This window comes from Autumnicola patrickiae, from assembly GCF_031846525.1.
Classification (GTDB): domain Bacteria; phylum Bacteroidota; class Bacteroidia; order Flavobacteriales; family Flavobacteriaceae; genus Autumnicola; species Autumnicola patrickiae.
This window is the reverse complement of the sequence record NZ_JAVRHM010000013.1, coordinates 57,672-115,342: the sequence shown is the minus strand read 5'-3', so window position 1 is coordinate 115,342 and position 57,671 is coordinate 57,672. Positions and strand designations below refer to the sequence as shown.

Genomic DNA, 57,671 nt, shown 5'->3' with positions numbered 1-57,671 from the left:
TGATGATGCGTGGAGTACAAAAGCAGAATAGTTCTACCACAACTTCGGGTTTTAGAGGACAATTTGAAAAAATAGAAACCCGGAATGAATTCCTGAAGCTCATCAGTTCAGATCTTAAATAACTCCTGTTCTGGCACTTTTTTTGATTTATCAATAGAAAAATGACCAATGAAAATCTTAAAGAATAAATTATTTATTAAGGGAATTGTTTATGATGCCATAGGTATGGCTACTGTTGCAATCCCGTTTATAGGTCCTTTTCTTGATTTACTATGGGCACCTTACGCAGCAAAGAAAATGAAGGAAATGTATCCCGGTAAAAAAGGAAAAATTGCGTCTGTAATTGTGTTTATAGAAGAAATTTTACCAATAACAGATGTGATTCCTACATTTACTTTAATGTACTTTTATACTCATGTTTGGAGCAAAGCTGAACAACCAAGGGTAATCGAGGTCGAAAGCTACTAGTAGTAAAATCTGGAATTGTCAGCTATTAAAAATGGCAGTTACCGGCCTTTAAAAAGTTTGCGGTTTGTAGTTCGGAGTAATTTTGTGAGCGGTTTCGATAGCTATTAGAACGAGAGGCTTTTATTAAATTGAAGTACAAAAGTGACAGGTTAAAAATGCAATTATCGGCCTCCTGAGTTAAGTTTCTAAAAAACGATAAAGAGCTGTCCAAATTCTGTTTGTTTACTGGAATTTGGACAGCTTCTTTTTATTTTAAATGTTCCAGAGGAGGGATACCAGGATGTTTCTTCCGATATTGGAAATTCCATCTGGCTTTAATCTGGATAAGTGGGAAATGTAATCCTTGTTTAGAAGGTTATTTCCGCTGATATTAATTTCTACAGAAGAAGAAGCCCCAAATTCCAGTTCTCCTCCTAATCCTGCACCTAATAGTCCGTAACCTCCTGTTCTTGTTTCAAAAGTACTCACGGTATTTTGATCGAAAACATTCTTCAGCCTGACAAAAGCGTATTTGTTTGATAATTGCTGATCACTTTCAAATTCCACCCTAAAAGTGTTCGTTATCGAGTTAGCCGGAATAAGAGGAAGATATCCGCCATTATTAAGTTTCCCCGTTACAGTTTCAAAACTGCTTTCCAGATGCAGCCAGTCTAACGGATGTGGATGAATGTGAAAACCAATTTCCCCACCGTACAGAGTAGCATCACCTTGCGTGTAGTTAAAAACAAGATCATCTTCAATAAATTCTCCTGAAGGATTTAAAAAGATATAATCGTTTACCGAATTGTGAAAGGCATTTGCAAAAGCTTCAAAATGTTCGTTTCTCCATTCCAGTGAAAGGTCCACCTGTAAATTTTGTTCATTATCAAGATTGGCATTTCCAACTTCGTACCTGTTGGCACCATGATGGGAACCATTAGAAGTCAATTCGGCTAAATTAGGAGCACGAAATCCGCTAGCGAGGTTTAGCCTTACAATAAATTTGCTCTGGTATTGATATTTAGCTCCAATCGCACCGTTTATGCTGTTAAAAGATCTGTCCACAGCTGCAATAAAAGATTCTTCTCCTTCATGCCCGTAGCTTTCGCTGTTGATCGTTCTGTTGTCATAACGAAGCCCCCCCTGAAAATCCCAATTTTCGAGGTGAAAATGAGCCGTACCAAAAACTCCGAAATCTACCATCTCTGCATCGGGAATAAGAATTTCTTCCCCAAAATTGGAATTGGTCTGGTGCATTCCCTGCACTCCAAGTATAGTTTCAAAATTACCGGTTTTGGGCAGGTTATATTTCAAATTATAGTTGAGGGATTCCAGGTGCATTTCCAAAGCAGGATGTGCTTCTTCGTGACCTTCTTCATGCTCTTCATGTTCTTCTTCATGTTCGTGATCTTCATGATCCTCATGCTCTTCTTCGTGTTCGTGAGCATGTTCTTCCTCAAATTCTTTTCGGTTATTGAATTGATAACCAATATTTAGATCGAGGCTCGAATTTGGCAAATATAAGCGGTTATCCAGGCTTACAATATGATTATCGATTTCCTGATAGGGTAGGAGCGGCTCTTTTTCTGTATTCTGGATACCGATCTCCTCAGGAATTCCAATGTTAGCTCTGTTGAAATTATAACGTAAATCAGCTTTATAACGGGAATCCTGATAACCAAAACCTCCCTTAAAGTCGGTCTCGTTAAACCTTGTGTTCGTGACTTTTGTTCCGTCTCCTGTTTCGTAATCGCTATGAGCAGCATAACTTCCGCGGGCGAGAAATTTTAGATTATCGCCAGAAGTTTTTGCCATTGCACTTGCCTGATATCCCAAAGTATTACTGAAATAACTTCCGTCAACTTCAGCGTTAGTTGTATTTGCCTGCGCATATCTTTCCGGGTTTAGATAAAGCACGCCGCCAATCGCATCGCTTCCGTAGAGAAGGGAAGCAGGGCCTTTTATCACCTCTACACTTCCTATTCCTTTAGAACTAATTCCAAGGCCGTGCTCGTCGCCGTATTGCTGATTTTCAAGCCGCACACCCTGCGTGTAAACAAGTACGCGGTTAGAGCTTAATCCTCGTATTACAGGTTTACCAATGCCAATTCCTGTGGTGATACTTTCTACCCCGGGCATTTGGGAAATCCCGTCAGCCAGTGTAATAGCTCCTTTTCGGTTTAATTCTGAAACATTTTCGCGGTCTACCTTCATTACATTTTCGCTCTGGAGCTGGTGGAACGGCGTAGAAACTATGACCTCCTCCATTTCTATGGCAGAAGGTTGAATTACAATAATTACTCCTTCGGAAGGAAGTTGTATTTCCCTTGAAAATGAGCTGTAACCAACAGAAGAAATAACCAACTTGTAAGTTCCTTCTGAAATATTGCTAATACTGAAATTGCCATTAAAATCTGTAAGTGTTCCTTTTTCAAGTTGGGGGAGATATATGGTAGCACTAACTACAGGTTCTCCTGTTTCGGCATTGGTAATAGTTCCAGAAAATTGATATTGGGCATATATAAACGGTGTGACTGCTAGAAGCAGCACAATTAAAATTTTGCTTTTCATGTAATTATTTAAATGATTTGTATAACATTTTTCCCAAAGTAGATTGGGATTAAAGGCGGAAGTTATACGTGCTGTGGAGGTCCTCTTAGCTCAAAAGGTAGCTTTTGGTAATCACTTAAAAATTGATAATAATTGAAGATAACTTTTTGCTGAACCTTTATTTCTAGAGGTTCAAACGTGAGGAGTTCGAGTTGGAGTGCAGGAGTATTATGAAACTTGTAAAGTTCACAATCCACCGCTTTTGCATGATAATGGGTTTCGGAATAATTATCACAAAGTTTATGCCCGTGTCCGCTAAAAATATGCGCAAAAGTTACTGCCGATGGCAATAAAATCAACACAGCGGATAAGACAAGAAATATGTTCTGAAAAGATTTCAAAATTATAGTCGGAGAAGTTTAGCCATTCCTAATCTTGAAAGCATTTTTTTCTCAAAAGTCCAAAAGAATTGAAACTGACCGAAGAGCCAGCCAAAAGAAACCAGAAGCACCTGATAAATTGGAAATATAAGTAATAACCTAAGGGACCAATAGATTAGCCAGTGAGAATTTTCTTTATGAATTCCAATGAATTCCACCAAAGGTCCTGCAAGCTTTGCAGAAGAGGAACCCGTAACAGCAAACACTACCAGTATCACCAGAATTTGCCAATTGGAATCTATCCCCCAATGCTTTTTTAGTTTCTCCATGCTGCAAATATATTAAATGCGAGAAAGAAATTAGCGATTCTAAAAGTTAAATACGCGTGGGCACGGGAAAGCGCTGATTATACTGGCGGCTGAAGTAGACAAAATAATTGTAAAGCAAATAATTAACTTCATATCCATAATTTATCCTTGGCTCGTAATTTATTTCATTTACGTACAAATTGGGATTGTAACGCTGTGGTTGTCGCACCCGATTATTATATTCTGTAACCAGTTGCTGGTTCTTACTTTCCAAATATTCCTGCGAATAATATCCTTCAGGTTGTGCAATAGAATTAATAAAGAGATTAAATCCCGGTTCAATAATAATTATTTCGTATTCCAGGCTGTCGTTGGCAATCCTTACCGTATCATTTTCTGCATTTGCCAATCTGTCTGAACGCAAGCTTCGGTTGGAGCCACAGCTATAAATAAAGAGGCCCATAAGAAGCACGTAAATTATATTCTTCATTATCTTCTTTTATATGTTCTACTCAAGAATTATTCCCGAATTATTTTCCGCCGGTAAATCCGCCAAGGATACTTCCGTCTTCTTTTCCTTTTTTGCCGCCGCCAAGCACCATTCCGGCAACATCATCAATAATTTTTCCATCCCTGTTCCTGTCCAGAAGGCTTTCTATAAGAGACGAATCGTGGGCTGCACTTGCTCCCATTAGCGATTCTATTAAAGCAGGAAGTCCATCGGCTTTTACTCTGTCTATTCTTTTCTGGCTTCCAAGCAGGCTCATTATAACCGGAGCTGCCAATTTTAATATGGTGCTAATGGAATCTTTGCTCATCCCGAGCGTCTTCGATAAAGTTTCCTCTATAATGTCTTTTTGTCCCCCAAGCACATGTCCAAGGACTTTTGCTCCTTCTCCCGTAAGTTCCCCTGTTTCTGAATCCTGAAGGTTTTCCAGAAGATCACCCTTATGTTTCTCGTTTTCAAGAGCCTCATCAAGAGCTTTAGCGCCTTCTTCTTTTTCTGAATTGTTTTTTAATGCGCCAAGGATTAACGGCATTCCCATCACTAAAGCTGAAGTTATATTGTCTTTGTCTTCATTGGTCTCTTTACTCGCTTTATCAATTAAGTTTTCTCCCGGTGTCGTATTTAGAATATCTAATATTGATGCCATAAGTTGAAATTTTTATTTAAAAATAAATTTACGGCTTATAAAAGAAGGAGTGCGTTAAAGAAATACTACAATCACAATGAACAGTAAACAATGAGCAATTAACAATAAAAATAATTACTAGGCTTTTCCCTTTAATGCAGAAATTACTTTTTCGGCCAGTTCTACGCCAATCCTGTCCTGAGCTTCTATTGTTGAACCACCTGTATGTGGAGTTAAAGAAACTTTTTCGTTCATTAGTAATTTAATTGCCGGAGAGGGCTCATTCTGAAAAGTATCCAGTCCTGCAAAAGCAAGTTTTCCGCTTTCCAAAGCTTCCAGAAGGGCTTCTTCGTCCACAACTCCTCCCCGGGAGGCGTTAATAATACCAGCACCATCTTTCATGGCATTAATTTCGGTCTTACCGATAACTGGCGTTTTTTGTGCAGGGACATGAAGCGTGATAAAATCTGAATGTTTTACAAGCTGGTGGATAGGCTCTGTTCTTATTGGAATGGTAATGCTCTGGTGATTGTAAAATTCGAGTGTTATTTTTGCTTCGCCCACCTTTATATCGCTGGCAATCACTTTCATTCCAAGACCAAGGGCTATTTTTGCCACTTCCCGTCCTATTTTTCCAAATCCGATAATCCCCAATGTTTTATCTCTCAATTCCCGTCCTTGAGCATAGGACTTCTTTAAATCCCTAAAGCGGGAATCACCTTCCAGGGGCATATTCCGGTTAGAATCGTGTAAAAATCGTACTCCGTTAAACAAATGAGCAAAAACAAGTTCTGCCACAGCATTGGAAGAAGCTTCCGGAGTATTAATTACAGTGATTCCTTTACTTTCAGCATATTTTACATCGATATTGTCCAAACCAACTCCGCCGCGACCAATGACTTTTAGATTTGGGCACTCATCTATAAGTTCTTTACGTATCTGGGTGCCACTACGGACTAAAATAACGTCAATTTGATGCTCATTAAGGTAATTTATGAGCTGTCCCTGCGCTACTTTGCTCACAATGACTTCAAAACCTTCTTTTTCGAGTTTATTTTTGCCGTTTTGTGATATTCCGTCGTTTGCTAATACTTTCATCTTTTTTATTTAAAATGGTGAGGGTCTAAAAATGCCAATTATCGACCTGCTGAATTTCTTCAGACGAAATTGATAACGGCAAAATTATTTTTTTCCTTTTCGGTTTCTTCTGCGGAAAAATCTACGCTTCTTTTTCCAGCTTCTGCATCACATCCACCAGAACCTGAACACTTTCTAAAGAAAGCGCATTATACATGGAAGCGCGATATCCACCCACACTTCGGTGACCACTTAAGCCATTGATGTTTGCTTCTTTCCACATGCTGTCGAACTTTTCCTTCTTACTTTCATCGGTTAAGTTGAAGGTTGGGTTCATTGTAGAGCGATCTTCAGTAGCAGCAAAACCTTTAAAAAGAGGGTTCCGGTCAATTTCATTGTAAAGAAGAGTTGCTTTTTTGTTGTTTAGCTCTTCCATAGCCTTGATTCCGCCTTTATCTTTAATCCATCTAAGGGTGAGCAGGGAAACATAAACGGCGTAGACCGGGGGCGTATTGAACATACTGTCTTTCTCGATATGCACCTGGTAATCCATCATAGAAGGAATTTGCCTGTTCACTTTGCCTAAAATATCTTCTTTTACAACTACAAGTGTCGCGCCTGCTGGCCCCATATTTTTCTGTGCCCCGGCATAAATAAGATCGAACTGGGAAAAATCAAGTTCCCGTGAAAAAATATCACTACTCATGTCGCATACCACGGGAGCATCGACAGAAGGGAAATTTTTCATCTGAGTTCCAAAAATGGTATTGTTGCTCGTGCAATGGAAATAATTAATATCTTCTGGAATGTTATAATCTTTTGGAATATAATTGAAGTTTTGGTCCTTAGAAGAAGCTACTTCTACTACTTCTCCAAACAATTTTGCCTCCTTAATAGCCTTACTGGACCAGGTGCCGGTGTTTAGATAGGCTGCTTTATCCTGAAGTAAATTGTAGGCAGTCATTAAAAACTGCATGCTCGCACCTCCCTGAAGGAAAATTGCCTTATAACCTTTATTTTCCAGTCCCAGCAATTCCAGCGCCAGTTGCCGTGCTTCTTCCATTACACTTACAAATGCCGCACTACGGTGGGAAATCTCTAAAATTGAAAGACCGGTATCATTAAAATCTAATATAGCCTGTGAAGCTTCCTGAAAAACTTCCTGTGGTAGCACGCACGGACCTGCGCTAAAATTATGTTTTTTCATAAAAGAAAATGGTTGATTTTGTTAAACAAAGATGAGAAAAAATGAAATGCCAGTGGTTATTACAACGGTGATTTTGGTGTTATAACTTTAATAAAAAAGCAAGCGTATCCACATCGTCTGCGTAATCCCAAAGTTTAGGGTGCTGCGTTTCGCCGAATTTAACTTCATTGTCAATAAATCCTTCAGAAACTACACATTGTAATTTTTCTTTATTCTCTTCCAGCTTTTGCTTTAAATCTTCTTCTGAAGAATAACGCTCGTAAAAAAGAGTGGCGATAGGAGAGCCGAAAGTTTCTTCTTCCTTCAGAAGTAAAAATCCGTTATCAAGGATTTTAAATTCGCTCATTAAATATACTGCTTTATTGTAGTCGTAATTATTGGCATATTTCGCATGGTTCATGATATCATTCCAATCGTACATTGCGGGATAAAACTGCTCAAAATTATAATCTTTGGGCACGTATAATTTTGAAACGTTGCGGCATCCTAAACCAAAGTACTGGAAAATATCGCGACTCAAATTCTGCAGTTGCTGCTCACTTTCATTTCCGGTAAGAACTGCAACAGAATTCCTGTTTTTTCTAATGATGCTCGCTTTATTTTTAAAATAGTATTCAAAATAGCGGGCGGTATTGTTACTGCCCGTTGCGATTACAGCATCAAAGTTTTTTAAATGGTCATCTGTGAATCGAATAAGATTTTCAAATTCGGGATTTAACTGTATTAGAAATTTGGCAATTATTGGTAGTAGCAGCTTGTCGTTACTGGATTGTTTTACCAGCACTTTGTGTCCGGACATAAGCACAGACAAAAAATCATGAAAGCCAACAAGCGGAATATTTCCTGCCATAATCACAGCTACTGTTTTTTGTTCCCCATGGTCTTGCAGATCGTATTTTTCCAGCCACGCATCAAGATTTTCTTCTTTAAGTGCTTTGCTCCACTCGTTTAACGCAAAAATGATGTTCTCACGGGTAAACCATCCGTTGTGATGAACAGCATTGTCAATTTTATTTTTTAACTCATTATATAATCCTGCATATTCAACATCTTTTTCTGAATTTTCTTCAGTAGTAAGTGTGAATTGTCCCAGAAATCTTCCGAGTTCTATAAAATTTGATTTTCTATCGTGGATTGTCATTGCCTAATTTGGTTATGAATGCTTTTGACGTTAAATTTGCAGCGAAATTAAAATTTCCGCATGGGAAAAGCTATTGATTTTTCTTAAAGCTGCAGGGATTTTGATATAATAGTTAAATTTACAAATAAATAAAGCTATGGCAATTGTAATAACCGACGAGTGTATAAACTGTGGTGCCTGTGAACCGGAATGCCCAAACACTGCGATTTATGAAGGAGCTGATGACTGGAGATATGCTGACGGTACAGAATTAGAGGGCGATGTGGTACTTCCAAATGGCAAAGCTGCAAATGCAGAGGAATCACAGGAACCGGTAAGTGATGAGATATATTATATAGTTCCAGATAAATGTACAGAGTGTAAAGGTTTTCATGAAGAGCCACAGTGTGCTGCAGTTTGTCCTGTAGACTGCTGTGTTCCCGATGAAGATCATGTGGAGTCTGAAGAAGAACTGCTGGAAAAACAACGCTTTATGCACGGAAGTGAATAAGGATTGGTTTGTTGAATAAAGTGGAAACCCGTTTCAGCTGAAACGGGTTTTCTTTTTTAAACTGTTCTCTCAGGATACAGTGTATTTCAGTTCGTTTCTATATGCAGATGGGGATTTTCCCGTAAACTTTTTAAACTGTTTATTGAAATGGCTAAAGTTGTTGAATCCGCATTCAAAACATACATCAGTAATACTTATTTGCTTTTCATGTAAAAGTTTGGCTGCATGCGCCAGTCTGTATTCGTTGGCAAACTGAGTAAAAGTTTTTCCGGTAATTTTTTTAAAGTATCTGCAGAAGCCCGGTACAGTCATGCTTACCTTTTCTGCAATTTCATCAAGACTTATAGAGCGCATATATTCCTGCTTCACAAAATTAAAAACGATATTTATCCGGTTGTTATCCTGAAGTTCGGTTTCTAATATAAATCCATGGGCATTAAGAATGGTGTAATTCTCTGCAGCTTCCAACATCCTAAAAACATCCAGTAGCCCCAGGAGACGGTCGAATGCATTTAAGTTTTCCAAGGACTCTATTTTCTTTCCAATACTTCTTTTATTTTCTCCGTGAAAGACAATACCTTTTTGGGAGCGTTCCAGCAGCGTCTTTATTCCTTTCATTTCAGGAATTTCAAAAAAAACTTCTCCAAGAAAATCTGGTTTTATCTGGATTACAGTTTCTGCTTCGTGTGCTGTAAGACTATCAGTAAAGCCGCAGTGGGGGAGGTGAGATCCTATAAGCAGGAGATCCCCATTTCTATAATAGGAGATATGACTTCCAATTTGCCTTTTTCCGGTGCCCCCATTTACGTAAACCAACTCAATTTCCGGATGATAATGCCAAAAACTGTTGTTTTTGTTCTGATGGTCCTTATTATAGGTTCTATAAGAAATAGAGCTACCAAAGGCTGGTTCTATTTTCTCATAAGCAGGTTTGAATAATTTTGACATAAATAGGATTTTTTATAAATATAATGTAATTCAATTTTAATGCAATGATCTTTGCTAAATTATCTATGAAATATGGTATTTGTACATTAACTGAATATTAAATAATTATAAACGATAAAATAGAACATATTTTGGCATATCTAAGACAATTTTAAGAGGATAGTTCGTGGTACATTTGAATATGTTATTATCAATGAATTAACATTATTAACCTTTAAAATTGTGAATTATGAAAAATGTAATTAGATTATCAGTCGTAACTCTTTTATTATGTATGAGTTTACAAGTTTCCGCAGCTGAAGGTTTAGCTGTGAAGGTAGATGAGAAGTCTATATTAGTGGAAGTAGGAAATTCGGTTAAAGGAGCAACTCTCACACTGCAGGACAGGTATGGAGTCATTCTTTTTAAGGATGGACTAATGGATGGAAAATCTTATATAAAGGCTTTAAACCTGGAAGAGGTGCCGGAAGGAATTTATTACCTTCATTTTGAAGATGAGTTTCACATTTTCACAAAGAAAATCACCAAAATTAAAGAATGTCTAACAATTGAAGCTAAGAACTCAGATGTTGTTTTTAAACCAGCTTTTAAATTGGATAAAAAAATGGTAAGATTTTCTTTACCTAATCCTGAAGAAAGTCTTACTGAAGTTTTAATACATGATTCTTCCGGTATGCTTATGGGATCCATGATCTATAAAGATGCCGTTATCGCTAAAACATTTGATTTTTCTAAAGTTCCTGCCGGAAAGTATGAAATTACGATAATAACAAAAACTAATACTTTTAGTAAAGTTATGGATTTGGGCTAGTTCAAATATTAAGTTGTGTTCCTATAACCCGCTGAGAAGTGGGTTATTTTTTTGACCATTCCTGAAGTTTAACTATTAAAGTTTAAAAGAAAATCCATCAGCAGTCTTTCGCTTATATTTTTGCTCATCGAACATATACAGGAAGGATCCTTTTTTGGAAGATTCCATGTCTTTTTCATCTGTTTTATGAAGTATGTCCAACGCATTAATTTTATTGATGAAATTCCTTTTGTCCAGTTTTTCGCCCAAAATAGCTTCGTACATCTTCTGAAGCTGGCGCATAGTGAATTTCTGCGGAAGGAGTTCAAAACCAATAGGCTTGGTTGAGGTGCGGTACCTTAATCTGTTAATTGCTCTCTGGACCATTCTTTCGTGGTCAAAGATAAGTTTAGGGGCTTCAGAAATATTGAACCATTGCGCAGAATACTGCTGGGTAAGCTCTTCGTTATGTTCCTCAATGTTAATTAAAGCGTAATAAGCCACAGAAACTGTTCTTTCTACAGGATCACGATCAACTTTACTGAAACTGTAGAGTTGCTCCATATAAACATTGTTAATTCCTGTTAAATGATGTAAAATCCGGGTTGCTGCCTGATCCAGGTCTTCACTTCTTTTTAAGAAACCGCCCATTAGAGACCATCTCCCTTTCTGCGGTTCAAAATCACGTTTAATAAGGAGGATTTTTAATTCTTCATTATCGAAACCAAAAATTATACAATCTACTGCAAGTAATGCTTTGTCCTCAGAATTGTAACTATGGATCATTTTATTTATTGGTTGTTAGCTGGACAGACAAAGATTGTTATTTAATTTTAAAATAAAAATTATGAACAGAAATAATTGAAAATCATAAACTGACATTACGAATGTGATAATTTCACAATGATGCAAGTTAAAAAAATGTAAAATTTTATTTGTTTTTTTTGTTTAAGTTTAATTATATTTGGAAATGTAAATTCCACACTTATTAATTCAACTTTTAAACTATGACTAAAATGCAAGAAATTTTTACTAAAAACCGGTCAGGGCGAAAAGGTTTTCGTTCGGTTTTGATGCTTATTATCCTCTTTGGATTTTCGGGATATGCTCAAAACACTACCGTAACCGGTACGGTCACTGCCCAGAGTGATGGTTTTCCATTGCCTGGTGTAAATGTAATTGAAAAAGGAACCTCTAACGGAGTAGTTACCGGAATGGACGGAAATTATTCCATTGACGTTCCAGCCGAGGCTACCCTGGTTTTTTCTTACCTTGGTTTTGAAACCCAGGAAATTGCTGTAGATGGGCGGTCACAAATTGATGTGACTTTAACTGATGACCTTGAATCACTGGACGATGTGGTGGTTGTGGGGTATGGTACCCAAAGAAGGTCTGACCTTACCGGCTCGGTTAGTGTAATCGATGCAAGTGAGGTTCAAAAGGTTTCCAATAGTGATGTTTCCCAGCTTTTGCAGGGTAGGTCTGCAGGGGTAACGGTAACAGCTAACGGGGAACCGGGAGCTGGTGCCAATGTTCGTATACGGGGGGTATCTACTTTTGGAGATAGTCAGCCTTTATACATTGTGGATGGGGTTCCGGTAGGGACTTCAATCAGGGATTTTAACCCTAACGATATTGCGAGTATCCAGGTTCTTAAAGATGCTTCGGCAGGTGCTATTTACGGTTCCAGAGCGGCTAATGGTGTGGTTATTATTACGACTAAGCAGGGTACAAAAAACACTCCTTTGCAAATCCAGTATAGTGGATATTATGGAATTGACGAGGTGGCGCAAAGAATCCCGGTTTTGGGTAGAGAAGATTATCAAATGATCTCTAATGAAAAAAGAATCAATGCAGGTCAGCCATTAATCCCCGGGAATGATCCAAGTTCTGATCTTTACGTAAGTGATACTGATACAGACTGGCAAGGTGTTGGGCTTAAGAGTGGTAACAGGCAAAATCATAATTTCAGATTTTCCGGAGGTGGTGAAAACATCACTTATAATGCTACTATGGATTATTTTAGTAATGAAGGGGTTTTTGTAGGAAATGGTCCTGATTATGAGAGATATTCTGGAAGAATTAACACTGTAATGGAAAAAGGTAGATTTAAAATATCACCTTCTTTATATTATACTCATAGTTTTGAGAATTCTTTAACTTTTAGAGGAGATGTTTTAACTGGAGGACGTCCTCCACTGATAAATGACCTTGTAAATGCAATTCCTACTTTAGGTATTTATGATCCAACCAACGAGGGTGGTTATGCGGGAACTTCTTCAGAAATCCATCAGGAAATTGTTTTAAACGTACCGGGTATAAATAGCCTTTTTACTAATAATGTAGAGGTAGACAGGATTTTTGCGATTGTGAATCCAGAGTTTAAGATCATTGATTCAGAAGATCACCAACTAACTTACAAGCTGAATACCAGTTACGATAAAACTCATGTGAGAAGTTTTTCTTTTGTACCGGAATTTGAAATGGGATATTTCTTTGGAACAGGAAGATCTCTTTTAGATGATAACTCGACTATTTATACAGTAGGTCTTGTTGAGAATACATTAAATTACAACACAAATTTTGATCAGCACTCTTTTGATGTTGTGCTAGGACAAACATTTCAGAAGAATACAACAATTATAAGGACTGCGCATTCTGAAAACTTGCCAAAGCCTTATTATCCTGTGCTTTCTAATGGAGTTAATCAAACAGTAGGAGGAGAGGAGATTGAAAGTTCTCTTGCGTCTTATTTTGGAAGGTTAAACTATAATTTTGACGACAGGTATCTTTTAACAGCAACAGTTAGAAGAGATGGATCTTCAAGGTTTGCATCTGAAAACAGATGGGGAACTTTTCCTTCTTTAGCCTTAGGATGGAGAATTGATAATGAAGACTTCTTTAATATTTCTGAAGATGTGGTGAGCAATTTAAAGCTGAGAGCAAGTTATGGTGAGTTAGGAAACCAAAACATTGGTGATTACCTTTATCAGGCTGTAATTAATAGAAATATTCCTTACAATTTTGATCAGGATAGAGTTCTTGGTGGACTTCAGACAAGTGTGGTGTCAGAAGATATTGTTTGGGAAACTACGACTTCTCTTGATGTTGGTCTGGATGCAACCTTCTTTAAGCGCAAAATTGATGTTGCTCTTGATTATTATGAGAGAGAAACAGTGGATATTCTTGTTGGCGTGCCAATCCCCTGGTCTACAGGTTCTGTGAATGTTAGTCCACTTGTAAATGCAGGAAGCATCCGAAACTCAGGTTTTGAAGCAGAAGTAACTTATCATCATAGCGGTAATGAAGATTTTAATTTCGATTTATCTGGTAACGTAAGTACTATTAATAACGAAGTTTTAGCTCTTGGTGGAAATAACGAACCAATTACTGGAGCGGGTTCCAGAACACAAGTAGGAAGAGAAGTAGGTGAACACTTTGGCTTTGTTTATGAAGGTATTTTTCAAAGCCAGGAAGAAGTGGAAGAACATGCTTTCCAAAGTGCAGCTACCGCACCTGGTGATGTAAAATTTAGGGATATTAGTGGTGATGGACAAATTAATGCAGATGACCGTACCTTTCTTGGTAGTGCTCTTCCAAGTGTAACTTATGGTTTAAATTTTTCTGCCAATTACAAGAACTTTGATTTTACAGTATTTACATCAGGAGCAGCAGGCTACTATATTAACAGCAGGTTGTATCGTTCTCTAATGCTTTCTACAGGCTTTATAAATGCTCATGAAGATATTCTGGATCGATGGACTCCTGAAAATACAGATACTAACATCCCACGGGTAGTGGCGGATGATCCCAACAACAATGCGAGGGATTCCAACAGACCGGGATGGCTTCAAAAAGGAGATTATCTTAGGATTAATACTGTTTCCCTTGGATATACCATGCCAGAAGAGTTGTTTGGTAACTTTATAGATAATTTGCGTGTGTATGGAACGGTGCAGAACTTATATACCTTTCAACATTACAAAGGCTTTAATCCTGATTTTAATTCAGGTGTGTTGGAGCCTGGATTTGATAACGGAACGTATCCGCGACCCAGAACAGTTATGATGGGGATTGATTTATCATTTTAAAAAAAAAATATTATGAAAATATCGAAATTTTTAATGTTATCGTTTAGCATGCTAGTGCTTGTAGGATGTGAAGACGAACTGGATTTAAATAATCCAAACAGCATGACAGCTGTGGAATATTGGTCAAATGAAGAACAAGCAATAGCGGGTGTCAATGCTGCTTATACAAACCTGTTAAATGATGGGTATTATATGAGGATGACCCCTGCTTTAACAGATGGTCGAGCTGATGATTTTAGGGCAGATAGCCCCTGGCCAGATTTGGGACAGGTTTCTAATTTCACCATTTTGCCAACTTCAGGTCCTATTACCTGGATGTGGGAAACCTATTACCAACAAGTTTTTAGAACAAACCAGGTGCTGGCAAATGTTCCTGATATAGAGATGGATCAGGATGTGAAAGATCGTGTACTTGGTCAGGCATATTTTTTAAGAGGGTTGGCTTATTTTCATCTTGCCATTAATTATCAAAGGGTTCCTGTAATTCTTACTCCTGCGCAAAGTGAGGCTGATTACTATCAACCTACAGCTTCTGAGGAAGAATTGTGGGCTCAGATTGTTTCTGATTTTTCAAGTGCTCAGGAATTATTACCTGTGGATTATCAATCAGTATCAGGTCCGGATAGAGGACAACTAGGCAGAGCTACAAAAGGTGCTGCAACAGGATTCTTGGGTAAAACATATCTTTATATGGAAGAATGGAGTTCAGCTGCAGAAGAGTTTAGAAAATTAATTGAAGGTCCCGAGCTTAATAACTATTCATTAATGGATGATTATGCAGATAACTTCAGTCCGTTTTCCGAGAACAATGCAGAATCTCTTTTTGAGGTTCAATTTGCCACACCAGATCAGGTTGGTGGAACAGTTAAGAATTATGGTGGAAATCCACAAAATGACTGGATGCAGGTTTCTTCTGTAGGGCATACTTATGCTCAGGATGGTTTTGGATATTCAGATTTTCTTCCTACCCGCTGGATCTACAATGAATACAATGAAGAGGATCCTGTTGACGCAGAGGTTGATCCAAGGTTATTGGTATCCATTGCATCCTATGAGCCAGAGGCTAACTCTACAACAGTATATGGTGGTGTAGAATGGCCACATGCACCAGATGCCATATATCCACGTAAATATACCCACGATGGTTATGGGTTTGAAACAGAGAGCCAAGGGGGTGTTGAACTTTCAGGTATTAATTATCGTTTAATGAGATATGCAGATGTTTTACTAATGTATGCTGAAGCTTTAAATGAAATGGGACAAACCCAGGAAGCTTATCAGTACATCAATGATGTTAGAAACAGAGCTAATTTACCAGATCTGGAAGAGGTAAAACCTAATTTGTCCCAGGAAGAAATGAGGGATCAAATAGCCCATGAGCGTGCACTGGAACTATCTATGGAAAGTATAAGATTCCATGACATTGTTAGATGGGGATGGTTATACGACGATGAGAAACTGGCATTACTTAGAGAGCGTGATAGTGAATTTGAAACCTGGAGACCAGGTAAAGAATATCTTCCTATCCCACAATCTGAATTGGATGTAAATCCTAATGCTGAGCCAAATTCGGCTAATTAAATAAATTTTTAACTGAGGCTGCCTGCTAATTACGTATTGGAGTTGAAATATTTTAGCTTGCCGATAATTGTAAATTTCAGGCGGTCTCTTTTATTAAAAAAGAATGAAATGAACAAAAGTTTTAAAGGAATACTTGGAGGTCTGGCGGCCGTTTTATTTGCAGGTACTGTGCAGGCTCAAACTACTGTAAGTATTGAAAATAAAGAAGATGCTCCTGTAATCAGCAAACATATTTATGGTCACTTTGCTGAACATTTAGGACGTTCCATTTATGATGGTCTCTATGTTGGGGAAGATAGCCCTATACCTAACACAAATGGAGTACGAAATGATTTAATTGCAGCTCTTAAAGATTTACAAATACCTAATCTTAGATGGCCTGGCGGTTGTTTTGCCGACACCTACCATTGGAAAGATGGAATTGGTCCAAAAGAAGATCGGCCTACTATTGTTAATGCCTGGTGGGGAGGAGTTACTGAAGATAACAGCTTTGGAACCCACGATTTCCTTAACCTGTGTGAAGAACTTGGTGCAGAGCCATATTTAGCAGCAAATTTAGGAAGTGGTACAGTAGAAGAATTTACAGATTGGATTCAGTATGTAAACCATTCTGAAGGAAGCCCCATGGCTAAACTGAGAAAGGAAAACGGAAAAGAAGAGCCCTGGAATGTTAAATATTGGGGTGTTGGTAACGAGATGTGGGGTTGTGGAGGAAATATGACTCCGGAATTCTACGCCAACCTTTACCGCCAGTATGCTACTTTTATGACCAGCTGGGAAAATGAGAATGATCTTTATAGAATTGCTTCCGGAGCAAATCAAGATGATTATCACTGGACGGAGGTTCTTATGAGAGACGTTCCTAAACATTTAATTGAAGGTGTTGCATTACATTCTTATTCTTTTGTAGAATGGGATGAAAAAGGATCTGCTTCAGATTTTAATGAAGAACAATATTTTTCCACCATGAAAACTGCTTTGTGGATGCAGGAACTTATTGATAAGCATACTGATATTATGGATAAGTATGATCCTGAAAAAGAAATAGATCTTATTGTAGATGAATGGGGTGGCTGGTATGAAGTTGAAGAGGGTACCAATCCTGGTTTCCTTTATCAGCAAAATACTATGAGAGATGCCATGATTGCAGGTACAACTCTAAATATTTTCAATAATGAAAGTGAGAGGGTGAAAATGGCAAATTTGGCCCAGACAGTGAACGTACTGCAGGCAGTTGCTTTAACTGAGGGTGAAAACATGCTTTTAACCCCTACTTACCACGTGATGAAAATGTATACAGTACATCACGACGCAAAATTGCTTCCTGTAGATTTTGATTCCCCTGAATATACTTATAATGGAGAATCTTTACCGGCAGTTTCTGTTTCAGCTTCAAAAAAAGAAGGAAATGTTGCTATTTCTCTAGTAAATATTGACTCACAAAAAGAAAATGAGGTAGAGATAGACCTTGAAGCATTAGATGTGAAAAATATGACTGCGACTATTTTAACTTCAGATAAGTTGCAGGATCACAATACGTTTGAGAATACTGAAAAAGTTACTCCGGAGGAATTTAAAGATTTTAAATTAAGAAGAGGAAAACTGCAAGTGACCTTACCTCCTTTTTCTGTAGTAGTGCTGGAATCAAAATAGTTCCTTTCAGATAAAGATTAACCTTTGCGGGTTTATAGAATATCAAGCGGAATTTGGGGATGCAATAGATAAACCTGGCCATTTCCAGTTCCGCTTTTTTGCAGATAGCTTTGCAAGACTAAAATAAAAAATCATGAAGAAATCGAAACTTTATTCAAAATTCCTTATAATTTTTCTTCTTTTTTCTATAGGAACTGTTTCAATTAGCTGTTCAGAAGATGATGAGGACTTTACAGATGATTCTGTTGATCCAGAACCAGAACCAGATCCTGGTACAGATCCAGAACCAGATGATTTTGCGGGACCAACTTATCCCGATGATTACACAAACATTGCTTCCTGGGAACAGCGTTCACAATGGAATCTGGCCAATGTCCACGATCCAACCGTTGAGAAAGATGGAGAGTATTTTTATATGTATCAAACTGATGCGTCCTATGGAAATGCACATGAAGGACATGGTCACTACCCGGTGCGGCGATCAACAGATCTTATAAATTGGGAACATCGTGGAGCAGTTTTTTCTGAAGCTCCATCATGGATCAAGGATTCCCTTAATAATATGCGCGCACGTATGGATCCACCTTTGGATCCTATAGAAAATCCGAATTATGGATTCTGGGCACCGCACATTTCTAAAGTAGGTAATACCTACCGGCTTTATTACAGTGTAGTAGTCACCAATCCAATTGTTGGATCTGATGCTGATGCTGCATGGACCGAACGTGCATTTATTGGACTCGCAGAAACCAATGACCTGGCTTCCAATAATTGGACAGACAAAGGAATGGTAGTGAGTTCTGTTGCAGATGGAGTGGAAACTTATCTAAGGGAAAACGGAAATGACTGGAGCGGGTATTTCAAATTTAATGCTATAGATCCAAGTTTTATAGTTACTCCGGAAGGGGAGCACTGGTTAATTTATGGCTCCTGGCATTCGGGTATTGCTGCTTTACAGGTAAATCCTGAAACAGGAAAGCCAGACCGGTTAGAAACTGTTGAAGATCATGGAGTAAGAATTGCAGGTCGTGGAAATGTAAATGCTAATCGCTGGCAGGGTCTTGAGGGGCCGGAAATAATTTATAATGAAGAAACTGGCTATTACTATCTTTTCCTTGCTTATGATGAACTTTCGGTAGCTTATAATACCCGAGTTGTAAGATCACAAAATATTACCGGTCCCTATGTTGGTATAGATGGATCCAGTGTTACTGAAGGGGCAGAAGCCTTACCTATAGTAACACATCCATATGCTTTTAATAATCATCCTGGCTGGGTTGGTTTTTCCCATCCTTCTGTTTTCCAGGATGAGGATACAGGGCAGTGGTTTTATTCTTCGCAAGCCCGTTTACCTGAAGGAGTACAGGGAATTAATGCTTCTAATGCAGTGATGATGGGTCATGTGAGAAAAATTGAATGGACAGAAGATGGCTGGCCTTTGGTATCACCAGAGCGTTATGCAGGAGTACCGGAATCACCGATATCTGAAGAAGCTATAGTAGGAACCTGGGAACACATTACTCTGAATTATCAATACAGGGAAATTCAGGAATCTACAAATGTTGTTTTTCATGAAGACAATACTGTTTCAGGAAGTATAACGGGTAGCTGGTCTTTTGACAGCGACTCCAATACCCTTACCATTAATGACAAAGAGCATATTGTTTCAAACTCATGGGATTGGGAAGCATCACCAAGACATACCACCTTAACTTATGTTGGTTTAAATTCATCAGGAAGATCGGCGTGGGGGAAAAAGGTAGAATAGGAATCAGACAGCATGAAGGGATTATTTTAAACGCAAATTGCGTGAAATGAGATTTAAAAATTTGTTAGTTGTGAAAACCGGGGTCAGAAAATTTTATTTTCTGGCACTGGGTTTTCTTTTTATTTTTTTCACATTCCAGGTTAAAGCTCAAGCTCCTCAAAAAATTAAATTTTTTGAGTTAGAGGATGTTCAGTTAAATGAGGGTGCCTTTAAGAATGCACAGGATGTAGATTTGCAATATATCATGGATTTAGATCCCGACAGGTTGCTGTTTCCATTCTTGCGTGAAGCAGGACTCACTCCAAAGGCCGAAAGTTATCCTAATTGGGAGAATACTGGGTTGGACGGACATATTGGTGGACATTATTTAACAGCACTTTCTCTTATGTATGCTTCTACCGGAAATCAGGAAGTACTGGATAGATTAAATTACATGCTCAAGGAATTAAAACGAGCACAGGATTCCTATGGAAATGGTTATATAGGAGGTGTGCCAGAGAGCAGGGAATTATGGCAGGAAATTGAATCGGGAAATTTAAATCCCGGCAGTTTCAGTTTAAATGACAGATGGGTTCCTCTTTACAATATTCATAAAACTTATGCCGGACTTAGGGATGCATATCTGCTGGCAGATAGCGAATTGGCTAAAGAAATGCTGATAAATTATTCAGACTGGATGATCAACATTACAAAGAATCTTACCGATGAACAGGTACAGTCTCTATTAATTTCAGAACATGGAGGGTTAAACGAAGTTTTTGCAGATGTAGCAGAAATTACCGGCGATAAGAAATATCTTGATCTTGCCTATAATTTTTCTCACCAGGAAATTCTTGATCCTTTAAAAAAGCATAAAGATGAACTAAACGGAATGCATGCTAATACACAAATTCCTAAAGTGGTAGGTTTTCAAGCGATAGCAGCATTGTCTGGTGATGAGGAATATCATGAAGCCGCAAAGTATTTTTGGGAAAATGTAGTGAATCAACGCACGGTAGCCATTGGAGGCAATAGTGTACGTGAGCATTTTCATCCCACAACAGATTTTTCTTCGATGATTAACAGTGTTCAGGGACCTGAAACCTGCAATACCTATAATATGCTCAAATTGAGCAAGCAACTTTTTCAGGCAGAAGGTCAGGAAAAGTATTTGGATTATTACGAAGAAGGGCTCTACAACCACATTCTTTCTTCTCAAAACCCGGACAAAGGCGGATTCGTATATTTTACCCCGATGCGGCCAGGTCATTATCGTGTTTATTCGCAGCCGGAAACCAGTTTCTGGTGCTGTGTGGGATCTGGTATTGAGAATCATGCCAAATACAATGAGCTTATTTATGCACATTCCGAAGACGATCTTTATGTAAACCTATTTATTCCTTCTATTTTGAATTGGAAAGAAAAAGGTTTCTCACTTACTCAGGAAACAAATTTCCCCGAAGAAGAATCCACATCATTTTTGGTAAAGACTGAAAATCCGCAGGATATGAACCTTAAGTTAAGATATCCACAATGGATTGCTCCTGGTGAGTTTAAGGTAGAGGTAAACGGAAAACCGGTAAAGGTCAATTCAGAGCCGGGAAGTTATGTTTCTATCAACAGGAAATGGAAAGATGGTGACAGATTAGATGTACAATTGCCTATGCACCTCACTTCTGAAAGATTACCTGATGGATCAGATTATAAGGCATTAAAATATGGTCCTATTGTATTGGCAGCTAAAATTGGAAAAGACAGCTTACCAGGTCTTTTTGCAGATGCCAGCAGGGGTGGACATATTGCAGCGGGAGAGATGATTCCGCAAACGGAAATGCCTTATTTCCTTTCAGATAAAACTGAAAATATAGAAAAACTGGTAAAACAGGTAGAGGGCAAAAAATTAACATTTTCGGCATCAGAAGTGCTATATCCTTCAGAATTTAAAGATCTTGAATTCATTCCTTTTTATAAGTTGCACGAATCGCGGTACGTGCTTTATCTTCCTTTAGAAACTACTGAAGGTATTCAGAAAATAAAAAAGGAACTTAAAGAAAAAGAGAAAGAAGAAAAGATGCTGGCAGCAATAACCATAGATATGGTTACTCCCGGGGAACAACAGCCCGAGGCAGACCATTTTATTGAAAGCGAGAACTCTAATATTGGTGTTCATCGCGATCGTCACTGGAGGGATGCCAATGGCTGGTTTAGTTATCGTCTTGTGGACAAGGAGAAGCAGGCACGCAAGCTGAGAATAACATTTTTTGGAGGAGACAGCGATAGAAACTTCAAAATTATAATTAATGATAAAGTAATTGCGGAAGAGAGCTTTAACGGATTAGAAGGAAACCGCTTTTATGAAAAAGATTATACGCTTCCTGCTGGACTTGTAAAAAACAGCAATGGAGTATTAAATGTAAAATTTGAAGCACTCCCCGGTTCCCGTACTGCCGGAATTTATGGAGTAAGATTAATAAAATAAGAACGAAAAATAACAAATAGAATGAGATCTAAGATTAAAAATATATCTGCTGGTGCAGTGTTATTCTCTTGCGCAACATTAATTGCTCAGGAAGATAAAAGAGGAGATTCTGAGATAGAAGTATCCTTTAATAACCCTATTATAACAGAGAAATTTACGGCAGATCCTGCTGCGCTTGTGCATGATGAGACTGTATATCTTTACGCTGGGCATGATGAGGCTCCAGATGATTTTAATTTCTATAGAATGAATGAGTGGCTGGTTTATTCCAGTACAGATATGGTCAACTGGAAAGAACATCCGGTTCCTTTAAAGCCTACAGATTTCGATTGGGCGAAAGGCGATGCATGGGCAGCTGAAGTGATCGAAAAAGACGGAAAATTTTACTGGTACGTGACAGTAGAGCATGATGACACCCACCCTGGTAAAGCGATAGGTGTTGCTGTTGCCGATACCCCTGTTGGGCCTTTCAAGGATGCCCTTGGGGAAGCACTTATCACCAATGACATGACAACCGAATACACAGATATAACCTGGGACGACATTGATCCTACAGTTTACATTGATGATGACGGGCAGGCCTATTTGTATTGGGGAAATACCGCCATGTATTGGGCAAAATTAAAAGATAATATGATAGAACTGGATGGTGAAATTCACCATGTAGAATTACCAAACTTCGTGGAAGCTCCTTATATTCATAAAAAAGGTGACTGGTACTATTTATCATATGCTTTTGGTTTTCCTGAAAAAACAGCATACGCAATGAGTAAATCTGTTACCGGGCCATGGGAGTACCAGGGTATTTTAAATGAAGTTGCAGGAAATACCAATACCAATCACCAGGCAATACTGGAGTTTCAGGGAAAAGATTATTTTATCTACCACACCGGAGCAATTCAGTCAAATGGAGGAAGCTTCAGAAGAGCGGTGTCTATTGACCGTCTTTACTACAATGAAGATGGAACATTAAAACGAGTACAAATGACTTCTGAAGGTATTCAGAAATAAAACCTTTATAATATGAAATTAAATGTAAGATTCCTTATGATTCTCGCCTTTGCCGCGGGTATTTTTTCTTCAGAAGCACAGGATATAAGAGTTCATGATCCGGTAGTTGCTAAAGAAGGTGACACGTATTACTTGTATAACACCGGCCGCGGAATTGGGGTTTATAGTTCTAAAGATCTTAAAAACTGGAAGCGTGAACCTGCTGTTTTTGAAGAAAAACCAGAATGGACAGACAGCGTTGTGCCTGATTTTAAAAATCATATATGGGCTCCGGATATTACCTTGCACGATGGCACTTACTATATATATTATTCAGTTTCGGCCTTTGGAAAGAACACTTCAGCAATGGGCGTAGCGACAAATACTACTTTAAATCCTGAAGACGAGAATTACGAGTGGGTAGACCACGGGATTGTGGTGCAGTCGGTTCCAAATCGTGATATGTGGAATGCCATAGATCCTAATCTCGTTTTTGATGATGAAGGTACTCCGTGGTTAGCTTTTGGCTCCTTTTGGGATGGACTTAAAATGGTTAAAATGAATGAAAATCTTAAGGAGGTTGCACAGCCTCAGGAATGGCATACTATTTCAAGAAGAGAGCGATCCTTTGAATTACCAGATGCGGATGCCGGGGATGCTGCTTTAGAAGCTCCTTTCATTTTCAAGAAAAATGGTTACTACTACCAATTTCTTTCCTGGGATCTTTGTTGCCGTGGAGACAGAAGTACATATAAAGTTGTTGTGGGAAGATCAAAAGATGTTACCGGCCCTTACGTAGACAGAGAAGGAAAACCTTTAACCGAAGGTGGTGGAACTTTAATAATTGAAGGAAATGAAAATTGGTATGGTGCGGGCCATAACAGTACTTATACTTTTGATGGCAAAGATTATATTTTCTTCCATGCTTATGATGCTAATGACAATGGAGCTGCTAAACTTAAAGTAGCCGAATTAGAATGGGATGAGGAGCAATGGCCATCGCTCAAAAATGATGTTCTAAAATAATTGAATAAATCCATCAATCAGCTAAATGCTTTTGAAAAACTAAATTAAAATCAAACAAACTCATATGAAGACAAAATCATTAATAAACCTAATGCTTATAGCTTTTTCTTTGATGGGATGTGCTAATTTATCGCAATTAGAAGCGCAAGATCATACGGGGAATGTTAAAGCTACCCATGAGTCAAATGATCCTATTGTGCTGCAACGAGCAGATCCATTTGTTTACAGGCATACAGACGGTTACTACTATTTTACAGGTTCTGTTCCAACATACGATGCCATTGAAATAAGACGGGCAAAAACCATTGAGGGGTTGCAAAATGCAGAGCCTTTTACAGTTTGGGAAAAGCACGAAAGTGGACCGATGAGTCGTCACATTTGGGCACCGGAAATTCATTATTTAGATGGAAAATGGTATGTGTATTTTGCAGCGAGTGAAGAAGACGATATATGGGCGTTGAGACCTTATGTGTTGGAACTTGATGGCCAGGATCCATTAAAGGATGAATGGGTGGAGCTTGGAATGATGCAGGCAGCAGATAATGACCCCAAAAGCTTTACCGATTTTTCTTTAGACGGAACTGTCTTTGAACACAATGGAAAGCGCTATTTCAGTTGGGCAGAAAAAACCGGGGGACAATTCGCAGCTTCTAATTTATACTTAGCTGAAATGGAGTCACCTATTAAATTAAAAACAGCTCAGTTTATGCTCACCACGCCAGATTACGATTGGGAACGTGTTGATTTTTGGGTGAATGAAGGACCTGCGGTGATTAAAAACAATGGCAAAATCTTTATCACGTTTTCAGCAAGTGCCACCGGAGCTTCTTATGCTATGGGAATGATGGAAGCCGAGGAAGATGCTGATTTATTGGATAGAAATTCCTGGAAAAAGTCAAGATATCCGGTTTTAAAAACCAATGAAGAAAAAGGGCTTTATGGTCCGGGACATAATTCCTTTACCATCGACGAAAATGGAGATCCATTAATGATTTATCATGCGAGAGATTACGAAAAGGCAGTTGGAGATCCAAAAATGGTACCTGCAACAGATAAAAGATCGTTAGAAGAAATTAAGGCAGATCCTTTATACGATCCTAATCGTCATGCAAGAATGATGGAGGTTGAATTTGATGACAACGGAAGACCGGTTTTTGAATTTTATTAATGATTTTTAAGAATGGCAGCGATGTTAGCATTGGAAAAACCTAAATTTTTTACACTTCAGAGAACTTCATTCCTGAAAAAAATTAAAGTATTCAGAGGCATAGCAATAGTGAAATTAGCTGCTTATACTGTGAACAGTTTTAAAAATGAAAACGCATTAAGGAAATCTTAAAATTAATAAGTGTTTCTATAACACTTATTAATTTTAATTTTTATATTTGTTTTGAAGATAAAAAAAATACAATGAGTACATATGTAATAGGATTGGATTACGGAACAGATTCGGTGAGGGCGGTTTTGCTTGATACAAAGAACGGAGATGAGCTCGCATCGTCTGTCTACTGGTATCCAAGATGGAAAGAAAGACAATTTTGTGATGCATCCAGCAATCGTTTTCGGCAACATCCTTTAGATCATATTGAAGGCTTGGAAGAAACCATTAAAGGTGTAATTGCCAAAAGTAAAGTAAACGGAGGGGATGTAAAAGGTATTTGTATAGATACAACAGGATCTTCACCAGTTCCTGTATCTAAAGATGGAACACCTTTGGCTTTGCAGGAAGGATTTAAGGATAACCCAAACGCAATGATGGTCTTATGGAAAGATCATACAGCAATTGAGGAGGCCAATGAAATTAATGAACTTGCTGAAAACTGGGGAGGTGAAAATTATACCAAGTATGAAGGAGGAATTTATTCTTCAGAATGGTTTTGGGCGAAGATAGCGCATATAATTCGGGAGGACGAAAATGTGAAAAATTCGGCATATACCTGGATGGAACATTGCGATTTAATGACTTATCATATTATCGATAATCAGGATCTGGAAGGCTTTAAAAGAAGTCGTTGTGCTGCGGGACATAAGGCGATGTGGCACGAAAGCTGGGGAGGCCTTCCTTCCGAAGATTTTCTGAACAGACTGGACCCTTATCTTGGTGAATTACGCGGTAGGTTATATAATGAAACATACACTTCAGACGAGGTTGCAGGAAACCTGAGCAAGGAATGGGCAGATAAATTAGGGTTAACTACAGATTGTGTGGTTGCCGTAGGAACATTTGATGCACATTCTGGTGCAGTAGGTGCAAAAATAGATGAACATACTCTTGTAAGGGTTATGGGAACTTCTACCTGCGATATTATTGTATCCTCCAAAGAAGTAATTGCAGATAAAACAGTACGCGGGATTTGCGGACAGGTAGACGGTTCGGTTATTCCGGGCTTTATCGGTTTGGAAGCTGGACAATCGGCTTTTGGTGATTTATTAGCCTGGCTTAAGGATGTACTTTCATGGCCGGTAGATAATCTTGTTTTAAATTCTGAAATACTTTCTTCGGAACAAAAAGAAAATCTGAAAGCGGAAATTGAGAAGAATTTCATTAGAAAACTTTCAGAACAGGCTGAAGAAATAGAACTATCAGAAAGCATTCCAATAGCGTTGGACTGGATTAATGGTCGTAGGACACCCGATGCCAATCAGGAGCTGAAAAGTGCCATTTCTAACCTGTCACTTGGAACAAGAGCCCCACATATTTTTAAAGCACTTGTTAACGCAATTTGTTTTGGATCAAAAGAAATAGTTGATAGATTTGAGCAGGAAGGTGTTAGGATTGATAGCGTAATAGGAATTGGAGGGGTTGCAAGAAAATCACCGTTTATTATGCAAACTTTAGCAAACGTACTTAAAAAGCCAATTAAGGTTGCGAAGTCTGACGAAGCTCCGGCATTGGGAGCAGCGATATATGCTTCTGTAGCTGCAGGAATTTTTCCGAATGTCATTGAGGCCAGCAAAACTTTAGGTAGCGATTTTGAAGCAGAATATCATCCTGAAGATGCAAAAATTTCTAAATACGAAAACTTAATGAAAGCTTATCAGGATTTAAGTTCTTTTGTAGACAGTAAAACAGATAGAAAATCTCTTAACAATTAATTATGAGCTCCAGCTTTAAGGAATTAAAAAAAGAATGTTACGAGGCAAATATGCAGCTTAATGCGTTGGATCTTGTAATTTATACTTTTGGTAACGTGAGTGCTGTAGACAGGAAAGAAGCAGTTTTTGCTATTAAACCCAGCGGCGTTCCCTATGAAGATTTAAAACCTGAAGATATTGTTATTATGGATTTTGATAACAATGTTATTGAGGGGGAAATGCGACCTTCTTCAGATACCAAAACCCACGCTTATTTATACAAGAACTGGGAAGAAATTGGTGGTGTTGCACACACACATGCTACTTATTCTGTAGCCTGGGCACAGTCGCAAAAAGACATTCCAATTTTTGGAACCACCCATGCAGATCATCTTACTGCCGATATTCCCTGTGCACCGCCAATGCGTGACGATTTAATTGCAGGAAATTATGAATACAACACCGGGATCCAGATCCTGGATTGTTTTAGGGATAAAGGCCTTTCTTATAAGGAAGTACAAATGGTACTTCTTGGAAATCATGGACCCTTTACATGGGGAAAAGATGCAGCAAAAGCTGTTTATAACAGCAAAGTTCTTGAAGAAGTAGCAAGAATGGCATATCTCACCCTTCAGATAAATCCTGAAGCGCCACGATTAAAAGATTCACTAATTAAAAAACATTACGAACGTAAGCACGGCAAAGATGCCTATTACGGTCAGAAATAATAATCCAACCACTTATATAAATACAAATGATAGATATTGATCATAAAGAAATCTGGTTCGTAACAGGTAGCCAGCACCTGTATGGGGAAGAAACTCTTAATCAGGTTACAAAAAATTCAAAGGAAATTGTAGAAGGTCTAAATGGATCTTCTCAAATTCCGTTAAAAATTGTTCATAAGGATACTGTAAAAACACCAGCAGAAATTACAGATTTATGTCTTCAGGCGAATACCAATAAAAACTGTATTGGTATTGTTACCTGGATGCACACTTTTTCACCTGCAAAAATGTGGATTAGCGGATTAAATATTCTTAAGAAGCCAATCTGTCATTTGCACACACAGTTTAATGCTGAAATTCCATGGAATGAAATTGATATGGATTTCATGAATTTAAACCAGTCGGCTCACGGTGACAGGGAATTCGGTTTTATAATGAGCAGAATGCGCAAAAAGCGTAAAGTAATTGTGGGCCATTGGAAATCAGATCGTGTTCAGAAAAAATTAGGAATCTGGACAAGAGTGGTACTTGGCTGGGACGAATTACAACACCTTAAAGTCGCCAGAATTGGTGATAATATGCGTGAAGTGGCAGTTACAGAAGGTGATAAAGTGGAAGCACAAATCCGTTTTGGAATGTCTGTTAACGGTTATGATTCTTCAGAAGTAGTGGAGCATATCGAGAAAGTTTCTGACGATAAAGTGAACGCTCTTTTAAAGGAATACGAATCTTCTTATAATTTAACTGAAGCATTAAAAGAAGGAGGAGCTCAAAGAAGTTCTCTTGAGGATGCTGCCAGGATAGAATTGGGTTTACGTTCATTTTTAGATGAAGGTGGATTTAAAGCTTTTACAGATACTTTTGAAAATCTTGGAAAGCTTAAGCAACTACCGGGAATTGCCGTACAACGACTTATGGCAGATGGCTATGGGTTTGGAGCTGAAGGTGACTGGAAAACAGCTGCTTTATTAAGAGCGATGAAAGTAATGGCTGTAGGATTAGAGCCAGGTACATCTTTTATGGAAGACTATACCTACCACTTTACACCCGAGAAATCTTACGTTTTAGGTTCACATATGCTGGAAATTTGTCCATCTATTGCAGACGGAAAACCAACCTGTGATATTCATCCTTTAGGAATTGGAGGTAAAGAAGATCCTGTAAGACTTGTATTTGATTCCCCGCAAGGCCCGGCACTTAATGCATCCTTAATAGATATGGGGAATAGATTCAGGCTGTTAGTAAACGAAGTTGAAGCAGTTAAACCCCAGGAATTGCCAAATTTACCTGTAGCCCGTGTACTTTGGGATGCCAAGCCAGATCTTGAGGTTGCAGCTACTGCATGGATTTTAGCCGGAGGTGCACACCATACTGTTTATACTCAGGCTTTAACTACTGAATATTTAGAAGATTTTGCCGATATTGCCGGAATTGAACTGCTGGTAATAGACGACAAAACAGCGGTGAGAGATTTTAAAGATAAAATTAATGCCAATGAAGCTTATTATCATTTGTTTCAGCATGGCTTGTAACTCTTAACACCAACTACTATAATGAAAAACATGAGAAGAAGTCTCTTTGGTTTTGCTCTTTTAAGCTTTGCTTTATTATTTGTGCAATGTAAAAACGAAAACAAAGAGGAAAACAACCAGGCAGAAGAAACTGCCGAAAACCAGAAAGTTGTGATAGAAAAATCTGAATTTGGAACAACCGCGGAAGGGGAGCAGGTCGAAATGTATACCCTTACCAACGCCGGCGGAATGGAAGTTAAAGTTATTTCCTATGGTGGTAGAATTACCAGCCTTAAAGCACCAGATAAAGAGGGTGAATATGAAGACGTGGTTCTAGGGTTTGATTCGCTTGAGGAATATACAAAAGACAATCCGTTTTTTGGTGCTCTTATAGGTCGCTACGGAAACAGGATTGCCGAAGGAAAATTTTCTCTGGACGGTGAAGAATATGAACTTGCTCAAAATGATGGTGAAAATCACTTACATGGGGGTGAGAAAGGATTCGATAAAGTAATCTGGGATATTACTCCCGAAGAAGGAGAAAACTCTTCTTCCTTAGTGCTTACTTATACTAGTGAGGATATGGAAGAAGGATATCCCGGTAAACTTGAAACCACAGTAACCTATACTCTATTTGATGACAACTCTTTTGATGTAAAGTATGAAGCTACGACAGACAAGAAAACAATTATCAACCTTACGCAACACGCTTATTTTAATCTTTCCGGGGATTTTAGTGAGACTATTCTGGATCATATAGTAGAAATTAATGCCGATAAATTTTTGCCGGTAACCGAAAATCTTATTCCTACAGGGGAGTTAAAAGAAGTTGAAGGTACTCCATTTGATTTTCGCGAGCCAAAAGAAGTTGCTGAAGGAATTAATGCAGATAATGAGCAAATTCAGAGAGCCGGTGGTTATGATCACAACTGGGTTTTAAACGAACAGGATAGCGGAATGAGAATGGCAGCTTCAGCGTATGAGCCGGAAAGCGGAAGATTTCTTGAAGTATATACTGATGAACCCGGAATGCAGTTTTATTCTGGAAACTTCCTTGATGGTACTTTACCTGCACAAGGAGGTGGTAATTATGAGAAAAGAACGGGATTCTGTTTTGAAACCCAACATTACCCCGATACTCCAAATCAGGAAGGTTTTCCTTCTGTAGTACTTGAACCAGGAGAAACGTATACATCCAATACGAGTTTTAAATTTTCAGTAAAATAAATTATGCAGACTTTAGATACTTTTGACTGGATCGCTATAGGTCTATACTTTCTGGTACTTGCAGGTATTGCGGTATGGGTAATACGTAAAAAGCAGGAAAATACGGCAGATTATTTTCTTGCAGGACGAAATGTGGGATGGTTCGTAGTTGGAGCTTCTATTTTTGCTTCCAATATTGGATCGGAACACGTTGTGGGGCTGGCGGGTGCTGGTGCCGGAAATAAGCTTCCGATGCTTATTTACGAAATTCAGGCGTGGGTAGTACTGATCCTTGGTTGGGTCTTCCTTCCTTTTTATGCCAGGAGCGGAGTATTTACCATGCCGGAATTCCTTGAGAAACGTTTTGATGCACGTTCACGTTGGGTACTTTCTGTATTCTCTATTATCGCTTATGTACTTACCAAAATTTCGGTTACCATTTATGCCGGTGGGGTAGTGGTTTCCGCTTTACTTGGTATCGATTTCTGGACCGGTGCACTTTCTACAGTAATCTTAACAGGATTATATACCGTACTTGGAGGAATGCGTGCAGTAGTTTATACAGAAACGCTACAGGCTATTATACTTGTGTTTGGTGCAGCAGCACTTACTTTTATTGGTTTAAATGAAGTAGGTGGATGGGCCAGTATGACGGAAACTGTAACTCCAGAATATCTAAACATGTGGCGTTCGGCTTCAGATCCCGAATTTCCGTGGCCTTCACTGTTAATTACAAGTACGATTGTAGGAATCTGGTACTGGTGTACAGATCAGTATATTGTACAGCGTGCTCTTACCGCAAGGAACATTAAAGAAGGGAGAAGAGGTACTATTTTTGGTGCACTGTTAAAATTACTTCCTGTATTCCTATTCCTTATTCCAGGTATCATAGCATTAACGCTTAAAATGAGAGGAGAATTACATTGGGACAGTCCAGATGAGGCCTTCCCTGTATTGATGAGTAACCTCCTGCCTTCAGGTTTACGTGGATTGGTTGCTGCGGGACTTTTAGCGGCTCTAATGAGTTCACTGGCTTCAGTATTTAATTCATGTTCCACTTTATTTACTGTGGATATTTATAAGAAATTAAGACCAAATACTCCTGAAAAGAAACTTGTAAGGACTGGGCAAATTGCCACGGTATTTATTGTAATTGTTGGTATTATCTGGATCCCAATTATGGCTAATATTTCGGGGGTATTGTATGAGTATTTACAGAAAGTTCAGTCGTATATAGCACCTCCAATTACAGCGGTTTTCCTACTCGGAATCTTTTATAAGCGTATAAATGCACAAGGAGCATTTATAACCCTGATAGTAGGTTTTATCGTAGGTGCATCGAGAATTGTGCTGGAACTTATGAAGGAATCACTGGATCCTGATGGATTCCTGTTTTTGTTGGGAGATATAAACTTCCTTACTTTTGCAGCCTGGTTCTTCCTATTCTGTGTGATACTAATCACAGTAGTTAGTTTAGCGACCAGTATACCTTCAAGAGAAAAAATCTTTAATCTTACTTTCCAGACTATTTCTCCTGAAGAAAAAGCAAATAATAAAAACAGTTACAATTGGGTAGATATAGCCGTATCTATTCTAGTTCTCATTCTTGTGGCTGGAGTAATGCTCTTCTTTAACGGAAAAGAAGGATTTTTCTAGAACCGAAGCTGTTTTAAAGTTTCAAAAAATAAATTCCTTTTCAGAAGCTCATTTTGTGAGTAACTGAAAAGGAATTTTTTTATCAGCTGTTGTCTTGCTTTGGTTGTCAGCTTATAAAAGTCTCAGGTTTAATGTTTCAGAAAAAAGATACTCCCTCAAAATGGCAATTATCGACCTGTAGAAATGTTGTGGGTTATCTGTTGCCTGTTTCAGTTCAAAAATTTTCAGGTTTTCTGTTTCAGAAAAGGAACGTCTTCAAAATGTTTTCGTGGTTCTGGTTTTTTCTCTATTCTTATTCTTTCAGCGAAGCGGTTTCTTGCTTCAGAAGAATGAGAAGCTTTTAAAATGGCAATTATCGACCTTTAGAATTGTTGTGGGTTGACTGTTGAACCGGTTGGCGATTTTTAATTTCAAAAGGTTTCAGGTTTTCATGTTTCAGAAAAAAGAGAGGCCTCTAAAAATGGCAATTCTTGAACATAAAGTTTCACCACGAATTCACGAATAATCTCTGAGAGTTTCCGCAGAACGTTTCCAGCGATTGTCCTGATTCTTTTCTCCTGGTACTTGGTTCCGTCTAAAGTGAACGATCCAAAATGGTAATTATCGACCTTAAGTTTCACCACAAATTCAGAAATAATCTATGAGAGCTTCCTCAAAGTTCTTTTCAGCGAGTTTCCTGATTCTTGTTTCCTGGTTCTTGTCTCCTGCTTCCTGTTTCTCACTCACTCCTCATCATCAAATTGGAATCCGCTATTTTGACTTCTTTGCTTTCTATTGTCTCTTGCTTCGTCAACAGAATCCCCCAGAATTTCATCATCTTTATGAAAATCCAGCCTGTAAGAAAATCCGCCTGCTATTTGCCATCTTGAGGGTGTGTCCTTAAAGTTAATTAAACCGGAAATGTCCATCTGTAGATTGTCAAACAGTAAATAAGCAGCACCACCTCTCACGATATCATCAGCATAAAGATCGCTGATGTAACCTTGATATTCACCGAAAAGTGCAAATTTAGGGGAGACTGCATGGGTAACTGTTGCTATAGCACCGTAACTCGGGAATTCCTCTGTAAATTTATCTGCTATAAAATTCATTACCAATACCCATCTTCCCCAGTTGTTTTGGGTAATAATTGCGGCTTTAGGGCTTAACTTAGATTCACCAGGATATAGATACGGATTCTCACCAACAGAGAAGTTACCACCTCCGTAAACCGAGATTGCGGGGATTAGCGTTTTCCATTTAAAACGTCTGTTAGCCTTCCAACTATATAAATTGGGTTTATCTTCTTCAGCATTTTTGTAGGGATCGTAAACCAGGTACTTAGCACCAAAAGTGTTTGTCCTGAAGTTCCTTATGTGAGCTTCTTGTTCCCGGTTACCAATACGCACACTGGTTGTTTCATCCTGAAAAGATCCAAAAAGGTTCAACTCGAGATTCTCGGTTAGCAGTCCAATACGTAAGCCATACATTGCACCAAAAACATCGGTCTCCTGACGGTAAAGTGCATGATCATCATTTCCCATATATCCTCCCCCTTCCAGCTGTATTACTCCTTTTCCAACAGCAAAACCTCCCTGTGACTCTCCGGGCCGGTTAGAATTAATGGTTTCGGTATATTGGGCATGGACATTAAAAACTGTACAAATAAAAAGAAAATAGGTGAGGCTTTTGTGCATGGTTACCAGGTTTGGTTCGCTCAAATATAGAGGAAAATTATTATTTTTTTAGGCCCTTAAAAACAGGAATTGTCTACTCATCTTTTTATTTTTGCAGAAATTTCAGGACATGTACGATGCATCATTTTCGGGTATATTAAGGACGATATTAATTATCCTGCTTATATATTTCGGATTGAAAATATTATTTCGCTTTTTGGGTCCTATAATTCTGCGCTATTTTATGAAGAAGATGGGCAAGAAGTTTCAGGATCAATTTAATCAGTATCAAAAACCTACAGCAGAAAAGGAAGGAAAAGTCAGTATCGAAAAAAAGCCGCAAAAGGGCAGGAAATCCAACAAAGATGTTGGTGAGTATATCGATTACGAAGAAATTGATTAATTTCGAACCATTGCTGGTTATACGTTTTTAGAAACATCCCAGTTAATAATAGATGACTGGTTAAAATTATCAAATTTCGACCTTTATTCTGAAGTTGCTAATCTTCAGGATATCTTTTGAAACTAAAATCTGATTGATGGTTAAATTCAAGCGAATCCTCCCTCACCTGTTCGTGCTTGCAGGTTTTATAGTTATTGCCTTAGCTTATTTTAATCCCGTTTTGCAAGGTAAAGTAATTTACCAGAGCGATATAGTTCAATATTTAGGTATGGCAAGGGAGCAAACTGACTTTAGGGAGCAGACTGGCGAGGAACCTTACTGGACAGATGCTGCTTTTGGAGGGATGCCGACATATCAATTAGGTGCCCGTTATCCTCATAATTATATTAAAGATGTGGATTCTGTGCTTCGGTTTTTGCCAAGACCTGCAGATTACCTTTTTATATATTTTATAGGATTTTACATCCTGTTGCTATGCTTAAAGTTGGATTATAAACTGGCCTTTTTAGGAGCGCTGGCTTTCGGGTTTTCTACGTACCTAATTGTCATTCTTGGCATTGGGCATAATGCCAAAGCACATGCTATTGCTTATATGCCTATGGTGTTAGGAGGTATTATTCTTATTTTCCGGAGAAAAAACTGGCTGGGATTTATTCTTCTGGCCTTTGCAATGGCTTTGGAAATTAGTGCTAACCATTTCCAGATGACGTATTATCTACTCTTGCTGGTGATTTGTTTAGGAATTGCTTATTTAGTAGATGCAATTAGAAAAAAAAATCTCCCTCATTATTTTAAATCGCTTGGAATAATGGTAGTAGCAGTTATACTTGCCATTGGAGCCAATGCGACTAACCTGCTGGCTACGCAAGAATATACTGCTTTTAGTACCCGAGGGGATACGGGACTGACGATAAATCCTGATGGATCTGAAAAAACAGCTACAGGATTGGATTTCGATTATATCACCAGTTATAGTTATGGAATAGCAGAGTCTTTTAATCTCTTTATTCCGAGGTTTATGGGAGGATCAAATTCTGAAGATATTGGTAAGGATTCTGAAGTTTATAATGCAATCATGGGATTGGGAGCTTCTCCTGCTCAGGCCGCAGACTTTGCTGAAAATGCACCTACCTATTGGGGAGATCAGCCTTATGTGGGAGCGCCGGCTTATATTGGAGCCAGCGTATTATTTTTGTTTGTTTTTGCTCTTTTCTTAATCCGGGGCCGACTGAAATGGTGGATCGTTGGAGGTAGTTTGTTAGCACTTTTACTTTCCTGGGGTAAGAATCTCGAGTTTTTAACCGAATTTTTTATCAATTATGTTCCGCTGTATAATAAATTTCGTGCGGTCACTTCTATCCAGGTAATTATAGAATTATGTGTACCGGTTTTGGCAATTTTCGGCCTGTACAAACTTTTTAATAAGTTCGACAAAGAAGAGGTTAAAATGGAGGCTCTTAAATGGGCTACAATTATTACCGGTGGCCTAAGCGTTACATTTTTATTAATGAAGTCTGTACTTTTTGATTTTAGTGGAGCGGGAGATTCAATTTTAATTGAACAATTAGGGATAGATTTTGTGCGTGCATTAAAAGAAGACCGCAGAGCTATATTTACTTCAGACACTATAAGATCATTAATATTTGTACTGCTTTCTGCAGCTTTAATCTGGTTTTATCTAAAGGGAAAAATTTCAGAAAAACTTGTGATTGCAGGATTTGCAGTTCTCTTTTTAGTAGACCTGGTAGGCGTGGATCGACGTTATGTAAATAATGAAGATTTTGTGCTGGCAAGAAAAATGGAACGTCCTTTTGAAGCTACACAGGCAGATCTGGAAATTTTGCAGGACGATTCACGTTATCGTGTTTACGATGTTACCGGAAATCCTCTAAGCAGTAGTAGGGCATCTTTTTTTCATAGCTCCATTGGGGGTTATCACGGGGCTAAACCGGGACGGATCCAGGAGCTCTTTGATTTCTATATTGCTGAAAATAATATGGAGATCCTTAATATGCTGAACGTAAAGTATTTTATTGTTCCAACAGAAGAAGGAGTCCAGGCACAACAGAATCCTAATAACTATGGTAACGCATGGTTCGTTGAAGATGTGAAGTGGGTAGGCTCGGCTAATGAAGAGATTGTGGCTTTAAAAGAAGTAGACTTACAACATACGGCTGTAATTAATGAAGATTATAAGGATATTTTGGGCGATAATGTAGGTTTTAATGCCCAGGCTGAAATTGAGCTGGTAAATGAGCAGCCTAATGAGCTGGTTTATAAAACTTCCTCCAACAGCAATCAGCTGGCGGTTTTTTCCGAAAGTTATTATCAGCCCGGCTGGCAAGCTTATATAGATGGAGAAGAAGTGCCCCATGCACAGGCAAATTACGTTTTAAGGGCAATGAATATTCCTGCCGGGGATCACACGGTTACCTTTAGATTTGAGCCTGAAGTTATCAACACCGGAAGCCAGATTACCCTCGCCAGTTCCATAATTTTGGGACTTTGTGTAATAGGCGGAATTTTCTATGGTGTGAGAAGGAAGAAAAAAGAGGAGAGGTAGTGAATGAAGAAAGTACTCATCATTACGTATTATTGGCCTCCCGCAGGTGGTCCCGGGGTACAGCGCTGGCTTAAATTTGTTAAATATCTTGCGGAATTTGATATTGAGCCGGTTGTTTATATTCCGGCAAATCCTACGTATCCTTTAACCGATAAAAGCCTTGCTTCTGAAGTTCCTGAGAACGTACAGGTTGTTCAGAAAGATATTCTTGAACCTTACTCCCTGGCTAAACTTTTCTCCAAAAAAGATACTGAAACCATAAGTTCTGGGATAATTGCTAAGGAAGGAAAACAGAATTTTCTTCAGAAAATGATGCTCTACATCAGGGGGAACTTTTTTATTCCCGATGCACGTAAATTCTGGATTAAACCTTCAGTTAAGTTTCTGAAGAAATTTTTAAAAGAGCAGCAAATCAACACAATTATCACCACCGGACCGCCTCATAGCCTGCACCTGATTGGTCTTCAGCTAAAGAAAGATATTGAAATAAGTTGGTTCGCCGATTTTCGTGATCCGTGGACGCAGATTGGTTATCACGATAAACTGAAACTTTCAAAGGCTTCCGAAAAAAAGCATCTTGCTCTGGAAAAGGAAGTACTAAATGCTGCAGATCAAATCATTACCACCAGTTTTACCACAAAGCAGGAATTTCAGAATAAAACAGCAAAGCCGGTGACAGTAATTACCAACGGTTTTGATGAAAAGCCGACAAAAAATGGTATTCAGCTGGATAAGAAATTTAGTTTTTCGCATATCGGCTCACTTTTATCGGGTAGAAATCCCGAAAATCTCTGGAAATGCCTGGGGGAACTAATTTCTGAAAATAAAAGTTTTGCTGATGATTTTATGCTGAATTTGGTAGGAGCCGTGAGTGAGGAAGTATTGGATTCTATTAAAGCCGCTGGTTTGAAGGACCATTTAACGCTTCAAAAATACGTACCTCATTTTGAAGCAATTAAGCTTCAGCGTAAGAGTCAGGTGCTTCTTTTAATCGAAATCGACAGCCGGGAAACCCAAGGAATAATTCCGGGAAAAGTATTTGAGTATCTTTCAGCAAAGCGGCCGATTCTAGCTTTAGGCCCTGAAAAGTGGGATATTTGCCAAATTTTGGACGAGACTTTGGCCGGTACTTTTTTTCTATATTCAGAAAAAGAAGAACTTAAGCAGCATATTTTAAATTTGTACAGCCAATTTAAAAAAGGTCGACTGGAAGTGAATTCCCGGAACATTGAAAACTACCACCGCAAGACGCTTACCGGCAATTTAGCTAACTTGCTAAAGCAAAATTAGATTATGGGGATTATTATCAACCAGTCTTTTAAAAACCTGGTCACCACTTATTTTGGATTTGGGATTGGCGCTATTAATACCCTGTTTCTCTTTACCTATTTTCTTGAACAGGAGTATTATGGACTCGTTAGTTTCCTGCTTTCGGCGGCTAACCTAATATGGCCATTTTTGGCCTTTGGTGTTAATAGCACACTTATTAAATTTTATACTTCCTATAAAACAACAGAGGAGAAGGACCGGCTTTTTAATCTTGCCTTATTATTGCCGCTGGGAGTAGCTTTAATAATTGGTTTGCTGGGGTTGTTTTCCTACGATCTTCTTCTTCAATATTTCTCTGACGGGAATGAACTTGTACAGCCTTATATCTGGCTGATTTTTGTGATCGCTGTTGCCACGGCTTATTTCGAGATTTTCTTTTCCTGGTCCAAACTTTATTACAAAAGTGTTTTTGGAAATTTTATGAAGGAGGTCTTCCATAGATTCTGTATTAGCCTGCTACTTCTGGGGGTATACTTTGAATGGATAATCGTTTCAGAATTTATTTACGCTATAGCCGGAGTTTTTGTCTTACGATCAATCGCTATGGGTCTGTATGCCTTTGCACTTTACACGCCAAATTTCAGTTTTAAATTTCCGCAGAATTTAGTCCGGGTGCTTAAATATACTTCCCTGATTTTGTTGGCATCTTCCGTGGCAATGGTTTTGCTGGATCTTGATAAGATAATGATTGAATATTATCTGCCAATTGAGAATGTTGCGATCTATGGAATAGGTATTTATATTGCTACGGTGATTTCTGTTCCGCAAAAAGCAATGCACCAGATTACCCATCCAATGACCGCAAATCTACTGAACACAAAGGATAGGGAGGGGCTTAGGGATTTGTATAAGAGGAGCTCTGTAAACTTATTGATTATAAGCGGAATTATTTTTATTCTCATTATTACTAATCTTAACCAGCTTTATGAATTAATTCCTGAAGAATATGAACTAAGTGTGCTGGTGGTTCTCTTAATTTCGCTCGTAAAACTTTACGACAACCTGCTGGGAAACAATAACAGTATTTTATTTAATTCAGATTATTATCGTCTTGTACTGGGGATTGGTGTCTTCCTGGCGGTACTTGCTTTTGTCCTGAATGTTTTTTTTATCCCAAGCTTCGGAATTGAAGGTGCCGCTATGGCGAGTTTTCTGGCATTTTTTATTTACAACAGCACGAAAATTTTCCTGGTAATCAATAAGTTTAAGATTCATCCTTTTACCAATAAAACCTGGCTTATCTTATTATTTATTGGAATTTTATGTGCTGCATTTTATTTTTGGGAATTTCCATTTCATCCGATTATTAATATCGGATTAAAGTCTTTTATCATCTGCATTTGTTACCTATTGGGAGCTTATAAATTTAATTTTTCTTCAGATGTTAATGAGCTTCTACGGAAGTACACAAGCCGCTAATTGCCTGAAACAGAAAACCCCCAGGCGTCTCTCGACAACCGTGGGGGTTTTCCAACTAACCAACCAAAAAATTAAATTATGAACATTTTAATTATTACTTCTCACATTTCGTGCCGAACTTCTTCTTGAAGGCGAAGAATTTGAATTTTCACTTCGAGATCTTATAACAGTACGTTGTGTAGCTGAACTTCTACCTGAATTAGTAGACCTTACAGTTGCACTTCGTTGTACCGGAGCACTTTGTCTAACATTATTTGAACTTCTCGCCGGAGAAGAATTCCTTCTTATCGTCCTTTCTGAAGCTTCAGGTCTTCTTGTATTTGATGTTCTGGCTTCAGATGCTCTGGAATTACTGTTGCTCTCAATTCTGGAAGAAGTACTTCTTGTTTTCCTCATATCTTCAATAGCTCTACTTCGGTTTTCCAGGTTACTACTGGTTCTGCTATTACTTCCTCTATCAGTTGCAGTTGTTCTTTCCCTTGCAGTTGAAGTCCTTCTGTTTTCAGCTATATTATTTTCAGTTCTTGTAGTCGAATTACGAAACTCTTTTCTAACATCACGTTGTTCAGTAACTCTTCGACCTCTGTTGTAGGCAACCACTGTCTGGTTTGGCCTATAGAAGTTCTTAGTATAAGAAGTGTTTCTGTAATTATTACTGTAATAAGTTATATACTGATTATAGCTAACCCTGTGTGGCTGATAATATGCCCTGTAAGGATTCCCGAACACGATACTCATATTAGAATGTGGCCTCGTATAAAATGAATGCCATGGCCTGTGTATGTAATATCTGTTATAGTTGTTTATAAATCCATTATAATGTGAGATTCGGTTAAACCTGTTATAATGAACAATTAAATTACCAACCCGACCAACTTGGCCATGATTATTATAATCGATTAAAACATCCCCTGCCTGAATAATTCTTCCGTAGTAATCGTAAAATACAGGCACAGTCTCAATCTGAATTACGGCACCATAATCATCATACTGGATATAGGGATCATAGTTAAATCCCGCATTATAACTGATATTCGTACTGGGAGTAGAAATATTTACAACATTTGTTCTCCTGAAATCGGGATTATAATAAAAATCGAATTCCCCGTTTGGATACACTGCGAACTCAACCCCTCCTTCAACAAATATAAAAGAGTCGTTATAAGCCCGAGTGGGTGTAACTCCTGCGGAAGCCGAAACCGACCATCCCGCAAACAAAACTGCAATAAGAAGAGTAAAGTTTTTCATGATTCCTTTGTTTTAAGTTAAAGACTTGTGAAGTCTCTATATATAAAACAAAGTACGTGCCAAAGTCTGGTAGTAGAGCGTCTGGTGTTGGGAGGTCAGAATCTATGCGGGTTTATAAGTTTGTTTAAGAAGATTCGTACCTCCGTCTTTGTACTCTAATTTTTTCAGATTTTCTCCTTTAGGTATTTTGCAGTGTAGGAGGTTTTGTTTTTCGCAATCTCTTCGGGAGTTCCTTCAGCAATTAAATGTCCGCCTTTTTCTCCACCTTCGAGTCCGAGATCGATCACATGGTCTGCACATTTTACAAGATCCATATTATGTTCAATAACTACTACCGAATGTCCTTTTTCAATTAGAGCATTAAAGGACTGCAACAATTTCTGAATATCGTGAAAATGTAATCCTGTGGTGGGTTCGTCAAAAATGAAAAGCGCTTTCTCTTTTGTATTTCCTTTTACCAGGAAAGAAGCTAGTTTTATTCGTTGTGCTTCCCCACCAGAAAGGGTAGAGGAGCTTTGCCCCAGCTTTACATAGCCGAGCCCCACATCCTGAAGCGGCTTAAGTTTATTTACTATTTTATCCTGATCTTTTTCACTGAAGAAAGCAGTAGCATCATCAATGGTCATATTCAGGACATCATCGATATTTTTCTCTTCAAACTTTACTTCCAGGACTTCTTTCTTAAATCTTTTTCCGTCGCAGGCTTCGCATTCTAAATGAACATCGGCCATAAACTGCATCTCTATGGTCACTTCGCCTTCTCCTTTACAGGTTTCACAGCGGCCACCATCTACGTTAAATGAAAAATGTTTGGCTTTATAACCTCTTATGGAAGATAATTTCTGATTGGCGAAGAGGTTTCTGATGTCATCGTAAGCCTTAATATAAGTCACCGGATTAGAACGTGAAGACCTTCCAATAGGATTCTGATCTATAAATTCTACAACTCCAAGGTTCTTAAAATCTCCTTTAACTTCAGTAAACTGTCCTGCTTTTTCTCCGTAGCCGCCCAATTCTTTTTGAACAGCTGGATAAAGGATCCTTTTTACAAGTGTACTCTTTCCACTTCCGGAAACGCCCGTAATTGCTGTAAATACTCCCAGCGGGAAAGTGACATCAATATTTTTTAGATTATTTTCCCGGGCACCAATAACAGTAATTTGTTGCTTCGATTTTCTTCTTTTCTTCGGAACAACAATCTGCATTTCTCCGTTGAGATACTTTGCTGTTAAAGAAAAAGATTTTAAAATTTGCTGAAGGTTTCCTGTGGCAACAACTTCGCCACCATGTGTTCCTGCTTCGGGGCCAATGTCGATAATCTCATCTGCGGCATTCATTATATCTTCATCGTGCTCTACAACAATAACCGTATTCCCAATATCGCGAAGGCGCTGTAAAACACCGATAAGCCGCTCTGTATCCCGCGGATGTAAACCAATGGAAGGTTCGTCCAGGATGTACATAGAGCCAACGAGGCTGCTTCCAAGGCTGGTTGCAAGGTTAATTCTTTGGGATTCCCCACCGGATAGAGTATTTGATTTCCTGTTCAGAGTTAAATAATCTAATCCAACATTGGAGAGGAATTGAAGTCGGTTTCTGATTTCTACAAGGAGACGTCGTGCAACCTGTTCGTCATATTCGTTTAATTCCAGATTGTCGAAAAACTGCCTCACCTGCTCAAGCGGTTTTTCAACCAAATCTGTAATATTTAAACCACCTATTTTCACATAATGTGCTTCCGGTCTCAGTCTTTTTCCCTTACAGAGGGAACATCTGGTTTTTCCGCGGTAGCGCGATAACATTACCCGATTCTGAATTTTATACGCCTTACTTTCAAGAAACTGAAAGAACTGGTTAAGTCCTTCGAAATATTGGTTCCCGTCCCAGACCAAAGCTTTTTGCTCTTCAGTTAACTCGAAATATGGTTTATGAATAGGAAAATCAAACTTATGGGAGTTATTTACCAGCTGATCTTTGTACCAGCTCATACTTTCCCCTCTCCAGGGAAAAATTGCATTTTCATAAACAGATAATCCTGTATTTGGAATTACCAGGTCTTCATCGATACCAATTACATCTCCATAACCTTCACATTTTGGACAAGCTCCGTAAGGATTATTAAAACTGAAAAGGTGTACATTGGGCTCCAGGAAAGACATTCCATCCAGTTCAAATTTATTACTGAATTGTCGGAGCTTTTTGTCTGCAAGAGATTCGATATAAAGTTCACCTTTTCCTTCAAAAAAAGCAGTTTGTACAGCATCTGCCAACCGGTTGAAAAAGTCTTCTTCATCTTTGGTAATTATACGATCTACCACTAAAGAGACGTTTTCTGGCTTTACCTTTTTTAATTTGGCTTCATCAATCCTTTTTACATCATCACCAATTTTTATCCGGCTATAGCCCTGTTGTGCAAGAACTTCAATTTTCTTTTCAAGCGATCTTCCTTTTTCAATATGGATAGGAGCGAGGAGGAGTAATTTTTCTCCCTCTTTAAAAGATTTTACATAGTTAGTAACATCGGTAACCGTATCTTTTTTCACTTCATTTCCAGAGACGGGAGAGTAGGTTTTTCCTATTCTTGCAAAGAGCAGTTTCAGGTAATCATAGATTTCAGTAGAAGTTCCAACTGTAGAACGCGGATTGGTGGAATTTACCTTTTGCTCGATGGCTATCGCAGGTGCTATTCCTTTAATATAATCGACCTTTGGTTTATTTAGCCTTCCCAAAAACTGGCGGGCATAAGAAGATAAACTTTCAACATAACGCCGCTGTCCTTCGGCATAGAGTGTATCAAATGCAAGACTGGATTTCCCAGAGCCGGAAAGTCCGGTAATAACAACTAATTTATTCCGTGGAATTACAACATTTATATCTTTAAGATTGTGCAGTTTTGCACCTTTAATAATTATATTCTGTTTGGGGTTTACCTTTGCAACGTCAATATTCATGGTCTCTTTTTCTAAAGTAAGAATGCAAAGGTACTTAATAACGAGCAGTGTAGAAAGCTGCTGAAATCTTATAAGAATGTTAAAGAATTAAACTTTTATTTGTATTTCTCAATAATATGTTCCTATATTTGGCACTGTTCAACAAATATTAAATCTAAGCCTATAGCATACAGTTACTTTTAAAATTAAACCTAACTCCTGGAACTTTTACTCCAGACCAATAGTAACTGTTATGAAGAACGTACAGATAACCGATGCTTATCTCGTAAGAGATTATATGCAGGGCAATGAGCAGGCTCTCTCCCAATTAATCGACCGCCACCAGCACCGGATTTACAGCTTTATTTACTCCAAAGTTTTCGATAAAGATATTGCTGAAGATGTTTTTCAGGATACTTTTATCAAAGTAATCAATACCCTAAAACGCGGAAAATATAATGAAGAAGGGAAATTCCTCCCCTGGGTTATGCGTATTGCACACAATCTTGTAATTGACCATTTCAGAAAAAACAAAAGAATGCCCAAGTTCGACAACAGCGGGGATTTTAATATTTTTTCGGTTTTAAGCGATGGGGATCTTAATGTTGAAAAACAAATTATTAAAGACCAGATCGAAAGTGACGTACAGGAGCTAATCAAAGAACTTCCCGAAGACCAGCTGGAAGTACTTACGCTGCGAATCTATAAAGACATGAGTTTTAAGGAAATTTCTGAACGCACAGGAGTAAGTATAAACACTGCTTTGGGACGTATGCGATATGCTTTAATTAATCTGAGGAAGATAATTGAGAAACGTAACATAATTTTAACAGATTAAGAAACAATTTGCTGGAATCGGCTGCGTTATATTTTTAAACCAACGCAAAAGATTTACAGATGGGGAAACTTTACTTAAAAAACTCTTCGGAAGAAGGAAAATTGAAAAAACTAGCACCTAAAAAAGAGACAATAGCGTTTCTTTTAAATTACTCAAAAGCATTAAGTGTGATAGATGGAAAAATGAGGAAGTACGAATTACTTCTAAATTAGGTAGAACTTAAAAAGACCTGTTTATTAGCCTACAGGTCTTTTTTTTGATTTATAAGATAGGGAGGATTATCGACAGATCATTTTCTTTTTTTCTCATATTCCTGCAAAACACTTTTTCTTCCAATAGTCCTGGTGATTAGATCTTTATCAAGATCCCAACCCCGGGCAGGTGAAAATTGCCTACCGTACCAGATGATCTGAAGGTGCAGTTTATTCCACAGATCTTTAGGAAATAACCGCTTTGCGTCCTTTTCCGTCTGTACCACATTTTTACCATTCGTAAGATTCCAGCGATACATAAGCCGGTGTATATGCGTGTCTACAGGAAACGCAGGGATATTAAAAGCCTGTGACATCACCACACTTGCGGTTTTATGCCCTACTGCGGGGAGCGATTCCAGCGCTTCAAAATCTGCAGGAACTTCTCCGTTATATTTTTCCAAAAGAATTTCAGACAATCCATGGATTCCTTTGGATTTCATTGGGGATAAGCCAACAGGTTTTATAATTTCCCTAATTTCTTCTACGGAAAGCTTCACCATTTTTTTTGGTGTATCGGCAACCTGGAAGAGTAGTGGAGTGATTTGGTTTACTCTCACATCTGTACTTTGCGCTGAAAGTAAAACGGCAATAAGTAAAGTATATGGATCCTTGTGGTCAAGCGGGATGGGAACTTCAGGATAAATATCGTTTAAAGTGCGAATAACGAAGTCTACCTTTTGCTGTTTGTTCATATTGTGTAATTTTAGGTAAAAATAACAATTATGACAACATTAGAAGCAGGCGATAAAGCGCCGGAATTTTCAGTAGAAGATCAGGACGGGAATACAGTAAATTTATCAGATTTTAAAGGAAAGAAATTAGTGCTTTTCTTTTACCCCAAAGCAAGTACTCCGGGATGTACGGCAGAGGCTTGTAACTTAAGGGATAACTGGAAACATTTTGAGAAGAACGGCTATGCTATATTAGGAGTAAGTGGTGATTCTAAAAAGAGGCAGCAGAATTTTAAAAATAAATACGAATTGCCATTTCCATTATTGGCAGATGAAGATAAAGAAGTTATAGAAGCTTACGGAGTCTGGGGTCCAAAGAAATTTATGGGAAAGGAATACGAAGGGATCCATCGTACTACCTTTATAATTGACGAAAATGGGCAAATTGAGGAGGTCATTAAAAAAGTGAAAACAAAGGAGCACGCTGCTCAAATTTTATAGAAATATTTAGTCACTGGTACGCTGATTCTTCGGGGTATTAGTGACTTCTTTTTTATTCTGAAATTTTGAATTTTAATAGAAACAAGAACCAGGAAACAACCGCTTCACTGCAAGAGAGTAGATTTCAAAGTGTTCATTACTAGCTGTTCAGGCCGATAATTGTCATTTTTGACGCGTGATATTTCATATTTTCAATCGAATTTCACATCGAGCGGAGTCGAGAGGCTTATAATTTAAAATAATATAACAGAAGATTACAGTTTGCCGATAATTGCCATTTTGAGACCGTCATCTTAATTCCGAAATAAGAACCTGGAAATAAGAGCATTTCGCTACAAGAAAAGAGAGAAAAAAGACCATAATCTCTTTTGAAGAATTCTATTAATTCCGAAACGTGAAACTTTTCGAAACTTTAGAGACAACAGACAATCCAACATCGCTCTACAGATCCATATTTGCCATTTTCAGGCTATCACCTTGATTTAAAATTTACTCAGTCTTCTCCACCGAAAGAACAGTCGCAACTTCCTCGCAGTTTTCGATATGTAGTTTCAGTTCTCCAGATTCAGTTTTTCCGATTAGTACATATATGTTGCACGGTTCAAGATCTGTCTTGCTTTCGCTAAAATCGACATCTCCTTTTTGTAAAATTTTTGAAACTACAGCAGTGTCGATGCTATGGTTAGCAAAAAAAGCCAGGGACTCTTCAGAGAAGTTTCTCTCCTTAATCCTGATGTTTTTCAAGACACGTGCAGTGGGTGAGTAATCACAGGAGGCTCTTTTTCCGCTCAGGAAGAAAATTAAGATGATAATTCCAAGAACCAGTCCGAAGCCGTAATAACCTAAACGATGAGCTAATTTCATTCAAAATTAAATATGCGCAAAAGTATTAAACTTCAGTGAGAAAATGAGGAAAAAGCTATCAGCATTAAGAATGTACTATTGAAGTGAATTAAAGAATTCAGCTATAGCTTCTTATCAAAAAATAAGAAGGTTAATGTCCCTGTAATTAAGATCAAACCAATCTGCTATGGATTTATTGGTTAAAATTCCGTGGTAAAAATAGAGTCCGCTTCGTAAGCCTTTATCAAAACGTAAGGTATTTTCGAGTCCGCCTTCTTCAGCAATATGAAGCAAGTATGGTGTAAAAATATTACTTATGGAGAGGGAAGAAGTACGTGCGTAACGAGAGGGAATATTAGGTACACAGTAGTGAATCACGTTGCGTTTTTCAAAAATGGGATTGTCGTGAGAAGTAACTTCGCTGGTTTCTACGCAACCACCCATATCAATACTTACATCTATAACCACAGCTCCGCGCTTCATTGTAGCTATCATATCTTCGGTAATTAGTACCGGAGACCGGTTTTTTCCACGCACAGCACCAATTAAAACATCGCAGCGTTTAAGGGCTTTGCTAAGGTTTTTTGGCTGAATAGTAGAGGTGTAAAAAGGACGTCCAAGGTTAGATTGTATACTCCTTAATTTGGTGAGCGAACTATCGAATACTTTTACACTGGCACCAAGTCCCAGGGCAGATCTTGTGGCAAATTCACCTACAGTTCCTGCGCCAAGTATAACCACCTCTATAGGAGGAACTCCGCTAATATTTCCAAACATGAGTCCGTTACCTCTTGCATGGTTACTCATTATTTCTGAAGCAATAAGAACAGAAGCCGTCCCTGCAATTTCACTAAGTGCCTTGACTATTGGATAACTTCCATCTTCATCCCGAATAAATTCAAATCCGAGTGCAGTGATCCGTTTGGAAGCAAGTTTCTGAAAATATTCCTTACACTGTGTCTTTAGCTGAAGCGCTGAGATTAGTGTGGTTTGCGGATTAATCATATCCAGCTCGTCCATAGAAGGCGGCTCCATTTTTAAAATGGTAGGACAGGAAAAAACTTTTTTTGTATCGCGGGTAACTTCAGCACCGGCATCGGAATAATCTTTATCACTAAATCGCGCCCATTTTCCTGCACCAGATTCTATAAGTACCCTATGCCCGTTAGAGGTAATGGCTGCGACAGCATCAGGACCCAAACAAACCCGCTTCTCCTGGTAAGAAGTTTCCCTGGGAATGCCTATAAAAAGATCTCCCTTGTTTTTGTGGATTTCGAGCATTTCTTCCTGCGGAATAAGTTGCTCTTTGGTAAAAGGCGAAACTTGCTGGGTCATACGTATAGTGTACTAAATATTAAGTACGACTAATTTAATAAAATTAATAAGAAGAAGCTTTACTAGAGTTTGCGGTAGTAATCTTCAAGAATGACTCCGTCCTCTTCGGATTCATCATTCTCTATTTCCTGCTGAAAAGATTTGATTTCTCTCCGGTCACGATCGGAAATATTAGAGAAAACTGAAATTTCGGTTTCTTCTAATTCACTAAGGCTATCCAATCCATATATCCTATCAAAAATTTTAACTCTTACCAAATAAACTACACACAGTATGGCAATAAAAAAAGGGGCTAAATAAATAAGACCATTTATATCCATAAAAATACTTGTGTCCATATAGGCATCTTCATAAAAAGCTACAACTAGTTGAAACGCGTACATTCCAGTTGGAATAAGAATAGCATGATACCACCAATGTTTACAGGTAAAGAACCAAATCAATAAAAGCATTAAAGGAGTAATTTTTCCTAGATATGTCCAGGCTGCAGTAGCGACATCCAGATAATATTTACTCTCATAGGTAAAAAAAGAAGTTTCCCAAACAGGACTGCTTGGGAAAATTTCATATAAATAAAATAAATATGGTGAAAATGCAATTAACAAAGCAATTACACTACCCAGCAGCAGGAATCCTGATGAGTCTTCTGTCGACCGCTTGTGTTTTGATGACTTCTTTATCATTGTTCTTTTCTGTAGTTGAAGTTACAAAAAAACTTGTTCCAAAAATAGCTGCTGCGAATAATACTGCTTTGATTTTCATATTTGTAGATTTTAAAGATTATGTTTTGTATTTGTTTCTGATACAAACCTATAAAAATCTTAACCCTCTACGAACAAATATATTAGTTGTACTTTTGCAGCCTTTTTGACAGCACAAAACTGCCCACCTTTGGAAAATTTTATTTTTCAAAAGTAAGTTAAACTTCTTGTATTTTTCGTTCAGTTGTAAAAAATTATTCTCTGAACTTAATACTATTTTTATTAAGTAACTTTTTTCTTACAGCTAATTTCCTTCAAAAACTCTTTATTTTTCAGTTTTTTTAACACAATGTTAACAACCTTAACTCTTCACTTTTTACTGAAATCTCCACTTTTTGAACATTTTCATCTAATAATCCCTCAATTTTTTGCGGCCATTCAATAAGTTTCCAGGCAGGGGAATCTAAATAATCTTCAATACCCATGTCAAGGGCTTCAGTTTCAGAATTAATTCTATAAAAATCAAAATGATAAATGGGGCCTTTTGGGGTAAGGTACTCGTTAACCAGGGAAAAGGTAGGGCTGGAGGCAGCCTCTTCGGCACCCAGGGCGGCAACGAAGGCTCGTATTAGTGTGGTTTTACCGGCACCCATCTCGCCGTAGAAAAGCAATGTTTTGCTTTTAGTATGATCCAGGATATGGTTTACAGCCATATCCAGCTTGTCCAGATCGTAGGTTAACGACATTTAATATTTAGATTTTAGGGATGATAAAGATATATAAAATTTTCAAATAATTTACATCATGCTGAATATCAGATTAATACAAAATGGTGTAAATGTTATTTGTCGGTAAAAACGTACTTTTTGTCGATATATTCCTACTTTGGAGATAAAACTATGTAAGGAATTACCATCTCTTCAAGTGAAACTCCGCCGTGTTGATACGTGTTTCTGTAGTAACTTACATAATGATTAAAGTTATTAGGATATGCGAAAAACAAATCGCCCTTTGCAAAAATAAATGAACTACTCATGTTTAATGTAGGAAGATGGATGCTCTTGGGATTTTCAGCAGCCAAAACTTCCTTTTGTTCGTAGGTAAGGCTTTTGCCAGTTTTGTACCTCAAGTTAAGACTAGTCTCTTTGTCTCCAATTACCTTAGAAGGGTGTTTCACGTTTATAGTACCGTGATCTGTTGTAATAATTAATTTAAAGCCCAGCTGCTGTGCCTGTTGGATGATTTCCAGAAGCGGGGAATTCTTAAACCAGCTGTGCGTTAAGGAGCGGTAGGATTTATCGTTAGAAGCCAGCTCCTTAATTACTTCCATCTCTGTTTTGGAATGGGATAGCATGTCCACAAAATTGTATACCACTACGGTAAGATCATTATTCTTTTGAGATTTGAAATTATCTACTAATTTTTTTCCGGCCTTTAGACTGCTTATTTTATGGTAGCCAAAAGAGTAGTCCAACCCCAGTCTTTTCATTTGTTCCCGAAGAAAATCCTCTTCATACATATTTTTCCCTCCTTCATCGGTATCATTTTTCCAGTACTTTGGAAAAAGCTTTTCCATTTCACTGGGCATAAGTCCCGAGAAAATGGCATTACGGGCATATTGTGTTGCTGTAGGCAGGATACTGAAGTAAGGTGCTTCTTTCTCTTTTTTATAGAAAGTGTTTACCACAGGTTCAAAAGCTTTCCACTGGTCGTACCTAAGGTTGTCTACAACTACCATTAATGTTGGTTGTTCCTTACTTAACTCGGGAACAACTTTTCTTTTAAACAGGGTGTGTGACATAACTGGTGCTTCCGCATTTCTGTCGAACCAGGAAGCATAATTTTTTTCTATAAATTTGCAGAACTGGGTATTGGCTTCTTGTTTTTGAGACTCCAGGATCTCAAACATACTGTTATCTTCAATTGTTTCCAGCTGAAGTTCCCAATAAATAAGCCGCTGATAAAGTTCTGCCCATTCTTCATAGGAGTTTACCTGCGCCATATCCATTGCAATCTTTCTAAATTCCTGCTGATAGTTAGAGGTCGTTTTTTCAGAAATTAATCGGGAATGGTCCAGGTTTTTCTTGATACTTAAAAGGATCTGGTTGGGATTTACCGGTTTTATAAGATAATCTGCAATCTTGGAACCTATAGCTTCCTCCATAATATACTCTTCCTCACTCTTAGTAATCATTACAATAGGAAGATTTTCGCGCTTTTCCTTAATTTCAGAAAGGGTTTCCAGTCCGGTAAGACCCGGCATATTTTCATCCAGAAATACGATATCAAAACTTTCTTCTTCAATTTGTTCCAAAGCTTCGGTACCACTTTTACAGGTGGTAACATTATAATTACGGGATTCGAGAAATATGATATGTGGTTTCAGCAAATCAATTTCATCATCTACCCAAAGTATTTTTATTTTATTCATGATTTAAAATTTATAAGCCTTCAGTTTATTTCAACTTGTATAAATGGCTTTTTGTTTGAACAGAGGCTCATTATGAGCTTCAATATGTATATTTGTTTTAATCAAAATCTATAACTTGGCTTCACAAAACAAACTCAAATTATTAAACGATCCAATTTACGGATTTATTACTGTTCCCAGTCAGCAGATCTTCAACATTATTGAACATCCCTACTTCCAAAGGCTGCGTAGAATTTCCCAGATGGGGCTTTCTTATCTTGTTTATCCGGGAGCCAATCATACGCGGTTTCATCATGCTTTGGGATGCCTTCATTTAATGCAAAAGGCGGTGCATATCCTTAAATATAAAGGAGTTGAAATCTCTTCGGAAGAGGAGGAGGCCCTTTATATAGCCATTCTATTACACGATATTGGTCATGGTCCTTTTTCTCATGCGATGGAGCATAGTATAGTAGAAGGGGTGGATCACGAGTGTATTTCCCTGCTTTTTATGGAGGAGCTTAATAAAAATTTTAACCAGGATTTAACGCTCGCCATAGAGATGTTTAAAGGGAGTTACCATCGCAGATTTATGAATCATCTCATTTCAAGCCAGATGGATATGGACCGGCTGGACTATTTAAAAAGAGACAGTTTTTATACCGGTGCTGCGGAAGGAAATATTAACAGCGAGCGTCTTATTACTATGCTGAATGTGGTAAATGACGAATTGGTTGTAGAGGAAAAAGGAATTTATTCCGTAGAAAAATTTTTGGTTGCCCGTAGATTAATGTATTGGCAGGTGTATTTGCATAAAACAGGTGTTGTGGCAGAGCAATTACTAATTCGGGTTTTAAGAAGGGCGAAAGAATTAATAGATGAAGGGACAGAAATTAAATCCAGTACCGCTTTAAGTTATTTCCTGCACAACAAAGTACAAAAGCAAGATTTTAATGCTGAAGTGCTCCGCGTTTTTTCCCGCCTGGATGATTATGATGTAGTGAGTGCTATGAAGGAGTGGGTTTATTGTGATGATTTTGTATTAAGTAATTTATGCCGCATGATTATAAACCGGGACCTGCTGAAGGTGAAAATTAAAAATAAAAGACCCGACGAAAAGAAGATGCAAAAGCACAGGGAGAAGCTTCAGGAGAAATATAATATTTCAGAAAAGGAAGCCGGGTATTTTGTTTTTAGCGGAGAAATTACCAACCTGGCTTACAAAAAAGAAAATAATACTATTAATATTCTGCATAAAAACGGTAAGATAAGCGATGTAATTAAAGTTTCTGACCAGCTTAACCTAAAAGCACTGTCAAAAACAGTAGTGAAATATTATATCTGTTATCCTAAGTCCAAACATTGAAGCATTTTTTTTACTTTTGCCAGAATGAAGTTTACAGCAGCACAAATAGCAGAAATTCTGGAAGGCGAAGTCGTTGGGAATCCCGAGGCTGAAGTTTCAGAATTGGCAAAAATAGAAGAAGGCTCTGAGGGTTCGCTTACTTTTCTAAGCAATCCCAAATATACCTCCTACTTATATAAGACAAATGCTTCCATTACCATCGTAAATAAGAACTTTGAAGTAGAGGAGCCAGTGCATACCACTCTGGTTAAAGTTAAAGATGCTTACAAAGCATTTTCTACTCTTTTGGAGTATTACAACAAGATTAAATTAAATAAAAGCGGAATTGAACAACCGAGTTTTGTTGCTGAGAATGTGCAGTATGGTGAAGAGCTTTACCTGGGAGCGTTCTCTTACATTGGCGAAAATGTAAAAATTGGTGACCACGTCAAGATTTATCCGAATGTTTATATTGGAGATAATGTGAAAATTGGGCACAATGTTACGTTGTTTCCTGGCGTAAAAGTTTATTCGGAAACCATTATTGGAAATGATGTTGTTATTCATGGAGGAGCAATAATTGGAGCCGATGGTTTTGGTTTTAGTCCAGATGAAGGTGGGGTGTATTCCAAAGTACCTCAAATAGGGAATGTGGTTATTGAAGATAACGTAGATGTTGGCGCTGCAACTACTATAGACCGGGCAACTTTGGGATCTACTATTTTAAGAAAGGGAGTTAAGCTGGACAACCAGATCCAAATCGCCCATAATGTCGAAATTGGTCAAAATACGGCTATTGCCGCCCAGACAGGGGTTGCAGGTTCCACGAAAATTGGAAAAAATTGTCTCATTGGCGGGCAAGTAGGAATTTCTGGACATCTTACTATTGGAAACCGGGTAAAAATTCAGGCGCAAACCGGCGTTGGAAGAAACATTAAAGATGACGAAATGTTGCAGGGTTCTCCTGCTTTAAGTTATAGTAACTACAACAAATCTTACATACACTTTAAAAATTTATCTCAAACTGTAGATAAACTTAACCAACTGGAAAAAAAATTGAACAATAATGGCTGAAAAAGTGTCAAAACAAAAGACCATTGATAATGAGGTTTCGTTAAAAGGCGTCGGACTTCATACCGGGCAGGAGGTAACGCTAATTTTTAAGCCTGCCCCTGAAAATACGGGCTTTGTTTTTAAGAGGATTGATGTTGAAGGGAGTCCTGTGATTGAAGCAGACGTCAATTATGTGGTGAATACCAAAAGAGGTACAAACCTTGAGAAAAACGGAGTAAGCATCCAGACTTCAGAACATGTTCTTGCAGCCTGTATTGGATTGGATCTCGATAATTTAATTATTGAACTTAATGCTTCAGAACCCCCAATTATGGATGGTTCTTCAAAATATTTTGTAGAGGCTCTTGAGAAGGCGGGTATTGTAGAGCAGGAGGAAAAGAGGGATGAGTATGTGGTAAACGAAGTAATTTGTTATCAGGATGAAAATACCGGAAGTGAAATTATTGTTATGCCTGCCGATGAGTACCAGGTAACAACAATGGTGGATTTCGGAACAAAAGTTTTGGGTACTCAAAATGCCTCTATTTCCAGCTTATCTGAGTTTAAGGAGGAAATATCCAATGCACGAACTTTTAGTTTCCTGCATGAGCTGGAAACTTTGCTGCAGAACGGATTGATTAAAGGTGGCGATTTAAATAATGCCATTGTTTATGTAGACAAGGAGATTGGAGAAGACACGCTTCAGAAATTAAGGGAAGTTTTCAGAAGAGACAAAATTGCTGTAAAACCTAACGGAATTTTAGACAATCTTACACTGCATTACCCAAACGAAGCGGCAAGACATAAACTATTGGATGTAATGGGAGATTTGGCATTAGTTGGTACAAGAATTCGGGGGAAAGTAATTGCCAATAAACCTGGACATTTTGTGAATACCCAGTTTGCCAAAAAACTGGCGAAAAAGATCAAGGAAGAAAGGAGAAATAAAGTTCCTAAAATTGATCCAGATCAGAAGCCGCTTATGGATATTACTGATATTATGGATACTTTACCGCACCGGCCTCCGTTCTTGTTAGTAGATAAAATTTACGAACTTACAGAGACTTCTGTAGTTGGTATGAAAAACGTAACCATGAATGAGCCGTTTTTTGTAGGCCATTTTCCGGGAAAACCGGTTATGCCGGGTGTTCTTCAGGTGGAGGCGATGGCACAAACGGGAGGAATCCTGGCATTAAAATCTGTGCCTGATCCAGAGAATTATCTTACTTATTTTATGAAGATTGATAATGTACGTTTTAAGCAACAGGTCGTTCCGGGTGACACTCTAATCTTTAAGCTCGAACTTTTGGCACCTATCCGTCGCGGAATTTGTCAAATGCAGGGCTACGCTTATGTAAATGGTAAAATTGCCACAGAAGCTATTTTAATGGCGCAAATTGTAAAAACAAAATAAAATTATGAACCAACCTTTAGCATACGTTCATCCGGGAGCTAAAATTGCCAAAAATGTGGTCATAGAACCTTTTACAACTATTCATAATAACGTTGTAATTGGTGAGGGAACCTGGATTGGTTCGAATGTAACTATAATGGAAGGTGCCCGTATCGGGAAGAACTGCAATATCTTTCCGGGAGCTGTAATTTCGGCTATTCCACAGGATAAAAAGTTTAATGATGAAGATACGATTACAGAAATTGGGGATCATACTACAATAAGGGAATGCGTAACCATAAATCGTGGTACTTCCGATAGGATGAAAACCGTAATTGGTAAAAATTGCTGGATCATGGCTTATTGCCATATTGCACACGATTGTATTGTGGGCGATAATTGCATTTTTTCGAATAACAGTACTCTTGCAGGTCACATTAATGTTGGGGAATTCGTAATCCTTGCGGGAATGACGGCAATTCAGCAGTTTTGTAGTATTGGTAATCACGCTTTTGTTACCGGCGGATCGCTGGTGAGAAAAGATGTGCCACCTTTTGTAAAAGCCGGAAGAGAACCCTTATCTTTCGTCGGAATTAATTCTATCGGATTAAGAAGAAGAGGTTTTACAACTGAAAAAATCCGTGAAGTTCAGGATATTTACCGTATACTTTATCAGAAGAATTATAATAATACCCAGGCAGTCGCTATTATCGAAGCAGAAATGCAGGCCAGCGCAGAACGGGATGAAATATTGGAATTTATTAAAAACTCACAACGAGGTATCATGAAAGGATACTTCAGTTCAAACTAATTACAAAAATAATGGCAAGTACTAGTGATATCAGAAAGGGATTGTGTATTCGATACAATCATGATATTTTCAAAATAACAGAATTTCTGCATGTAAAACCGGGTAAAGGCCCAGCTTTTGTTCGTACAAAATTAAAGAGTGTTACTACTGGCAAAGTAATAGACAATACGTTTTCTGCAGGTCATAAAATTGATGATGTACGGGTAGAAACCCATAAATTCCAGTTTTTATATCAGGAAGGCGAATTTTACCATTTTATGAATGTGGAAGATTATACGCAAATCCGTCTTACAGAAAGCGCGTTGGATATGCCAAATCTTCTGAAGGAAGGTGAGGTCGTTACAGTGCTTATCAATACTGAAGATAATGCGCCACTTTCAGTAGAAATGCCGGCGAGTGTAGTTTTAGAAGTCACACATACAGAACCGGGCTTAAAAGGGAATACTGCTACAAACGCCACTAAACCGGCAACTGTAGAGACCGGAGCTGAGGTTAATGTTCCTTTATTTATTAATGAAGGAGACAAGATTAAGATAGAAACTGAAAAAGGAACCTATAAGGAACGAATGAAGGAGTAGGTTTTTCTCGAGTGAAGAATTTAAGGTTTTGAATTTTTCATTTTGAATTAACCCAATGCTGTCTTTAACTCTTCAGGTTAGTAAATCATATTCTTTGAAAAGTGAAGAAGGACGTGAAGTTTCTTCATAATATCCACAGGAAAAATTTAAATTTTAGAATTCAAAATTAAAAATAATTGTAGTCTAAAGTCTATCGTCCATTGTCTAAAGACCAGGAAATGAAATTTCAGCAAATACATACGCTTAAGCAAATCGCCACAATTCTCTCCTGTAAATTTGTGGGAGATGAGGATTTTCCGGTAGAGGGGATGAATGAGATTCATGTAGTGACACCGGGTGATATTGTTTTTGTAGATCATCCAAAGTATTACGACAAAGCATTAGATTCTGCAGCTACCATTGTTCTTATAAATAAAGAAGTAGATTGTCCTGAAGGGAAAGCATTACTAATTTCAGATGACCCCTTTAGAGATTTTAATAAACTTACCGATTATTTCCGGCCTTTTCAGAAGTCGGAGAAAAATATATCTCCTTCAGCTAAAATAGGTAAAGGAACGGTTATTCAGCCAAATGTTTTTATAGGAAACAATGTAGTAATTGGCGATAATTGCCTTATTCATGCTAACGTGAGTATTTATGATAATGCGGTTATTGGGAATAATGTGACTATTCATTCCGGTACTGTATTGGGAGGTGATGCGTTCTACTATAAAAATCGTCCTGAAGGTTTTGATAAATTAAAATCAGGCGGCAGGGTAATTATTAAAGACAATGTGGATATTGGTGCAAACTGCACAATAGATAAAGGAGTTACCGGGGATACTACTATTGGGGAAGGCACGAAACTGGATAATTTAATTCAGATTGGGCATGATACGGTAATTGGAAAAAAATGTCTTATCGCGTCGCAGGTCGGAATTGCCGGCGCTGTGATTATCGAAGATGAAGTTACCGTTTGGGGGCAGGTAGGTATGCGCAGCGGAATTACAGTGAAAAAGGGTGGCGTATTAATGGGAAAAGCCGGAATTACAAAATCTACCCAGGAAGGGAAAACCTACACCGGAAATCCAGCCATGGAAGCCAGAGCGAAATTAAAAGAGTTGGCGCTTTTGCGACAATTACCTAACTTGATCGCAAAATTAAAATAGCAGCTATGAGTGTACAGGAAAAGGAAATT

Annotated in this window: 51 protein-coding genes (2 of these 51 cut by a window edge); 31 read left to right on the top strand and 20 right to left on the bottom strand. The window is 38.1% G+C overall.

Features of this window, described 5'->3' with window-relative positions; translation table 11 throughout:
• Window positions 1-122, top strand: the 3' end of a protein-coding gene (gene folE, locus RM549_RS12250) for a GTP cyclohydrolase I FolE (RefSeq protein WP_311685243.1). The gene continues 475 nt to the left of window position 1, outside the view; 122 of the gene's 597 nt are visible here — the last part of the coding sequence; its start codon lies off the left edge, out of view; the stop codon is at window positions 120-122.
• A gap of 46 nt (window positions 123-168) precedes the next feature.
• Window positions 169-468: a hypothetical protein gene (locus RM549_RS12245; protein WP_311685241.1), complete on the top strand. Its 300-nt coding sequence runs from the start codon at window positions 169-171 to the stop codon at window positions 466-468.
• Window positions 469-720: 252 nt separating this feature from the next.
• Here RM549_RS12245 and RM549_RS12240 read toward each other — a convergent pair whose 3' ends face one another.
• From RM549_RS12240 to RM549_RS12205, 8 genes are all read right to left on the bottom strand, one after another.
• Window positions 721-3,018, bottom strand: coding sequence for a TonB-dependent receptor (locus RM549_RS12240; protein ID WP_311685239.1), 2,298 nt, complete (start codon window positions 3,016-3,018; stop codon window positions 721-723).
• A 62-nt stretch (window positions 3,019-3,080) separates the two neighbouring features.
• Window positions 3,081-3,398 (bottom strand): hypothetical protein, encoded by a 318-nt coding sequence (locus RM549_RS12235; protein WP_311685237.1) that lies wholly within the window; start codon window positions 3,396-3,398, stop codon window positions 3,081-3,083.
• Between the two features lie 2 nt (window positions 3,399-3,400).
• Window positions 3,401-3,706 carry a DUF6787 family protein gene (locus tag RM549_RS12230; protein WP_311685235.1) on the bottom strand — a complete coding sequence of 102 codons (306 nt, stop codon included), beginning with the start codon at window positions 3,704-3,706 and terminating at the stop codon, window positions 3,401-3,403.
• Window positions 3,707-3,752: 46 nt separating this feature from the next.
• Window positions 3,753-4,175 (bottom strand): DUF6146 family protein, encoded by a 423-nt coding sequence (locus RM549_RS12225; RefSeq protein WP_311685233.1) that lies wholly within the window; start codon window positions 4,173-4,175, stop codon window positions 3,753-3,755.
• A 40-nt stretch (window positions 4,176-4,215) separates the two neighbouring features.
• Window positions 4,216-4,839 (bottom strand): DUF937 domain-containing protein, encoded by a 624-nt coding sequence (locus tag RM549_RS12220; protein WP_311685231.1) that lies wholly within the window; start codon window positions 4,837-4,839, stop codon window positions 4,216-4,218.
• 117 nt (window positions 4,840-4,956) lie between these two features.
• Entirely contained in the window at window positions 4,957-5,916 is a 960-nt protein-coding gene (locus RM549_RS12215) for a D-2-hydroxyacid dehydrogenase (RefSeq protein ID WP_311685229.1), read from the bottom strand.
• Window positions 5,917-6,037: 121 nt separating this feature from the next.
• Window positions 6,038-7,102, bottom strand: a complete 1,065-nt coding sequence (serC, locus tag RM549_RS12210) for a 3-phosphoserine/phosphohydroxythreonine transaminase (protein ID WP_311685227.1) — start codon at window positions 7,100-7,102, stop codon at window positions 6,038-6,040.
• Between the two features lie 79 nt (window positions 7,103-7,181).
• The gene (locus tag RM549_RS12205) at window positions 7,182-8,243 is read right to left on the bottom strand and encodes an acyl-CoA reductase (protein ID WP_311685225.1); all 1,062 of its coding nucleotides are present in this window, start codon (window positions 8,241-8,243) and stop codon (window positions 7,182-7,184) included.
• Window positions 8,244-8,379: 136 nt separating this feature from the next.
• On the opposite strand from RM549_RS12205, the gene RM549_RS12200 reads away from it, so the two are divergent.
• Window positions 8,380-8,733: a 4Fe-4S dicluster domain-containing protein gene (locus RM549_RS12200; protein ID WP_311685224.1), complete on the top strand. Its 354-nt coding sequence runs from the start codon at window positions 8,380-8,382 to the stop codon at window positions 8,731-8,733.
• A gap of 69 nt (window positions 8,734-8,802) precedes the next feature.
• On the opposite strand, the gene RM549_RS12195 is transcribed toward RM549_RS12200, so the two are convergent.
• Complete coding sequence (locus RM549_RS12195; protein ID WP_311685222.1) at window positions 8,803-9,681, bottom strand: AraC family transcriptional regulator; 879 nt, start codon at window positions 9,679-9,681, stop codon at window positions 8,803-8,805.
• A 229-nt stretch (window positions 9,682-9,910) separates the two neighbouring features.
• On the opposite strand from RM549_RS12195, the gene RM549_RS12190 reads away from it, so the two are divergent.
• Window positions 9,911-10,492: a hypothetical protein gene (locus RM549_RS12190; protein WP_311685220.1), complete on the top strand. Its 582-nt coding sequence runs from the start codon at window positions 9,911-9,913 to the stop codon at window positions 10,490-10,492.
• Between the two features lie 75 nt (window positions 10,493-10,567).
• Here the strand turns inward: RM549_RS12190 and RM549_RS12185 are convergent, their stop codons facing one another.
• Window positions 10,568-11,257, bottom strand: coding sequence for an NUDIX hydrolase (locus RM549_RS12185; protein ID WP_311685218.1), 690 nt, complete (start codon window positions 11,255-11,257; stop codon window positions 10,568-10,570).
• Between the two features lie 230 nt (window positions 11,258-11,487).
• Between RM549_RS12185 and RM549_RS12180 the strand changes: the two genes are divergently transcribed.
• The 13 genes from RM549_RS12180 (at window position 11,488) to RM549_RS12120 (ending at window position 32,214) form a co-directional block, all read left to right on the top strand.
• Window positions 11,488-14,562: a SusC/RagA family TonB-linked outer membrane protein gene (locus RM549_RS12180; protein ID WP_311685216.1), complete on the top strand. Its 3,075-nt coding sequence runs from the start codon at window positions 11,488-11,490 to the stop codon at window positions 14,560-14,562.
• Between the two features lie 12 nt (window positions 14,563-14,574).
• Complete coding sequence (locus RM549_RS12175) at window positions 14,575-16,143, top strand: RagB/SusD family nutrient uptake outer membrane protein (protein ID WP_311685214.1); 1,569 nt, start codon at window positions 14,575-14,577, stop codon at window positions 16,141-16,143.
• Window positions 16,144-16,251: 108 nt separating this feature from the next.
• A complete protein-coding gene (locus RM549_RS12170; RefSeq protein ID WP_311685212.1) occupies window positions 16,252-17,796 on the top strand; it encodes an alpha-N-arabinofuranosidase in 1,545 nt (514 codons plus the stop codon).
• 133 nt (window positions 17,797-17,929) lie between these two features.
• Window positions 17,930-19,564 (top strand): arabinan endo-1,5-alpha-L-arabinosidase, encoded by a 1,635-nt coding sequence (locus tag RM549_RS12165; RefSeq protein WP_311685210.1) that lies wholly within the window; start codon window positions 17,930-17,932, stop codon window positions 19,562-19,564.
• A 46-nt stretch (window positions 19,565-19,610) separates the two neighbouring features.
• Complete coding sequence (locus tag RM549_RS12160) at window positions 19,611-22,022, top strand: beta-L-arabinofuranosidase domain-containing protein (RefSeq protein WP_311685208.1); 2,412 nt, start codon at window positions 19,611-19,613, stop codon at window positions 22,020-22,022.
• A gap of 21 nt (window positions 22,023-22,043) precedes the next feature.
• Window positions 22,044-23,033 (top strand): glycoside hydrolase family 43 protein, encoded by a 990-nt coding sequence (locus RM549_RS12155; RefSeq protein WP_311685206.1) that lies wholly within the window; start codon window positions 22,044-22,046, stop codon window positions 23,031-23,033.
• Between the two features lie 12 nt (window positions 23,034-23,045).
• Window positions 23,046-24,038, top strand: a complete 993-nt coding sequence (locus RM549_RS12150; protein ID WP_311685204.1) for an arabinan endo-1,5-alpha-L-arabinosidase — start codon at window positions 23,046-23,048, stop codon at window positions 24,036-24,038.
• 64 nt (window positions 24,039-24,102) lie between these two features.
• Complete coding sequence (locus RM549_RS12145; protein ID WP_311685202.1) at window positions 24,103-25,206, top strand: glycoside hydrolase family 43 protein; 1,104 nt, start codon at window positions 24,103-24,105, stop codon at window positions 25,204-25,206.
• A 242-nt stretch (window positions 25,207-25,448) separates the two neighbouring features.
• The gene (locus RM549_RS12140; RefSeq protein WP_311685197.1) at window positions 25,449-27,134 is read left to right on the top strand and encodes a ribulokinase; all 1,686 of its coding nucleotides are present in this window, start codon (window positions 25,449-25,451) and stop codon (window positions 27,132-27,134) included.
• 2 nt (window positions 27,135-27,136) lie between these two features.
• Window positions 27,137-27,841: an L-ribulose-5-phosphate 4-epimerase gene (locus RM549_RS12135; RefSeq protein ID WP_311685195.1), complete on the top strand. Its 705-nt coding sequence runs from the start codon at window positions 27,137-27,139 to the stop codon at window positions 27,839-27,841.
• Window positions 27,842-27,867: 26 nt separating this feature from the next.
• Window positions 27,868-29,373: an L-arabinose isomerase gene (gene araA, locus RM549_RS12130; protein WP_311685193.1), complete on the top strand. Its 1,506-nt coding sequence runs from the start codon at window positions 27,868-27,870 to the stop codon at window positions 29,371-29,373.
• A 21-nt stretch (window positions 29,374-29,394) separates the two neighbouring features.
• Entirely contained in the window at window positions 29,395-30,579 is a 1,185-nt protein-coding gene (locus tag RM549_RS12125) for an aldose epimerase family protein (protein ID WP_311685191.1), read from the top strand.
• 3 nt (window positions 30,580-30,582) lie between these two features.
• A complete protein-coding gene (locus tag RM549_RS12120) occupies window positions 30,583-32,214 on the top strand; it encodes a sodium:solute symporter (protein ID WP_311685186.1) in 1,632 nt (543 codons plus the stop codon).
• 722 nt (window positions 32,215-32,936) lie between these two features.
• Here the strand turns inward: RM549_RS12120 and RM549_RS12115 are convergent.
• Complete coding sequence (locus RM549_RS12115) at window positions 32,937-33,890, bottom strand: transporter (protein WP_311685180.1); 954 nt, start codon at window positions 33,888-33,890, stop codon at window positions 32,937-32,939.
• A 109-nt stretch (window positions 33,891-33,999) separates the two neighbouring features.
• Between RM549_RS12115 and RM549_RS12110 the strand changes: the two genes are divergently transcribed.
• The 4 genes from RM549_RS12110 to RM549_RS12095 all read left to right on the top strand — a co-directional run bounded on the left by RM549_RS12110 (window position 34,000) and on the right by RM549_RS12095 (window position 39,583).
• On the top strand, window positions 34,000-34,272 hold the full coding sequence (locus RM549_RS12110; RefSeq protein ID WP_311685178.1) for a DUF4834 family protein: 273 nt from the start codon (window positions 34,000-34,002) through the stop codon (window positions 34,270-34,272).
• Between the two features lie 136 nt (window positions 34,273-34,408).
• Entirely contained in the window at window positions 34,409-36,835 is a 2,427-nt protein-coding gene (locus RM549_RS12105) for a YfhO family protein (protein ID WP_311685176.1), read from the top strand.
• Window positions 36,836-36,838: 3 nt separating this feature from the next.
• Window positions 36,839-38,125: a glycosyltransferase family 4 protein gene (locus tag RM549_RS12100; RefSeq protein WP_311685174.1), complete on the top strand. Its 1,287-nt coding sequence runs from the start codon at window positions 36,839-36,841 to the stop codon at window positions 38,123-38,125.
• Between the two features lie 3 nt (window positions 38,126-38,128).
• The gene (locus RM549_RS12095; RefSeq protein ID WP_311685172.1) at window positions 38,129-39,583 is read left to right on the top strand and encodes an oligosaccharide flippase family protein; all 1,455 of its coding nucleotides are present in this window, start codon (window positions 38,129-38,131) and stop codon (window positions 39,581-39,583) included.
• Window positions 39,584-39,670: 87 nt separating this feature from the next.
• Here the strand turns inward: RM549_RS12095 and RM549_RS12090 are convergent, their stop codons facing one another.
• Both RM549_RS12090 and uvrA read right to left on the bottom strand, forming a co-directional pair.
• A complete protein-coding gene (locus tag RM549_RS12090) occupies window positions 39,671-40,831 on the bottom strand; it encodes a hypothetical protein (protein WP_311685170.1) in 1,161 nt (386 codons plus the stop codon).
• 164 nt (window positions 40,832-40,995) lie between these two features.
• On the bottom strand, window positions 40,996-43,782 hold the full coding sequence (uvrA, locus tag RM549_RS12085) for an excinuclease ABC subunit UvrA (protein ID WP_311685168.1): 2,787 nt from the start codon (window positions 43,780-43,782) through the stop codon (window positions 40,996-40,998).
• 232 nt (window positions 43,783-44,014) lie between these two features.
• Between uvrA and RM549_RS12080 the strand changes: the two genes are divergently transcribed.
• Complete coding sequence (locus RM549_RS12080) at window positions 44,015-44,599, top strand: RNA polymerase sigma factor (protein WP_311685166.1); 585 nt, start codon at window positions 44,015-44,017, stop codon at window positions 44,597-44,599.
• A 59-nt stretch (window positions 44,600-44,658) separates the two neighbouring features.
• Complete coding sequence (locus tag RM549_RS12075) at window positions 44,659-44,811, top strand: hypothetical protein (RefSeq protein WP_311685164.1); 153 nt, start codon at window positions 44,659-44,661, stop codon at window positions 44,809-44,811.
• 77 nt (window positions 44,812-44,888) lie between these two features.
• On the opposite strand, the gene RM549_RS12070 is transcribed toward RM549_RS12075, so the two are convergent.
• Window positions 44,889-45,545, bottom strand: coding sequence for an endonuclease III domain-containing protein (locus tag RM549_RS12070; protein ID WP_311685162.1), 657 nt, complete (start codon window positions 45,543-45,545; stop codon window positions 44,889-44,891).
• Between the two features lie 30 nt (window positions 45,546-45,575).
• On the opposite strand from RM549_RS12070, the gene bcp reads away from it, so the two are divergent.
• Window positions 45,576-46,025 (top strand): thioredoxin-dependent thiol peroxidase, encoded by a 450-nt coding sequence (gene bcp, locus RM549_RS12065; RefSeq protein ID WP_311685160.1) that lies wholly within the window; start codon window positions 45,576-45,578, stop codon window positions 46,023-46,025.
• Window positions 46,026-46,514: 489 nt separating this feature from the next.
• Here the strand turns inward: bcp and RM549_RS12060 are convergent, their stop codons facing one another.
• From RM549_RS12060 to porX, 6 genes are all read right to left on the bottom strand, one after another.
• Window positions 46,515-46,889 (bottom strand): hypothetical protein, encoded by a 375-nt coding sequence (locus RM549_RS12060; protein ID WP_311685158.1) that lies wholly within the window; start codon window positions 46,887-46,889, stop codon window positions 46,515-46,517.
• 114 nt (window positions 46,890-47,003) lie between these two features.
• Entirely contained in the window at window positions 47,004-48,203 is a 1,200-nt protein-coding gene (locus RM549_RS12055; protein ID WP_311685156.1) for an alanine dehydrogenase, read from the bottom strand.
• A gap of 62 nt (window positions 48,204-48,265) precedes the next feature.
• The gene (locus RM549_RS12050) at window positions 48,266-48,655 is read right to left on the bottom strand and encodes a hypothetical protein (protein ID WP_311685154.1); all 390 of its coding nucleotides are present in this window, start codon (window positions 48,653-48,655) and stop codon (window positions 48,266-48,268) included.
• 163 nt (window positions 48,656-48,818) lie between these two features.
• Complete coding sequence (locus RM549_RS12045; RefSeq protein WP_311685152.1) at window positions 48,819-48,965, bottom strand: hypothetical protein; 147 nt, start codon at window positions 48,963-48,965, stop codon at window positions 48,819-48,821.
• 280 nt (window positions 48,966-49,245) lie between these two features.
• Window positions 49,246-49,650 (bottom strand): tRNA (adenosine(37)-N6)-threonylcarbamoyltransferase complex ATPase subunit type 1 TsaE, encoded by a 405-nt coding sequence (gene tsaE, locus RM549_RS12040; protein ID WP_311685150.1) that lies wholly within the window; start codon window positions 49,648-49,650, stop codon window positions 49,246-49,248.
• Between the two features lie 134 nt (window positions 49,651-49,784).
• Entirely contained in the window at window positions 49,785-51,335 is a 1,551-nt protein-coding gene (porX, locus tag RM549_RS12035) for a T9SS response regulator signal transducer PorX (RefSeq protein ID WP_311685148.1), read from the bottom strand.
• Window positions 51,336-51,450: 115 nt separating this feature from the next.
• Between porX and RM549_RS12030 the strand changes: the two genes are divergently transcribed.
• The 7 genes from RM549_RS12030 to RM549_RS12000 all read left to right on the top strand — a co-directional run.
• Window positions 51,451-52,680 (top strand): HD domain-containing protein, encoded by a 1,230-nt coding sequence (locus RM549_RS12030; RefSeq protein WP_311685146.1) that lies wholly within the window; start codon window positions 51,451-51,453, stop codon window positions 52,678-52,680.
• A gap of 24 nt (window positions 52,681-52,704) precedes the next feature.
• Window positions 52,705-53,733: a UDP-3-O-(3-hydroxymyristoyl)glucosamine N-acyltransferase gene (lpxD, locus tag RM549_RS12025; RefSeq protein WP_311685144.1), complete on the top strand. Its 1,029-nt coding sequence runs from the start codon at window positions 52,705-52,707 to the stop codon at window positions 53,731-53,733.
• The gene (locus RM549_RS12020) at window positions 53,726-55,126 is read left to right on the top strand and encodes a bifunctional UDP-3-O-[3-hydroxymyristoyl] N-acetylglucosamine deacetylase/3-hydroxyacyl-ACP dehydratase (RefSeq protein WP_311685142.1); all 1,401 of its coding nucleotides are present in this window, start codon (window positions 53,726-53,728) and stop codon (window positions 55,124-55,126) included. The genes lpxD and RM549_RS12020 overlap by 8 nt, the downstream gene beginning before the upstream one ends.
• 4 nt (window positions 55,127-55,130) lie before the next feature.
• The gene (lpxA, locus tag RM549_RS12015; protein ID WP_311685140.1) at window positions 55,131-55,916 is read left to right on the top strand and encodes an acyl-ACP--UDP-N-acetylglucosamine O-acyltransferase; all 786 of its coding nucleotides are present in this window, start codon (window positions 55,131-55,133) and stop codon (window positions 55,914-55,916) included.
• 11 nt (window positions 55,917-55,927) lie between these two features.
• On the top strand, window positions 55,928-56,494 hold the full coding sequence (efp, locus tag RM549_RS12010; protein WP_311685138.1) for an elongation factor P: 567 nt from the start codon (window positions 55,928-55,930) through the stop codon (window positions 56,492-56,494).
• A 218-nt stretch (window positions 56,495-56,712) separates the two neighbouring features.
• On the top strand, window positions 56,713-57,642 hold the full coding sequence (locus RM549_RS12005) for a UDP-3-O-(3-hydroxymyristoyl)glucosamine N-acyltransferase (protein ID WP_311685136.1): 930 nt from the start codon (window positions 56,713-56,715) through the stop codon (window positions 57,640-57,642).
• A gap of 5 nt (window positions 57,643-57,647) precedes the next feature.
• On the top strand, window positions 57,648-57,671 hold the 5' portion of the coding sequence (locus tag RM549_RS12000; RefSeq protein WP_311685134.1) for a nuclear transport factor 2 family protein. It continues 345 nt past the right edge of the window; only the first 24 of its 369 coding nucleotides appear in the window; it begins with the start codon at window positions 57,648-57,650; the stop codon falls past the right edge of the window.

What these genes read in the sequence shown, in the direction of transcription:
- RM549_RS12110 (WP_311685178.1), top strand. Translation starts at nt 34,000, where the DNA reads ATGTACGATGCATCATTTTCGGGTATATTAAGGACGATATTAATTATC.
- RM549_RS12145 (WP_311685202.1), top strand. Translation starts at nt 24,103, where the DNA reads ATGAAGACAAAATCATTAATAAACCTAATGCTTATAGCTTTTTCTTTG.
- RM549_RS12225 (WP_311685233.1), bottom strand. Translation starts at nt 4,175, where the DNA reads ATGAAGAATATAATTTACGTGCTTCTTATGGGCCTCTTTATTTATAGC.
- RM549_RS12135 (WP_311685195.1), top strand. Translation starts at nt 27,137, where the DNA reads ATGAGCTCCAGCTTTAAGGAATTAAAAAAAGAATGTTACGAGGCAAAT.
- RM549_RS12200 (WP_311685224.1), top strand. Translation starts at nt 8,380, where the DNA reads ATGGCAATTGTAATAACCGACGAGTGTATAAACTGTGGTGCCTGTGAA.
- RM549_RS12155 (WP_311685206.1), top strand. Translation starts at nt 22,044, where the DNA reads ATGAGATCTAAGATTAAAAATATATCTGCTGGTGCAGTGTTATTCTCT.
- RM549_RS12245 (WP_311685241.1), top strand. Translation starts at nt 169, where the DNA reads ATGAAAATCTTAAAGAATAAATTATTTATTAAGGGAATTGTTTATGAT.
- RM549_RS12160 (WP_311685208.1), top strand. Translation starts at nt 19,611, where the DNA reads ATGAGATTTAAAAATTTGTTAGTTGTGAAAACCGGGGTCAGAAAATTT.
- serC (WP_311685227.1), bottom strand. Translation starts at nt 7,102, where the DNA reads ATGAAAAAACATAATTTTAGCGCAGGTCCGTGCGTGCTACCACAGGAA.
- RM549_RS12100 (WP_311685174.1), top strand. Translation starts at nt 36,839, where the DNA reads ATGAAGAAAGTACTCATCATTACGTATTATTGGCCTCCCGCAGGTGGT.
- RM549_RS12150 (WP_311685204.1), top strand. Translation starts at nt 23,046, where the DNA reads ATGAAATTAAATGTAAGATTCCTTATGATTCTCGCCTTTGCCGCGGGT.
- RM549_RS12165 (WP_311685210.1), top strand. Translation starts at nt 17,930, where the DNA reads ATGAAGAAATCGAAACTTTATTCAAAATTCCTTATAATTTTTCTTCTT.
- RM549_RS12180 (WP_311685216.1), top strand. Translation starts at nt 11,488, where the DNA reads ATGCAAGAAATTTTTACTAAAAACCGGTCAGGGCGAAAAGGTTTTCGT.
- RM549_RS12115 (WP_311685180.1), bottom strand. Translation starts at nt 33,890, where the DNA reads ATGCACAAAAGCCTCACCTATTTTCTTTTTATTTGTACAGTTTTTAAT.
- araA (WP_311685193.1), top strand. Translation starts at nt 27,868, where the DNA reads ATGATAGATATTGATCATAAAGAAATCTGGTTCGTAACAGGTAGCCAG.
- RM549_RS12020 (WP_311685142.1), top strand. Translation starts at nt 53,726, where the DNA reads ATGGCTGAAAAAGTGTCAAAACAAAAGACCATTGATAATGAGGTTTCG.
- efp (WP_311685138.1), top strand. Translation starts at nt 55,928, where the DNA reads ATGGCAAGTACTAGTGATATCAGAAAGGGATTGTGTATTCGATACAAT.
- RM549_RS12190 (WP_311685220.1), top strand. Translation starts at nt 9,911, where the DNA reads ATGAAAAATGTAATTAGATTATCAGTCGTAACTCTTTTATTATGTATG.
- RM549_RS12080 (WP_311685166.1), top strand. Translation starts at nt 44,015, where the DNA reads ATGAAGAACGTACAGATAACCGATGCTTATCTCGTAAGAGATTATATG.
- RM549_RS12095 (WP_311685172.1), top strand. Translation starts at nt 38,129, where the DNA reads ATGGGGATTATTATCAACCAGTCTTTTAAAAACCTGGTCACCACTTAT.
- RM549_RS12055 (WP_311685156.1), bottom strand. Translation starts at nt 48,203, where the DNA reads ATGACCCAGCAAGTTTCGCCTTTTACCAAAGAGCAACTTATTCCGCAG.
- RM549_RS12185 (WP_311685218.1), bottom strand. Translation starts at nt 11,257, where the DNA reads ATGATCCATAGTTACAATTCTGAGGACAAAGCATTACTTGCAGTAGAT.
- RM549_RS12125 (WP_311685191.1), top strand. Translation starts at nt 29,395, where the DNA reads ATGAAAAACATGAGAAGAAGTCTCTTTGGTTTTGCTCTTTTAAGCTTT.
- lpxA (WP_311685140.1), top strand. Translation starts at nt 55,131, where the DNA reads ATGAACCAACCTTTAGCATACGTTCATCCGGGAGCTAAAATTGCCAAA.
- uvrA (WP_311685168.1), bottom strand. Translation starts at nt 43,782, where the DNA reads ATGAATATTGACGTTGCAAAGGTAAACCCCAAACAGAATATAATTATT.
- RM549_RS12170 (WP_311685212.1), top strand. Translation starts at nt 16,252, where the DNA reads ATGAACAAAAGTTTTAAAGGAATACTTGGAGGTCTGGCGGCCGTTTTA.
- RM549_RS12005 (WP_311685136.1), top strand. Translation starts at nt 56,713, where the DNA reads ATGAAATTTCAGCAAATACATACGCTTAAGCAAATCGCCACAATTCTC.
- RM549_RS12070 (WP_311685162.1), bottom strand. Translation starts at nt 45,545, where the DNA reads ATGAACAAACAGCAAAAGGTAGACTTCGTTATTCGCACTTTAAACGAT.
- porX (WP_311685148.1), bottom strand. Translation starts at nt 51,335, where the DNA reads ATGAATAAAATAAAAATACTTTGGGTAGATGATGAAATTGATTTGCTG.
- tsaE (WP_311685150.1), bottom strand. Translation starts at nt 49,650, where the DNA reads ATGTCGTTAACCTACGATCTGGACAAGCTGGATATGGCTGTAAACCAT.
- RM549_RS12215 (WP_311685229.1), bottom strand. Translation starts at nt 5,916, where the DNA reads ATGAAAGTATTAGCAAACGACGGAATATCACAAAACGGCAAAAATAAA.
- RM549_RS12175 (WP_311685214.1), top strand. Translation starts at nt 14,575, where the DNA reads ATGAAAATATCGAAATTTTTAATGTTATCGTTTAGCATGCTAGTGCTT.
- RM549_RS12240 (WP_311685239.1), bottom strand. Translation starts at nt 3,018, where the DNA reads ATGAAAAGCAAAATTTTAATTGTGCTGCTTCTAGCAGTCACACCGTTT.
- RM549_RS12140 (WP_311685197.1), top strand. Translation starts at nt 25,449, where the DNA reads ATGAGTACATATGTAATAGGATTGGATTACGGAACAGATTCGGTGAGG.
- RM549_RS12120 (WP_311685186.1), top strand. Translation starts at nt 30,583, where the DNA reads ATGCAGACTTTAGATACTTTTGACTGGATCGCTATAGGTCTATACTTT.
- RM549_RS12060 (WP_311685158.1), bottom strand. Translation starts at nt 46,889, where the DNA reads ATGAAATTAGCTCATCGTTTAGGTTATTACGGCTTCGGACTGGTTCTT.
- RM549_RS12195 (WP_311685222.1), bottom strand. Translation starts at nt 9,681, where the DNA reads ATGTCAAAATTATTCAAACCTGCTTATGAGAAAATAGAACCAGCCTTT.
- RM549_RS12050 (WP_311685154.1), bottom strand. Translation starts at nt 48,655, where the DNA reads ATGCTTTTATTGATTTGGTTCTTTACCTGTAAACATTGGTGGTATCAT.
- RM549_RS12045 (WP_311685152.1), bottom strand. Translation starts at nt 48,965, where the DNA reads ATGAAAATCAAAGCAGTATTATTCGCAGCAGCTATTTTTGGAACAAGT.
- RM549_RS12075 (WP_311685164.1), top strand. Translation starts at nt 44,659, where the DNA reads ATGGGGAAACTTTACTTAAAAAACTCTTCGGAAGAAGGAAAATTGAAA.
- RM549_RS12205 (WP_311685225.1), bottom strand. Translation starts at nt 8,243, where the DNA reads ATGACAATCCACGATAGAAAATCAAATTTTATAGAACTCGGAAGATTT.
- RM549_RS12090 (WP_311685170.1), bottom strand. Translation starts at nt 40,831, where the DNA reads ATGAAAAACTTTACTCTTCTTATTGCAGTTTTGTTTGCGGGATGGTCG.
- bcp (WP_311685160.1), top strand. Translation starts at nt 45,576, where the DNA reads ATGACAACATTAGAAGCAGGCGATAAAGCGCCGGAATTTTCAGTAGAA.
- RM549_RS12105 (WP_311685176.1), top strand. Translation starts at nt 34,409, where the DNA reads ATGGTTAAATTCAAGCGAATCCTCCCTCACCTGTTCGTGCTTGCAGGT.
- lpxD (WP_311685144.1), top strand. Translation starts at nt 52,705, where the DNA reads ATGAAGTTTACAGCAGCACAAATAGCAGAAATTCTGGAAGGCGAAGTC.
- RM549_RS12220 (WP_311685231.1), bottom strand. Translation starts at nt 4,839, where the DNA reads ATGGCATCAATATTAGATATTCTAAATACGACACCGGGAGAAAACTTA.
- RM549_RS12230 (WP_311685235.1), bottom strand. Translation starts at nt 3,706, where the DNA reads ATGGAGAAACTAAAAAAGCATTGGGGGATAGATTCCAATTGGCAAATT.